55 protein-coding genes and 2 tRNA genes (1 of these 57 only partly in view) are annotated in these 56,019 nt (G+C 71.1%); 34 read left to right on the top strand and 23 right to left on the bottom strand.

The features are described 5' to 3' along the window. Positions 1 to 327: the beginning of an ABC transporter ATP-binding protein gene (locus BM085_RS35715; RefSeq protein ID WP_093891210.1), read on the bottom strand. Its footprint begins 1,611 nt before the window's first position; only the first 327 of its 1,938 coding nucleotides appear in the window; the start codon lies at positions 325 to 327; its stop codon lies beyond the left edge, outside the window. 73 nt (positions 328 to 400) lie between these two features. Further along, positions 401 to 1,933 carry an alpha/beta hydrolase family protein gene (locus BM085_RS35710; protein ID WP_177245439.1) on the bottom strand — a complete coding sequence of 511 codons (1,533 nt, stop codon included), beginning with the start codon at positions 1,931 to 1,933 and terminating at the stop codon, positions 401 to 403. Positions 1,934 to 2,180: 247 nt separating this feature from the next. Between BM085_RS35710 and BM085_RS35705 the strand changes: the two genes are divergently transcribed. From BM085_RS35705 to BM085_RS35695, 3 genes are all read left to right on the top strand, one after another. Next, a complete protein-coding gene (locus BM085_RS35705; protein ID WP_093891208.1) occupies positions 2,181 to 2,816 on the top strand; it encodes a TetR/AcrR family transcriptional regulator in 636 nt (211 codons plus the stop codon). Positions 2,817 to 2,911: 95 nt separating this feature from the next. Then, entirely contained in the window at positions 2,912 to 5,386 is a 2,475-nt protein-coding gene (locus BM085_RS35700; RefSeq protein ID WP_031158702.1) for an ATP-binding protein, read from the top strand. Between the two features lie 410 nt (positions 5,387 to 5,796). After that, on the top strand, positions 5,797 to 6,570 hold the full coding sequence (locus tag BM085_RS35695) for an AMP-binding protein (protein WP_093891207.1): 774 nt from the start codon (positions 5,797 to 5,799) through the stop codon (positions 6,568 to 6,570). Positions 6,571 to 6,702: 132 nt separating this feature from the next. On the opposite strand, the gene BM085_RS35690 is transcribed toward BM085_RS35695, so the two are convergent. Continuing rightward, the gene (locus BM085_RS35690; RefSeq protein WP_177245438.1) at positions 6,703 to 8,421 is read right to left on the bottom strand and encodes an RICIN domain-containing protein; all 1,719 of its coding nucleotides are present in this window, start codon (positions 8,419 to 8,421) and stop codon (positions 6,703 to 6,705) included. A gap of 705 nt (positions 8,422 to 9,126) precedes the next feature. Between BM085_RS35690 and BM085_RS35685 the strand changes: the two genes are divergently transcribed. The 3 genes from BM085_RS35685 to BM085_RS35675 are packed head-to-tail and all read left to right on the top strand — an operon-like array spanning position 9,127 to position 12,267. Then, positions 9,127 to 10,413, top strand: coding sequence for an ABC transporter substrate-binding protein (locus BM085_RS35685; RefSeq protein ID WP_093891205.1), 1,287 nt, complete (start codon positions 9,127 to 9,129; stop codon positions 10,411 to 10,413). 52 nt (positions 10,414 to 10,465) lie between these two features. Continuing rightward, on the top strand, positions 10,466 to 11,353 hold the full coding sequence (locus tag BM085_RS35680) for a carbohydrate ABC transporter permease (RefSeq protein ID WP_207620789.1): 888 nt from the start codon (positions 10,466 to 10,468) through the stop codon (positions 11,351 to 11,353). Continuing rightward, complete coding sequence (locus BM085_RS35675; protein WP_031158711.1) at positions 11,350 to 12,267, top strand: carbohydrate ABC transporter permease; 918 nt, start codon at positions 11,350 to 11,352, stop codon at positions 12,265 to 12,267. The genes BM085_RS35680 and BM085_RS35675 overlap by 4 nt, the downstream gene beginning before the upstream one ends. Before the next feature lie 105 nt (positions 12,268 to 12,372). Here the strand turns inward: BM085_RS35675 and BM085_RS35670 are convergent, their stop codons facing one another. After that, entirely contained in the window at positions 12,373 to 13,359 is a 987-nt protein-coding gene (locus BM085_RS35670; RefSeq protein ID WP_093891204.1) for an ArsR/SmtB family transcription factor, read from the bottom strand. Positions 13,360 to 13,425: 66 nt separating this feature from the next. Between BM085_RS35670 and BM085_RS35665 the strand changes: the two genes are divergently transcribed. Continuing rightward, entirely contained in the window at positions 13,426 to 14,616 is a 1,191-nt protein-coding gene (locus BM085_RS35665) for an MFS transporter (protein WP_093891203.1), read from the top strand. A gap of 131 nt (positions 14,617 to 14,747) precedes the next feature. On the opposite strand, the gene BM085_RS35660 is transcribed toward BM085_RS35665, so the two are convergent. Genes BM085_RS35660 through BM085_RS44885 form a run of 6 tightly spaced genes read right to left on the bottom strand, consistent with a single transcriptional unit; the run spans position 14,748 to position 19,749 of the window. Then, positions 14,748 to 15,737 carry a LacI family DNA-binding transcriptional regulator gene (locus tag BM085_RS35660; protein ID WP_245789895.1) on the bottom strand — a complete coding sequence of 330 codons (990 nt, stop codon included), beginning with the start codon at positions 15,735 to 15,737 and terminating at the stop codon, positions 14,748 to 14,750. A 57-nt stretch (positions 15,738 to 15,794) separates the two neighbouring features. Beyond that, positions 15,795 to 16,598 carry an IclR family transcriptional regulator domain-containing protein gene (locus BM085_RS35655; RefSeq protein ID WP_093891201.1) on the bottom strand — a complete coding sequence of 268 codons (804 nt, stop codon included), beginning with the start codon at positions 16,596 to 16,598 and terminating at the stop codon, positions 15,795 to 15,797. After that, positions 16,582 to 16,980 (bottom strand): 4-carboxymuconolactone decarboxylase, encoded by a 399-nt coding sequence (pcaC, locus tag BM085_RS35650; protein WP_093891200.1) that lies wholly within the window; start codon positions 16,978 to 16,980, stop codon positions 16,582 to 16,584. The genes BM085_RS35655 and pcaC overlap by 17 nt, the downstream gene beginning before the upstream one ends. 52 nt (positions 16,981 to 17,032) lie before the next feature. Next, entirely contained in the window at positions 17,033 to 18,382 is a 1,350-nt protein-coding gene (pcaB, locus tag BM085_RS35645; protein ID WP_245789894.1) for a 3-carboxy-cis,cis-muconate cycloisomerase, read from the bottom strand. Positions 18,383 to 18,428: 46 nt separating this feature from the next. Beyond that, positions 18,429 to 19,604: a thiolase family protein gene (locus BM085_RS35640; RefSeq protein ID WP_093891199.1), complete on the bottom strand. Its 1,176-nt coding sequence runs from the start codon at positions 19,602 to 19,604 to the stop codon at positions 18,429 to 18,431. Then, positions 19,597 to 19,749 carry a hypothetical protein gene (locus BM085_RS44885; protein WP_177245437.1) on the bottom strand — a complete coding sequence of 51 codons (153 nt, stop codon included), beginning with the start codon at positions 19,747 to 19,749 and terminating at the stop codon, positions 19,597 to 19,599. The genes BM085_RS35640 and BM085_RS44885 overlap by 8 nt, the downstream gene beginning before the upstream one ends. Positions 19,750 to 19,827: 78 nt before the next feature. On the opposite strand from BM085_RS44885, the gene BM085_RS35635 reads away from it, so the two are divergent. Continuing rightward, positions 19,828 to 21,042, top strand: a complete 1,215-nt coding sequence (locus BM085_RS35635; RefSeq protein WP_093891198.1) for a CynX/NimT family MFS transporter — start codon at positions 19,828 to 19,830, stop codon at positions 21,040 to 21,042. A gap of 89 nt (positions 21,043 to 21,131) precedes the next feature. Here BM085_RS35635 and BM085_RS35630 read toward each other — a convergent pair whose 3' ends face one another. Continuing rightward, entirely contained in the window at positions 21,132 to 21,644 is a 513-nt protein-coding gene (locus BM085_RS35630) for a cysteine dioxygenase (RefSeq protein WP_093891197.1), read from the bottom strand. 52 nt (positions 21,645 to 21,696) lie between these two features. Next, positions 21,697 to 22,587 (bottom strand): amidohydrolase family protein, encoded by an 891-nt coding sequence (locus BM085_RS35625; RefSeq protein ID WP_093891196.1) that lies wholly within the window; start codon positions 22,585 to 22,587, stop codon positions 21,697 to 21,699. Positions 22,588 to 22,814: 227 nt separating this feature from the next. On the opposite strand from BM085_RS35625, the gene BM085_RS35620 reads away from it, so the two are divergent. Further along, positions 22,815 to 23,768 carry a LacI family DNA-binding transcriptional regulator gene (locus tag BM085_RS35620; protein WP_245789893.1) on the top strand — a complete coding sequence of 318 codons (954 nt, stop codon included), beginning with the start codon at positions 22,815 to 22,817 and terminating at the stop codon, positions 23,766 to 23,768. Between the two features lie 33 nt (positions 23,769 to 23,801). Here the strand turns inward: BM085_RS35620 and BM085_RS35615 are convergent, their stop codons facing one another. Next, a complete protein-coding gene (locus BM085_RS35615) occupies positions 23,802 to 25,274 on the bottom strand; it encodes an aromatic amino acid lyase (protein ID WP_093891194.1) in 1,473 nt (490 codons plus the stop codon). Positions 25,275 to 25,278: 4 nt separating this feature from the next. Next, on the bottom strand, positions 25,279 to 25,647 hold the full coding sequence (locus BM085_RS35610; protein ID WP_093891193.1) for a phage holin family protein: 369 nt from the start codon (positions 25,645 to 25,647) through the stop codon (positions 25,279 to 25,281). A 259-nt stretch (positions 25,648 to 25,906) separates the two neighbouring features. On the opposite strand from BM085_RS35610, the gene BM085_RS35605 reads away from it, so the two are divergent. The 13 genes from BM085_RS35605 (at position 25,907) to BM085_RS35545 (ending at position 36,633) form a co-directional block, all read left to right on the top strand. Next, positions 25,907 to 26,956, top strand: coding sequence for an NADP-dependent oxidoreductase (locus BM085_RS35605; protein ID WP_093891192.1), 1,050 nt, complete (start codon positions 25,907 to 25,909; stop codon positions 26,954 to 26,956). A 45-nt stretch (positions 26,957 to 27,001) separates the two neighbouring features. Then, a complete protein-coding gene (locus BM085_RS35600) occupies positions 27,002 to 27,286 on the top strand; it encodes a hypothetical protein (RefSeq protein WP_245789892.1) in 285 nt (94 codons plus the stop codon). Positions 27,287 to 27,346: 60 nt separating this feature from the next. Further along, the gene (locus BM085_RS35595; protein ID WP_093891190.1) at positions 27,347 to 27,745 is read left to right on the top strand and encodes an OsmC family protein; all 399 of its coding nucleotides are present in this window, start codon (positions 27,347 to 27,349) and stop codon (positions 27,743 to 27,745) included. 648 nt (positions 27,746 to 28,393) lie between these two features. Beyond that, positions 28,394 to 28,467, top strand: a tRNA-Lys gene (locus BM085_RS35590). Positions 28,468 to 28,762: 295 nt separating this feature from the next. Continuing rightward, a complete protein-coding gene (locus BM085_RS35585) occupies positions 28,763 to 30,148 on the top strand; it encodes a cytochrome ubiquinol oxidase subunit I (RefSeq protein ID WP_177245436.1) in 1,386 nt (461 codons plus the stop codon). A 4-nt stretch (positions 30,149 to 30,152) separates the two neighbouring features. Then, positions 30,153 to 31,166, top strand: coding sequence for a cytochrome d ubiquinol oxidase subunit II (locus BM085_RS35580; protein WP_093891189.1), 1,014 nt, complete (start codon positions 30,153 to 30,155; stop codon positions 31,164 to 31,166). A 217-nt stretch (positions 31,167 to 31,383) separates the two neighbouring features. Further along, positions 31,384 to 32,292 (top strand): NADP-dependent oxidoreductase, encoded by a 909-nt coding sequence (locus tag BM085_RS35575; RefSeq protein ID WP_093891188.1) that lies wholly within the window; start codon positions 31,384 to 31,386, stop codon positions 32,290 to 32,292. A gap of 276 nt (positions 32,293 to 32,568) precedes the next feature. After that, the gene (locus BM085_RS35570) at positions 32,569 to 32,937 is read left to right on the top strand and encodes a hypothetical protein (RefSeq protein ID WP_245789891.1); all 369 of its coding nucleotides are present in this window, start codon (positions 32,569 to 32,571) and stop codon (positions 32,935 to 32,937) included. A 429-nt stretch (positions 32,938 to 33,366) separates the two neighbouring features. After that, positions 33,367 to 34,227 (top strand): lytic polysaccharide monooxygenase, encoded by an 861-nt coding sequence (locus BM085_RS35565; RefSeq protein ID WP_218158921.1) that lies wholly within the window; start codon positions 33,367 to 33,369, stop codon positions 34,225 to 34,227. 55 nt (positions 34,228 to 34,282) lie between these two features. Further along, a complete protein-coding gene (locus BM085_RS35560) occupies positions 34,283 to 34,903 on the top strand; it encodes a DUF305 domain-containing protein (RefSeq protein WP_093891185.1) in 621 nt (206 codons plus the stop codon). An 88-nt stretch (positions 34,904 to 34,991) separates the two neighbouring features. Beyond that, entirely contained in the window at positions 34,992 to 35,828 is an 837-nt protein-coding gene (locus BM085_RS35555) for a MetQ/NlpA family ABC transporter substrate-binding protein (RefSeq protein WP_093891184.1), read from the top strand. Between the two features lie 151 nt (positions 35,829 to 35,979). After that, the gene (locus BM085_RS35550) at positions 35,980 to 36,246 is read left to right on the top strand and encodes a DUF6458 family protein (RefSeq protein ID WP_012894291.1); all 267 of its coding nucleotides are present in this window, start codon (positions 35,980 to 35,982) and stop codon (positions 36,244 to 36,246) included. 168 nt (positions 36,247 to 36,414) lie between these two features. Then, positions 36,415 to 36,633, top strand: coding sequence for a DUF4235 domain-containing protein (locus BM085_RS35545; protein ID WP_269324029.1), 219 nt, complete (start codon positions 36,415 to 36,417; stop codon positions 36,631 to 36,633). 87 nt (positions 36,634 to 36,720) lie between these two features. Here BM085_RS35545 and BM085_RS35540 read toward each other — a convergent pair whose 3' ends face one another. Next, the gene (locus tag BM085_RS35540) at positions 36,721 to 37,716 is read right to left on the bottom strand and encodes an SDR family oxidoreductase (RefSeq protein WP_093891183.1); all 996 of its coding nucleotides are present in this window, start codon (positions 37,714 to 37,716) and stop codon (positions 36,721 to 36,723) included. 18 nt (positions 37,717 to 37,734) lie between these two features. Beyond that, positions 37,735 to 38,955 carry a glycosyltransferase gene (locus BM085_RS35535; RefSeq protein WP_093891182.1) on the bottom strand — a complete coding sequence of 407 codons (1,221 nt, stop codon included), beginning with the start codon at positions 38,953 to 38,955 and terminating at the stop codon, positions 37,735 to 37,737. Between the two features lie 148 nt (positions 38,956 to 39,103). Between BM085_RS35535 and BM085_RS35530 the strand changes: the two genes are divergently transcribed. Beyond that, a complete protein-coding gene (locus BM085_RS35530) occupies positions 39,104 to 39,349 on the top strand; it encodes a BON domain-containing protein (protein WP_031171137.1) in 246 nt (81 codons plus the stop codon). Beyond that, entirely contained in the window at positions 39,346 to 40,059 is a 714-nt protein-coding gene (locus BM085_RS35525; RefSeq protein ID WP_197048838.1) for a metallophosphoesterase family protein, read from the top strand. Before BM085_RS35530 ends, BM085_RS35525 begins: the two co-directional genes overlap by 4 nt. A 387-nt stretch (positions 40,060 to 40,446) precedes the next feature. On the opposite strand, the gene BM085_RS44880 is transcribed toward BM085_RS35525, so the two are convergent. Next, positions 40,447 to 40,596: a GPGG-motif small membrane protein gene (locus BM085_RS44880; RefSeq protein ID WP_012894286.1), complete on the bottom strand. Its 150-nt coding sequence runs from the start codon at positions 40,594 to 40,596 to the stop codon at positions 40,447 to 40,449. A 22-nt stretch (positions 40,597 to 40,618) separates the two neighbouring features. Next, positions 40,619 to 41,155, bottom strand: a complete 537-nt coding sequence (locus BM085_RS35520) for a DUF6328 family protein (RefSeq protein WP_281249900.1) — start codon at positions 41,153 to 41,155, stop codon at positions 40,619 to 40,621. Positions 41,156 to 41,222: 67 nt separating this feature from the next. On the opposite strand from BM085_RS35520, the gene BM085_RS35515 reads away from it, so the two are divergent. Then, positions 41,223 to 41,819 carry a nucleotidyltransferase family protein gene (locus tag BM085_RS35515; RefSeq protein WP_093891180.1) on the top strand — a complete coding sequence of 199 codons (597 nt, stop codon included), beginning with the start codon at positions 41,223 to 41,225 and terminating at the stop codon, positions 41,817 to 41,819. Positions 41,820 to 41,986: 167 nt separating this feature from the next. Here the strand turns inward: BM085_RS35515 and BM085_RS35510 are convergent, their stop codons facing one another. Next, entirely contained in the window at positions 41,987 to 42,358 is a 372-nt protein-coding gene (locus BM085_RS35510) for a PRC-barrel domain-containing protein (RefSeq protein ID WP_012894283.1), read from the bottom strand. A gap of 389 nt (positions 42,359 to 42,747) precedes the next feature. On the opposite strand from BM085_RS35510, the gene BM085_RS35505 reads away from it, so the two are divergent. Then, positions 42,748 to 42,821: transfer RNA gene (locus tag BM085_RS35505), tRNA-Lys, on the top strand. Between the two features lie 164 nt (positions 42,822 to 42,985). Here BM085_RS35505 and BM085_RS35500 read toward each other — a convergent pair. After that, positions 42,986 to 43,384 carry a VOC family protein gene (locus BM085_RS35500; protein WP_093891179.1) on the bottom strand — a complete coding sequence of 133 codons (399 nt, stop codon included), beginning with the start codon at positions 43,382 to 43,384 and terminating at the stop codon, positions 42,986 to 42,988. 112 nt (positions 43,385 to 43,496) lie between these two features. Here BM085_RS35500 and BM085_RS35495 point away from each other — a divergent pair, with 112 nt between their 5' ends. Further along, entirely contained in the window at positions 43,497 to 44,465 is a 969-nt protein-coding gene (locus BM085_RS35495) for a helix-turn-helix transcriptional regulator (protein WP_245789889.1), read from the top strand. Positions 44,466 to 44,877: 412 nt separating this feature from the next. Then, positions 44,878 to 45,123 carry a hypothetical protein gene (locus BM085_RS35490; protein ID WP_143121201.1) on the top strand — a complete coding sequence of 82 codons (246 nt, stop codon included), beginning with the start codon at positions 44,878 to 44,880 and terminating at the stop codon, positions 45,121 to 45,123. An 87-nt stretch (positions 45,124 to 45,210) separates the two neighbouring features. On the opposite strand, the gene BM085_RS35485 is transcribed toward BM085_RS35490, so the two are convergent. After that, a complete protein-coding gene (locus BM085_RS35485; protein ID WP_093891176.1) occupies positions 45,211 to 47,115 on the bottom strand; it encodes a CASTOR/POLLUX-related putative ion channel in 1,905 nt (634 codons plus the stop codon). 146 nt (positions 47,116 to 47,261) lie between these two features. Continuing rightward, on the bottom strand, positions 47,262 to 47,627 hold the full coding sequence (locus BM085_RS35480) for a hypothetical protein (protein ID WP_093891175.1): 366 nt from the start codon (positions 47,625 to 47,627) through the stop codon (positions 47,262 to 47,264). Between the two features lie 746 nt (positions 47,628 to 48,373). Here BM085_RS35480 and BM085_RS35475 point away from each other — a divergent pair. From BM085_RS35475 to BM085_RS35450, 6 genes are all read left to right on the top strand, one after another. After that, positions 48,374 to 51,205: a glycosyl hydrolase gene (locus BM085_RS35475; RefSeq protein WP_245789888.1), complete on the top strand. Its 2,832-nt coding sequence runs from the start codon at positions 48,374 to 48,376 to the stop codon at positions 51,203 to 51,205. A 298-nt stretch (positions 51,206 to 51,503) separates the two neighbouring features. Next, positions 51,504 to 51,881 carry an STAS domain-containing protein gene (locus tag BM085_RS35470; protein WP_177245435.1) on the top strand — a complete coding sequence of 126 codons (378 nt, stop codon included), beginning with the start codon at positions 51,504 to 51,506 and terminating at the stop codon, positions 51,879 to 51,881. A 211-nt stretch (positions 51,882 to 52,092) separates the two neighbouring features. After that, positions 52,093 to 52,479: a hypothetical protein gene (locus BM085_RS35465; RefSeq protein ID WP_143121199.1), complete on the top strand. Its 387-nt coding sequence runs from the start codon at positions 52,093 to 52,095 to the stop codon at positions 52,477 to 52,479. Beyond that, complete coding sequence (locus BM085_RS35460) at positions 52,479 to 53,435, top strand: hypothetical protein (protein WP_093891171.1); 957 nt, start codon at positions 52,479 to 52,481, stop codon at positions 53,433 to 53,435. The genes BM085_RS35465 and BM085_RS35460 overlap by 1 nt, the downstream gene beginning before the upstream one ends. Positions 53,436 to 53,449: 14 nt before the next feature. Then, positions 53,450 to 53,836, top strand: coding sequence for a YbaB/EbfC family nucleoid-associated protein (locus tag BM085_RS35455; protein WP_218158920.1), 387 nt, complete (start codon positions 53,450 to 53,452; stop codon positions 53,834 to 53,836). A gap of 249 nt (positions 53,837 to 54,085) precedes the next feature. Further along, the gene (locus BM085_RS35450; protein WP_143121198.1) at positions 54,086 to 55,132 is read left to right on the top strand and encodes a hypothetical protein; all 1,047 of its coding nucleotides are present in this window, start codon (positions 54,086 to 54,088) and stop codon (positions 55,130 to 55,132) included. A gap of 117 nt (positions 55,133 to 55,249) precedes the next feature. Here the strand turns inward: BM085_RS35450 and BM085_RS35445 are convergent. Then, a partial coding sequence (locus BM085_RS35445) for a golvesin C-terminal-like domain-containing protein (RefSeq protein ID WP_177245434.1) occupies positions 55,250 to 56,019 on the bottom strand: 770 nt, incomplete at its 5' end.

Below are 56,019 nucleotides of genomic sequence, written 5' to 3'. Positions count from 1 at the left end.
CGCCTCGAACAGGGCCGACAGGACTCCGGTGGTGGCGAGCAGCCCGAACGCGGTGAAAACGCCGGCGAGCATGCTCAGGGTGATCGCGGTGAGGGTGTCACGGGGACTGGCCAGCCATGCCAGCCGTACGGCCTGCGACACCAGCGCCGGCAGCCGGCGCGCGATGGTGAGGAAGCCGATGCCGGTCATCTTGCCGACGTGTGCGTGCCACTCGGAGAGGCTGAGCTCGCCGAGCTCGGGAGCGGGTTCGGATCCAGGTCCGGGTTCGGGGGAGGTGTCCTTCTTGGTCGCGGTGCGGGAAGCAGGTTCCGGGAGAGTATCCGCCATGGGGGCAGTGTGAATCGCCCCACTGACAATCCGCCATCGGATGGCCGCGTACGGTCAACTCCGGTCCGCCGTATCACCGAGGGTGTGCGGCGGCCGGCGGCTGTTCCGGCCCGCCCTGGCGATGCGTGAACCGCGCTTCCGGGAAGCGGCTCGACGGCCCCTCGAACTCGAGCAGTGACGGTGACTGTCCCAAGAGATGCTTGTCGAAGAACGCGAGCGAGTAGGCGTTGATGATGTCGTGTGCTCGCTGAGCGTCGATCGTCCCGTTCAGGCCAAGCTGCGGTGTGACCGGCGACCAGACCGGGATGTCGGTGAAGTCGACGTGGAACAGCCCGGGGACCTCCACGTAATAGCCGGCGCCCGGCAGGCGCTGGTACACGTCGGTCATGGTCTCGATGGTCTCGGAGATCTCCTTCTCCGGCCAGCCGCCGCTGCGCTCCCGTTCGAGACGGAAGGTCTCGGTATCGCGGGTCATGAACATGACCGGCTGCTGCAAGCCCGCCCTGACGACGTGGGCCGTCATTTGAACGTCCATGATGAAGCACGCCTTGAGGCGCTGGTCGTTCGCGCACGCCTCGGCACCGGTCGCGCCGCCCCACGAGATCCCGAAGACGCCGGCGCGCTCGAGGTCGAGGCGGCCGGTCAGGATGCCGTCGGGGTCGGCTTCGTTCAGCCCCGCGAGCCGGTCGAGCGCGAAGCTGACGTCCTGCGCGAAGTACGGGATGATGCCGTCGGGAAGCGCCTCCCCCTGGAGTGTCGGCGCGTCGGGCCGCGGCGTCCAGCTCTGGCTGATCAGCGGATAGATCTTGTCCCTGGGCCACCCCGGGATCTCCCGCCCGTCGGGGAAGCGTGTCATGGCGGCGGCGCCCGGCTGGTCGAGCCCGACGACCACGTAGCCGTGCGAGACCAGCTCCTGGATCTGGAAGGTGCTCGCGGCGCGGAACCCGCTGAGCCCGGTGAGGGAGATGAGCACCGGGTAGCGGGGGCGGTCGGCCGCCATCCGAGCGGACGTGACGGCGTTGGTGGTCACGTACCCGAGCTGGCTGAAGACGGGCTCCGGGAAGCCGGCCAGGCGCGCCATCGCCGACGTCACCGCCTCGGCGTCTTGGATGTAGGGGGCGCGCGGTGCCGACGGCTGAGGCTCGGCGGGATACCAGACCTGCGCCATGAGTTCCCGATGATCATCGGGGGCGTCGGTGAACAGCTCCGGACGGCCTGCGTCCACCCAGTGGTAGGTCGCGGTGCCGACCGCGTACGGCCCGGTCGGCTCGGGGAAACGGAATACGGGCATCACCGTTGCCAGGAGGACGGAGGCGAGGGCCGCCGGCACACCCAGTCCGGCGGCTGAGCCGGCGACCAGCCGGTTGACGTGCACGGCGCTCGGCCGGACGATGCCGGTCAGCCAGGTCAGGAAGAGGATCGCGGTCAGCGCGTAGGCAGGGGCCAGCTGCCAGCGCGGGCCTTCGACGAGGACCTGCGCCGCCGCCAAGAGCAGCGCGACGGGCACCACGGAGCCTGGCCGGCGCAGCGCGCGTAGCCGGGGGATCGCCACGATCGCGAGCCCCAGCAGGTTGGTGGCCGACAACAGGATCTCCAGAGGTCTCATCAGGCGCTCCTCGGGTTGCGGCCGGTGCCGACGGCCGTTCGGGCGAAGACCGGGCCGAGCCGGACCAGGTCGTCGGCGTCGGCGAGCTGCGGCTCGGGCAGCTTGGGCATGCGGGTCTCCTGTCTGTTTGTACGGGGGCGGGAGTGCGCAGCGCTCGGGCGTTTTTTCCTGCTGAAACCTACGCCGTAGGTTTCCATCCGCACGATAAATTCTACGGTGTAGGTTTGACAAGAGGGAGGGAGTGGACGTGGCCAGACGCACACAGGGCACGTCGGCGGGGCTCGACCGCGAGCGCATCGCGGCCGCCGCCGTCGTGCTCGTCGATCGCGACGGCCTCGAGCGCTTCGGGGTACGGCGGCTCGCGGAGGAGCTCGGGGTCGACCCGATGTCGATCTACCACCACATCAAGGGCAAGGCGGCGCTGCTGGACGCCATGTCCGAGGCCGTGCTCGCCGAAGTGGCGGCCGGCGTGGACGACGCGCCCCGCGACTGGGAAGAGATCACCCGCTGGACGGCGCACCGCTACCGGGAGATGGCCTACCGGCATCCCCGGGTGTTCCCGCTGCTGGCTACGCGCGCCCAGACCTCGCCGGTGGCCCTCGCCGCCCTGGAACGGCTGGTCACCGCGATGCGTGAGGCCGGTCTGCCCGACCAGGCGGTCGCGGACGCGCCGCTGATGCTGTTCGGCTTTCTCAACGGATATCTGCTGGCCGTCCTCAGCGGCGGGTCCGACGTGGTCGGTGACATGCCCGCGATCGACGCCACGGCGTACCCGACGATGGCCACCCTCACGCCCCTGCAGGTCGGCTTCGGGTCCGTGGCGGAGTTCGACCGGATGCTCGACGCCGTACTCGGCGGGATCCGGAACCGGGCCGATCGGTAATCCGAGTGTGCGAAATGGGGCTAAGCCTGGGCACGGCACGGTAATTGGTGCCACACTTTCTGTGACGGCTGGCCCGCGACCTCCCCTAAGAGCCGATGACCCAGGACACCGCGCACGTATCCCTTACCGGCGGCAACCTTCCCCTCGAACCCAACGCCTTCGTCGGTCGTGAGGGTGATGTGGAGGAGCTTGTCGAGCTGCTGGGCGTCGCCAGGCTGGTGACCCTGTGCGGCGCCGGCGGCATCGGCAAGAGCAGGCTGGCGGTCCGGGTGGCGGCCCAGGTGGCGGCGGGGTTCCCCGGCGGCGTCTGGCTGGTGGAGCTGGCGGAGGCGGTCCGCGGCGACCTGGTCGAGCCTCGCGTGGCCGCGGTGCTCGGGGTGAAGGCCGAGCCGCCGCGCCCGCTGTCCGACACGCTGATCGACGCACTCGGTGACCGGAACCTGCTGATGATCATCGACAACTGCGAGTCGCTCATCGAGGAGTCGGCCCGGTTCTGCCGGGCTGTGCTCACCGTCTGCCCGGCCGTACGGATGCTCACGACCAGCCGGGAGCCGCTGCGGGTGGCAGGGGAGACCGTGTGGCGGGTGCCGCCGCTCTCGCTGCCCCGGACCGGGGTGCACGACCTCGCCGGCAGCGAGGCGGTACGGCTCTTCGTCGACCGCGCCGGCGCGGCCTCGCGCGGTTTCGCCGTCACCGAGCAGAACGCCGGCGAGATCGCCAGCCTGTGCGAGGCGCTCGACGGGATGCCCCTGGCCATCGAGCTGGCCGCGGCGCTGTGCAGGGTGCTGACGGTGGAGCAGATCCACGCCCGGATCAGGGACCGGTTCCGTCTCCTGTCCGCCGGCGACAGGATGGCCCCGGCCAGGCACCAGACGCTCCGCGCGACCGTCGACTGGAGCTACCAGCAGCTCAACGAGCCCGAACGGATCCTGCTGCGGAGACTGGCGGTGTTCACCGGGGGATGGACGCTGGACATGGCCGAGCAGGTCTGCGCGGGCGACGGCCTGTGGGCCGACGACGTCCTGCGCGTGCTCTGCGACCTGGTCGACAAGTCCCTGGTGCTGGCGGACGCGGAGGTCGCGGGCGAGACGCGCTACCGGATGCTGGAGACGATCCGCCAGTACGCCGCCGAGCAGCTCGACACCTCCGGCGAGGAGGCCGCGCTGCGGCGGCGGCACCGGGACCACATGATCGAGGTCGCCGGCCGCATCCACCAGACGATCGTCCGGCGCCCCCGGCCGACCTGGGACGAGATCTGCCCGATGCTGGTCCTGCTGGACGAGCTGCAGGCCAACGTGTGGGCGGCGGTGCGCTGGTCGGCGGAGGCGGACGACCCCGAGAGCGCGCTGCGCCTGCTCGTCCTGCTCCGCTGGCCGACCATCGCCGGCGGCAGGTTCACCCCCGCCGACGAGTGGCTGGACCGCCTGCTCGCGGTGGGGCCGGCGGAGCTGCCGCCGAGCGTGCGCGGCGACGCCCTCGTGCTCCGCGGTCAGGTGGCCTTCGGGCAGGGCGACCCCGACACCGCGCGGGTCGCCTGCACGGCCGCGGCCGAGCTGTGCCGGGCGACGGGTCTGCACGGACCGCTGAGCGGGGCGCTCGCCATCCTCGCCTGGGTGGCCATCTACCAGCGCCGGCCGGAGCGGGCCAGGGCCTTCCTGGACGAGGCGCTGGAGGCCGTGCGCAGGGTCGACGACCCCTGGCACGAGATGGTGATCCGCTCCATGGAGGGGACGTTCGCGCTGTCGGAGGGGCGGGCCAAGGAGTCGCAGCGCTCCTTCGAGGCCGCGCTGGCCATCGCGCACGAGCTCGACAACCACTGGGCGGCCCCGGTCGCGCTCATCGGCCTGGCCCAGGTCGCCTGGCTCCGGGGCGACCTGGGGGAGGCCCGCGCCTACTACGAGCAGGCCCTCGACCTGCTCCAGGACATCACCGCCCACTGGCAGACCATCACCTGCCTGGCGGGCCTGGGCCGGATCGCCCTGGCCCAGGGCGACCTCGCCACCGCGCGCGTCAGGCTGATCGAGAGCCTGCGTCTGTGCCAGGGGACGGGGCAGCGGCTCGGCGTGGCCCGGCGGATCGAGACGCTCGCGCAGCTCGCGCTGGCCGAGGAGGACGACCGCCGGGCGGTGCGGCTGGCGGGGGCCTCGGCCGCGATCCGGAGCGCGATGAGCGGCGCGGTCCTGCCCTCCGGCTTCGGCGCGCGGATGGAGGAGCTGCTCCAGCCCGCCCGGGCCCGGCTCGGCGACGCGCTGGTCGCCCAGCTCTGGGCGTACGGCCAGGAGATGTCCCAGGACCAGGCGGTCCGCTACGCGCTGCAGGGCGACGAGCAGTCCGACGCGCCCCTGATGGTGGGCAGGCACCCGGTCGCGGCCCCGCTCACCACGCTCACCGGCAGGGAGTGGGAGATCGCCGGGCTGATCGCCAGGGGCCTGAGCAACAAGGCCATCGCCGACGAGCTGGTGATCAGTCCCGCGACCGCCGCCCGGCACGTGGCCAACATCCTGGCCAAACTCGGCTTCTCCTCGCGGACCCAGGTCGCCACCTGGGTCATCGAGCAGAACCGCGGCTGAGACCGTTCCTCCTACACATCGGCTCTACACATCGGCGGTGGCATAGATACATCTCCGGATACGCACTCCGGAGCATGTGCCGGGGCCGCCGCCCGCCGTACGGTTCCCTCGTGTTCGGCCGATGACGCCCAGCCCTCCGCACCGCGCCCGCCACGACGGCGGTCCGGTACGACGGGCCCACACCATCCCCGGCGTCTCGGTCGAGCACACCGGAAGCGTCGCGTGTCCCTCCCAACGGCCGGGGTCTCCTCGGAGGGGTGGGGACTTCAGGGCCACGGGCCACGCGACAGCGGGCCCGAGTCGCGCAGGGCTCGGGCCCGTCCTCCGGAGGGGGACGGATCCCGAATACACACCCATCTACATACATCTGTCGATGCCTGGGCGGAGAGCCCGGCCGTACCGTCGGCGGAATGAGACCCACCTCGTCCATCAAGGGCACCGTCACCGAGGCGGTGTTCGGTTGCGCGCACGAGCGGGGTGACCGGCCCGCGCTGATCGATCTCGGCGCGGGAGTGGTGTACGGCTACCGCCGCCTGGCCGAGGAGGTGACGCGGGGAGCCTCGGGGCTGGTCCGGCGGGGCGCCCGGCGGAGCCAGGTGGCGGGGATCCACGTCGACAACGCCGCCGCCCAGACGCTGGCGGTGCACACCGTCATCGCGGCCGGCGGGGTGGCGGCGCCGCTCGCGTCCGGGAGCGGGGAGACGGCCGGGCTGCTGGCCCGGTGGGACGCCCGGCTGCTCATCACGACCCCCGATCTGGCGGAGGCGTCGTTGCAGGCAGCCGAGGCCTCCAGGGTCCGACAGGTGATCGCTTTCGGCCGGGCGCGCGACACCGTCGACTTCGCCGACCTGCTGCTGCTCGACCCCGGCCCGCTGCCGCTGTTCGATCCGTCGGTCCAGCCCGCGCTGCTGACCGAGGACGAGGGGCTGCTCACCCACCGGGACCTGATCGTGCGCATGCGCGAGCTGGGCAGGCTCACCGTCCTGGAGAAGTCGGACGTCCTGCTGGTGACCTGGCCGCTGGCGTGCACCCTGGCCATGACGACCCTGGTCGGGCTGGCGCTGATGCGCGGCGCGCTGGTCGTGGTGGCCCCGGGCCTCTCGCCCGCCGAGCTGTCGGCGACCATCCACGACTTCGGGGTCACCGTCGTGGCCCTGCTCGACGGAGCCATCCAGCGCGTCTAGGCTCCGCCCCGCCGGCCCTGCCCCGCCGGCCCCGCCGCGGCGACAGCGGGGCCTCCTTTCGCGGAAACGCGCCGCCCGGCACGAGATCCGGGCGGCGCGTCATCGGCAGGGGCGAACGTCGCCCGATCGGTCCTAGACCTGCTTGAGCGCCCAGAAGTGGTTGCCGTTGTCACCCGCGAGAACCTGCTGGTTCAGGACGGACAGCGAGCCGGTGGTCATGTTGAGCGCACGCTTGCTGTACGTGTTGACGATGACGTACGTCCTGTCCGCCACGTAGCGCAGCTGCCATTTCTGCCTGCTGGATGTGGAGCAGGTCGACTGGACGATCTGGGTCCCGACAGCGGTGCTCGTCGCCTTCAGATCCAGGCACTTGCCGCTGTTGGCGTTGACCAGCTGCCAGTCAGGGGAGGTGGTCGAGCTGGGGTTGCGCAATATCCACCGCTGGTTCTTCGCACCGGAATGCGGCTTGTGCGTCACCGACGCGCCGGACGTCAGCGCCCCGTTGAGGACCTCGACGTTCTCCCGGTTCCCGACGCCCGTCAGGTAGTAGCTCGAACCGTTCCCCGGACCGACGGAGTTGATGAGCCGGTTGAACTTCCAGCGCTGGTTGGTCGCGCCGGTGTAGGGACGCTGCTCCAGCGGGGCCGGGTAGGCGCCCGTGACCGTCAGGGCCAGCCCGGACAGCCAGTTGACGATCGCGTAGCTGCCGTCCGCCTGGGGCAGGTAGGCCCACCGCATGCCGTCCGTGCCCTTGCAGTTGTACTGCAGGGTCTGGGTCCCCGAGGCGGTCCCGCTGTAGGCGCTGTCGGCGCACATCCGGCTGTTCATGTTGACGAACTGGAGGCCGGTCTTGTAGCCCATCAGCCAGCTCTGGCTCAGGGTGTTGGTGCGGGCACGCTGGCTGAGCTTGACCAGTCCGGCGGCGGAACCGCCGATCGGCTCGATGGCTCCGCCGGTCGACACACTGGTGACCACGTAGGTGAGGCCGACCGTGGGGTGGGCGACGGCGTCGCTGGTGTCCCCCTTGACGAGGAAGTCGTTGTCGGCGGTGTTCCAGTGGGTGGCGAGATAGCTGCCGGCCGCCGGGCTGACGTTGAAGTAGTCGTCGCGGTTGCAGTCGGGGAGCCGGTAGTCGTTCCACTTCAGGCAGGCCCAGGACGGGGTCCCGCCGTAGCACATGAGGTCGAACTGATCGGAGCAGTGCGAGGTCTGGAAATGCGGGGCGCTCTCCTGCACCGCGCCGAACGTGTGGCCCAGCTCGTGGGCGATGGCGTTGGCCCCGAAGCAGTTGGGGACCGCGTCGACCCGCGCGTAGGTGCGGAGGTTGTTGTTGTTCTCGGCGCCGGGCCGGTCGTCCACATACCTCTGGCCCAGTCCGCAGACGACGGTCGCCTCGGTGAGCATGAGGTATTTGCGGTCCGCGCGGTTGTAGCCCAGCGCCTGCACCGCGGTGATGCCGCTGTTGAAGGTGGCCAGGGACTCCGCGGGCACGACGACCTCGCGGACCGAGACCTGACATCCTCCGGAGACAGCCTCGGTGACGTAGCGGATGTGGCGGCTCTTGCCGGCCGCCGCGGCGGCGTCGTTGTACGAGTCGTCGGCGTTGGCGAGCCACGCCTGGAACATGGGCAGCAGCCGGCTGTAACGGTCGGGCATGCTCGGCTCGCGGACGTACAGCACCTCGACGCGCTTGCCGCTCACCCCGTCGCCCTCGCAGAACACCCGGGCGGGCGCCGCCTCGGCCGCCGCCTCGGCCTGGTTGGCGGTGAGCCGGGCCGTGTCACCCTGTGGACCGGTCCGCACCCCGAGTCGCGCGCCGGGGAACACGTCCTGATCGTTGGTGCAGGCCACCGGCTCGGGTGGTGCCGTCGTGCGGGCGCCCGGCTGGGGTGAGGCCGTCGCGGAGGGGCTCGGCCGGGGTGAGGCCGTTGCCCGGGAGCTCGGCTGAGGGGACGCCGTCGTGGAGGTGCTCGGCTGGGGTGAGGCCGTCGCGGGGGCACACGGGTCGGCCGGCGCCGCTTCCGCGGGGGAGGCGTTCAGCCCCCCGGCGACGAGGCACGCGGCGGCGAGGACCCCTGCCGCGGCTGAAAGGGCGATTCGTCTGGCAAACACGTGAGGGACTCCCCGATGGTGAATTTCGCGCGCCTTGGCGGCAGCGTGGATCAAGATATCTGCCGACTTTGGCATGATCAATCAGAATCGTCCGATCCTCCCGCGTGCCGCGAGGGCTGACCTGAACCCCTCCCGTGGCCCACCAGAGCCAGGTCGGCGCTGTGATCGGCGCGGTCCGCGCGGGGTGGGCCGGGGCGCGTCCGGGGTGGCGGCGATCAGCCGGCCGCGTACCCGCCGGCGGGCGCCACCACCCTTGCCGGCGATCACTGGAGACCGCCGGCCACGGCTGGATCCGCGGTACGGCGTCCTGATCGGGATGCGCAGAAGTTATCCGCGCACACCTTGACGTCGCTCGGTGCCAGATGGGTTGATTGATCCACTGACAACGTTGTCATCTTTCTCGGGGGAATCTGTGAAACCTCGACCCCGAAGGGACGGGAAGCTATGCGACGACGGTGGATGGCGGCCGTCGCGGTCACCGTGGCAGGCCTGCTCACCCTGACCGCCTGCGGCGACGGCGGCGGCGCCGCGCAAACCCCGCAGGCCGGCGGAGAGAAGAAGGTTGAGGTCTTCTCCTGGTGGACGGGACCGGGCGAGGCCGACGGCCTGAAGGCCATGAAAGAGATCTTCGAGAAGCAGAACCCCGGCCTGACGTTCTTCGACGCGGCCGTGGCGGGCGGTTCCGGCGACAAGGCGCGCGCCCTGCTGGCCACCAAGCTGCAGGCCGACACCCCGCCGGACACCTTCCAGGGGCACGCGGGCGCCGAGCTGCAGGGCTACATCAAGGCCGGTGACCTGGAGCCGGTCAACTCCCTCTATGACGAGCTCAAGCTGAAGGAGGTCTTCCCGGAGCAGCTCGTCGACCAGATCAGCGTGCAGGGCCAGATCTACTCGGTCCCGGTGAACATCCACCGCTCCAACGTGATGTGGTTCAACCCCGCCGTGCTCAAGGAGGCGGGCGTCACCGAGGTGCCCAAGACGATCGAGGAGTTCGTCGCCGCCCTGGAGAAGGTCAAGAAGACGGGCAAGATCCCGCTCTCGATCGGCTCCGAGTGGACGATGGTGCACCTGCTGGAGAGCGTGCTGCTCGGCTCGCTCGGCACCGAGGCGTACAACCAGCTCTGGAGCGCCGGATCCGACTGGTCGGGCCCGGCGATGACCAAGGCGCTCAACGACTTCAAGACGGTCCTGTCCTATGCCGGGGATCCGGCCGACGACTGGCAGCCCGCGGCCAAGCAGGTCGCCGACGGCGAGGCCGCGTTCACCATCATGGGCGACTGGGCCTATGGCTACTTCCACAATCCGCCGGACGGCGGCCTGGGCAAGAAGTCCAAGACCGACTTCGACTGGGCTCCCTCGCCCGGCACCGGCGGCACCTTCATGTGGCTGTCGGACAGCTTCACCCTGCCCAAGGGCGCGCCGAACCGCGCCGGGGCGCTGGCCTGGCTGAAGGTGGCCGCGAGCAAGGAGGGCCAGGACGCCTTCAACCCCAAGAAGGGCTCCATCCCGGCCCGCAAGGACGCCGACACCTCCCTCTACACCGACTACCTCGCCGACGCGCTGAAGGACTGGGGGAGCGACAAGCTCGCCGGGTCCATCCAGCACGGCGTCACCGTCAACGACGCCTGGCGGGTCTCGATCAACGAGGCGGTCGGCCTCTTCCACACCGACAAGGACGTGGCCGCGCTCCAGACCGCGCTGGCCGAGGCCGCCAAGAACTCGGGCCAGTGACGTCCGGTACGGCCCGCGGCGCCGCGGGCCGTACCTCGTGGAAGGGGTGTCAGTGACACGGGTGCGCAGGTGGCTGCCGGGGCTGCTGCTGGTCATGCCGTCGATCATCGCCATCGCGGTCTTCGTGTACGGCATGCTCGGCTGGAACTTCCGGCTGGCCATGACCGACAGACACGATGAGATCTCCGAGGGGAGCTTCGTCGGCCTGGAGAACTTCGTCACGCTCTGGGACCAGAAGCGCTGGGGCATCTCGGTCGACCACGCGATCGTCTTCACCGTGGTGTTCGTGGGCGGGGCGCTGGCGCTGGGCTGGCTGCTGGCGTTCCTCATGGAGAAGGGGATCAGGGGGGAGGGGACCTTCCGGGCCGTCTACCTGTTCCCGATGGCGATCTCGTTCGTGGCGACCGGGGTCGTCTGGCGCTGGCTGATGAACTCCGGCCAGGACGAGCGGGCGGTCGGGCTGAACCGGCTGTTCGACAGCCTGGGCCTGGACTTCCTGCAGTGGGAGTGGTTCCGGAACCCGGACTGGGGGATGGCGGCCATGGCCATCCCGGCGATATGGCAAATGTCTGGATATGTCATGGCGCTGTTCCTGGCGGGCTTCCGGGGCGTCCCCGAAGACCTCCGGGAGGCCGCCCGGGTGGACGGCTGCACCGAGTGGCAGGTCTACCGGCACATCGTGCTGCCGCTGCTCCGCCCGGTGACCCTGTCCGCGCTGATCATCCTCGGGCACATCTCCCTCAAGGTCTTCGACCTGATCGTCGCGGTGTCCGGCAAGCAGATCATCACCGACGTCCCCGCCGTGTTCATGTGGGTGGCGGTCTTCGACTCCCACGACCCGGCCAAGGGCGCCACCATCGCCTCCTACATCGTGCTCGCGGTGAGCGTGTTCGTCATCCCCTACCTGGTCTGGACCCTTCGCAAGGAGAGGCGGCCATGACGGTTACCGAGACGCCGGCTCCGCCCGCGCGGGCGGAGGACCCGGGCGGCCGGGCCAGGCGGCGGGCGGGCCGGGCGCGCGGGATCCGGCTGGCGCTGCTGGTCGCCTTCCTGGTGATCTTCCTGATCCCGGTCTACGTCCTGCTGGTCACCAGCTTCAAGCCGCTGACCGAGGCCGATCCCGGACGGGCCTGGGCGCTCCCGGAGGTGTGGACGGCACAGCCGTGGCGGGTGGCCTGGGAGAAGCTCGCCCCAGGCATCTGGAACAGCGTGCTGCTGGCCGTACCCGGCGCGCTGATCTCGGCGGTCCTGGGCTCCATGAACGGCTACGTGCTGTCGAAGTGGCGCTTCCCCGGCGCCGACGTGCTGTTCACGCTGTTCCTGTTCGGCATGTTCATCCCCTACCAGGGGGTGATGATCCCGCTGGTCCAGCTCCTGGTGAAGCTCAACGAGATCACCCAGTCCCTCACCGGGACGCCGGGCGTCTTCTACGGCGCGATCCCGGGGCTGCTCCTGGCGCACGTGGTCTACGGCATCCCGATCTGCACGCTGATCTTCCGCAACTACTACGTCACCATCCCGGACGAGCTCATCGAGGCCGCCCGGGTGGACGGCGCGGGGATGCTGCGGACCTACTGGTCGGTGGTGCTGCCGGTCTCCGGACCGGCCTTCGCGGTGGTGATCATCTGGCAGTTCACCTCGATGTGGAACGACTTCCTGTTCGCCGTCTTCCTCACCGGCCCGCAGAGCTGGCCCACCACCGTCATGCTCAACAACATCGCCGGCGCCCAGACCGTCCCCTACAGCCAGCAGATGGCCGCGGCCCTGCTCGCGTCCGTCCCCACGATGATCGTCTACGTCCTGCTCGGCCGGTTCTTCATGCGCGGGCTGATGGCCGGGGCGCTGAAGGGCTGACCCGCGCGCCATCCCACGGCGGGGGCGCTGAAGGGCTGACCCGCGCGCCGTCCCACGGCGGGGGCGCCGGAGGGCCGGCCCGCGCCCGGGGGCCCACGCGCCGGCTCAGCGCGGCGACGCCGGAGGGCTGACCAGGGAGTCGCCCAGCGCGGTGCGGTGGTAGAGGACGCCGCGGCCGGTGCGGCTCCCGGTGACCAGCCCGGCCTTCCGCAGCGCGGCCAGATGGCCGCCGACGGTGCCCAGGCTCAGGCCGAGCAGGGTGACGAGCTGGGTGGTGGTCGCCGGGCCGGCCAGCTCCAGCAGGACGCGGGTCCTGGTCCGGCCGATCAGCCCGGCGAGGCCGTCCGGCGCCTCCTGGGCGATCCCGGCGCCCCGGGCCGGATAGCTGATCGCGTACGGCCACGCGTGCTCAAGGTAGGAGCCCACCCCCACCGGCAGCACGGTCGGCACGAAGAGCAGGCCGCGCCCGTCGAGCCGGTATGTCTCGTCCGGGCTCATCGCGCGGACCTCGATGACGCCGTCCGGGCGCCAGCGCACCTGGGGGCCGAGGTCGGCCAGCGCCGCCGCCCAGCCGTAGGTGGCCAGGCGGCCCGCCCGCTGGATCACGTCCCGCTCCAGCACCGCGTGGAAGCGCGGCCACGCGGGTGCGACGATCTCCTCCCAGACACCCTGGAGCGCGTCGGCGAACAGGTCCACGACCTCCGGTGCGAGCAGCACGTCCATGACGGAGTCCGGGAGCCGCGCCATGCCGTCCAGGTTCCTGGCGATCTCGTCGCGCGCCTGGGCGGCCGGGGTCGCCCGCACGGCCGCGAGCTCCACCCCGAACGGGGTGTTCACCCCGGCCGGCGGCGGCGCGGGGAAGTCGGCGTTGTACCGCCGCTCCCGGAACAGCGCCACCATGGCTCCCAGGCCCGGCCGCCGGGCCAGCAGGTTCTGGTACGGCTCCCGCACCCGGTCCACCCAGGCGCGCCATACTCCGGCCTCCTTCTTGCCGGACAGCAGCCAGAGCGTGTGCTTGGTCACGATGAGCGGGGAGATGGCGAACCTGCTCGCCACGATGTCCTGCGGGCTGACCTCGATCAGGTAGACCATCACACGACCTTTCGGATATATCCGAAAGCTTAGCCAGTTACCTCCGGCTCCCCGAGCATGGCGCGCATGACCACCACACATGAGCGCGCCGCGACCTACGGCGAGGTCTTCGCGAGCCGGGAGTTCCGGGTGCTGTTCGGGAGCTTCACGCTCCTGGTGGCCGGAGACCAGGTCAAGATGCTGGCCCTGGCGGCGCTGGTCTACGCGCGGACCGGCTCGCCGGGCCTGTCGGCCGCGGCGTACATGCTGGGCTTCCTCCCCTACATCGTCGGCGGGACGTTCCTGCTCTCGCTGGCCGACCGGATACGGCCGCGCCTGCTGATGATCGCCGGAGAGCTGGTCCGGGTGGTGACCTGCCTGCTGCTGGCCTTCGCCGGGCTGTCTGTCTGGGCGATGCTCGCTCTGGTCCTCGTCACCGGCCTGTTCTCGCCGGTCTTCCTGGCGGCCCGTACCGCCCTCCTGCCGGACCTGCTGCCGGGCGACGCGTTCGTGCTGGCCAGGTCCGTGCTGTCGATGACCGCGGCCGGGGCGCAGATCGGCGGGCTGGCCGTGGGCGGCGGCATCCTCGCGGCCGCGGGTCCCGCCGGGGCGCTGGCCGTCACCGCCGGACTGTCCGCCGTGGCCGCCCTGGTGCTCCGAGCCGGCCTGCCCGACCTCCCCGCCCGGGGCGCGGGGGAGGGCGGTGCCGTACGGGAGACGCTGCGGGTCAACCGGAGCCTGCTGGCCGACCCGAGGGTGCGCGGGCTGCTGCTCGCCCAGTGGCTGCCGGTGTCGTTCGTGGTGGGCGCCGAGGCGATGTTCGTCCCCTACCTGGGCGGCACGGCCGGGATCGCGCTCGCCGCCGCGTCGCTGGGCATGGCGGCCGGCAACCTCGCCGTCGGCCGGTTCGCCTCACCCTCGACGCGCGAGCGGCTGGCGCTGCCGCTCGCGGTGCTGTCGGGCGTTCCGCTGCTCGGCTTCGCCCTCCAGCCGGGCTTCGCGTGGGCCGCCCTGCTCGCCCTGCTCGCCACGCTGGGCAGCGCCTCCTACCAGCTCGGGCTGCAGCGGGGGTTCGTGGCGGCGGTGCCCGAGCCGGTCCGGGGACAGGCCTTCGGCCTGGCGACGGCGGGGATGATGACCGGCCAGGCGGCGGGCGCCGCCCTCGTGGGCCTGGCCGCCGAGCTGACCGCGCCGCACCTGGCGATCGTCCTCGCCGGAGCCGCGACCATCGGCTGCTCCCTCGCCCTGCACCGGTCCCTGCGCCCGGCGTCCTCCTGACCGGACGCCTGGGATCGGGGCCCGCCGGAGACCGGCACGTTCCCTGGTCCGGGAAGATCCGCCTCACCAGGTGAGGCCGATCCTCCGGATCAGGGAAACCCGCCCCGGCGTGATCGCTCCCGCGAGGCGGCCTACGGCCGGAGCTCTCCCGAACCGCGGGGGATGAGACGGGTGGGCAGCTCGATCCGCTCGGCGGCGCCCGGTCCGCCCATGATGCGGCGGAAGAGCAGCTCGGCGGCGGCGCGGCCGAGCCTCGCCGGGTCCTGGGCCACCACGGTCACGCCGGGCACCAGCAGGTCGGCGAGCTCGAAGTCGTCGAAGCCGACCATGGCGAGCCGGTGGCCGGTGCGCAGCACGGCCACGGTGATCCGGCCGTTGCCGGTGAACACCGCCGTGGGCGGGTCGTCTCCGGCGAACATCCGGGTCAGCGCGGGCCCGGCCCGCTCCGGAGGGCCCATCGCCACCAGCGACTCGTCGACCGGCAGGCCCGCGTCCTCGACGGCGCGGCGGTAGCCGTACAGGCGTTCGGCGGCGGTGAAGATGGAGGCGCTGTCGCCGAGGAAGGCGACACGGCGGTGGCCGTGCCGGATCAGGTGGGTGACCCCGGTGTGCGCCCCGCCGTTGTTGTCGCAGATCACGGTGTCCAGGTCCAGGCCGCCGGGCCGGTCGGCGAAGACGGCGGGGATCCCCGCGTCGAGCTCGGGCCTGAGGTATCCGTGGTCGGTCCCGGCCGGCACGATGATCAGGCCGTCCACCCGGCGGGAGCAGAAGGTGAGGACGAGCTCCCGCTCGCGCCGGGGCTCCTCCCCCGAGGAGCCGCTGAGCACCAGTGATCCGTGCCGGAGCGCCACGTCCTCGACCGCGCGGCTGATCCCGGAGTAGAACGGGTCGGCCACGTCCTCGATCACCAGGCCGATGCTCGCGGTCCGGCCCCGGCGGAGCACCCGGGCGCTCTCGTTGCGCCGGTAGCCGAGCCGTTCGATGGCGGACAGGACCCGCTCGGCCGTGGCGGGGTTGACCCCCGGCTCCTCGTTGACGACCCGGGAGACGGTCTTGAGCGCCACCCCGGCCGCCGCGGCGACGTCTTTCATGGTGGGACGTCCGTGGACACTGTCTGTCACGGCCCGATCATCGCCCATGTCCCCGCCGTTGACAACGTTGTCATCGATCCCGGCGGGTCAGCGGGAGAACGCGGTGCCCGTCACTCCCGTCGCGTGCAGGTCGGCCTCCACCCGCGCCGCGGCGGCCAGCAGCGGCGGCAGCAGGTCGCTCCGGACGGATTCGACGGTCGTCTGGCTCGCGTGGGAGGAGATGTTCATCGCGGCGACCACCCGGCCGGAACGATCCCGGACGGGCACGGCGACCGAGCGCAGCCCCTCCTCCAGCTCCTGGTCGACCATCGCCCAGCCCTGGGAGCGGACGCGGTCCAGCTCGGCCCGGAGGGCGGAGGGCGTGGTGAGGGTCCGGGCGGTGAACCCGCGCAGCCCGGCGCGGCCGAGACGGGCGTCCAGCTCGCCGGCGGGCAGCCCGGCGAGCAGCACCCGCCCCATCGAGGTGCAGTGGGCCGGGAAGCGGGTGCCGATGTCGATGGACACCCGCATGATCCGCGTGGTCGCCACCCGGGCCACGTAGACGATGTCCCCGCCGTCGAGCACCGCCATCGACGCCGACTCGCGCACCTCGGCGACGAGCCGCGCCAGGTGCGGCTCGGCCATCTCGGGCAGCGAGAGCCCGGACAGGTAGGCGTAACCGAGCTCCAGGACGCGCGGGGAGAGCGCGAACAGCCGCCCGTCGGTCCGGACGTAGCCCAGGTCGACCAGGGTCAGCAGGAACCGCCGGGCCGCCGCGCGGGTCAGGCCGGTGGCGCGGGCGACCTCGCTGAGCGTCAGCTCGGGGGTGGCCGCGCCGAACGCCCGGATCACCGACAGCCCCCGGGCCAGCGACTGCACGTGGTCAGAGCCGCGGTCAACCGGTCCGTCCATCCCCATCCTCCCCGTTCCGGTCGGACTCCAGTGCCGCCCGCGCCACCGCGAACGCGCGGTTGGCCGCGGGCACCCCCGCGTAGACCGCGGTCTGCAGCAGCACCTCCTTGATCTCCTCCTCGGTGAGACCGATGCGGAGCGCCGCCCTCACGTGCATGGCCAGCTCGTGTTCGTGCCCGAGCGCGGTGAGCAGGGCGAGGGTGACGCAGCTACGGGTGCGCCGGTCCAGGCCGGGACGGGTCCAGATCTCGCCCCAGGCGTACTTGGTGATGAGCTCCTGGAAGTCCGCGGTGAACGGCGTGGCGCCCGCGGTGGCGCGGTCCACGTGCTCGTCACCCAGTACGGACCGGCGCGTCGCGTCTCCGGCGCTCCACATGTCCATCCTTCAGCTCCTTGTCGTGTTCACCCGGCTGTCCCCGTCCGGGGCGCCGTGCTCAGCCGGGCGGGTTCAGGTGGGCGGCGAGCGCCCGGTCGACGAAGGTCCCGGCGGAGCCGAGGTAGCCCGCCGGGTCCAGGGCGGCGTCCAGCTCCTGCGGCGTCAGGCTCAGGCCGGGAGCGGCCGGCAGCGCCTCCCGCAGCGACAGGCCCTCGTCGACCGCCCTGGCGCAGGCGGCGTCCACCAGCCCGCGCGCCTCGGGGGTGCCGCCGAGCCGGGCGACGACGTGCTCGGCCATCGGCAGCCCCCGCGTCGCGTCGAGGTTGGCCCGCATCCGCGCGGGGTCGACGGCCAGGCCCTCCAGCACCTCGCGGAGCCAGGACGCGGCGCTGCCGGTGAGCCGGAGCAGCTCGCTGAGCGTCTCCCACTCCGCCTGCCAGGGGCCGGCGGCGCGCTCGTGCTCCTGGACCATGCCCGCGAGCACCGAGGCCACCAGTCCGGGGACGCGCTGGACGCAGGCGAGCACGGACATCGCGCCCACCGGGTTGCGCTTGTGCGGCATGGCGCTGGAGCCGCCCCGGCCGGGGGCCGACGGTTCGGCGGCCTCGCCCACCTCGGTCTGGGCCAGCAGCTTCACATCGGTCGCGATCTTGCCGAGCGTCCCGGAGGCCGTGCCGAGGGCGCAGGCCAGCCGGGCGACCGGGGTGCGGTCGGTGTGCCAGGGCAGGAGCGGCTCGGCCAGGCCCAGCTCGGCCGCCAGGCGCGGCAGGACCTCGTGGCCCCGCTCGCCGAGGACGGACAGGGTGCCCGCCGCCCCGCCGTACTGGACGGGCAGCTCCAGCTCCGCCAGCTCCGCCCGCGACCGGTCCAGCGCGCTCAGCCAGCCGGCCGCCTTCAGCCCGAAGGTGACCGGCACGGCGTGCTGCAGGACGGTGCGCCCGGCCATCACGGTGCCGCGGTGCTCGCCGGCCAGCCGCGCGCACGCGTCGGCGCAGGCGGACAGGTCGGCCAGGAGCGGGGCGAGCGCGCGGCAGGCGACCAGCATCGCGGCCGTGTCGTTGATGTCCTGGCTGGTCGCGCCGTAGTGCACGAACCGCCGCAGCGCGGGCTTGACCCGTTCGCGTAGCGCGGCGACCAGGGGGATCACCGGGTTCCCCGCCGGCGCGGCCCCGCACCCCAGCTCGGCCAGGTCGAAGAACTCCGGCCGGCAGGCCTCCTCCAGCGCCGCGGCCGCCTCCTCCGGGACCAGTCCGATCCCCGCCTGGGCGCCGGCCAGCGCGGCCTCGACGTCCAGCATCGCGGCCAGCCACGCCGCGTCCGACACCTCGGGCGCGGCCCCGCCCCTGGCGAACATCCCGGAGAACAGTCCGCCGTGTGCCGACAAGGTCATGGTCACCTCCAGTTTCATGATGTCGACAGAGTGTCATGTAGCTGGGCGAGGGGTGCGGCGAACGTCAAACCCCTTCCAAAACGACGGCCAGCCCCTGGCCCACCCCGATGCAGATGGCGGCCAGGCCGTAGCCGCCGCCCCGGCGGTGCAGCTCGTGGGCGAGGGCGCCCAGGATGCGGGCGCCGGAGGAGCCGAGCGGATGGCCGAGGGCGATCGCGCCGCCGTTGACGTTGACGATCTCCGGGTCGAGGTCGGGCCACTCGGCCAGGCAGGCCAGGGACTGGGCGGCGAAGGCCTCGTTGAGCTCGACCACGCTCAGGTCGGACCAGGTGATGCCCGCGCGGGAGAGCGCCGTGCGGGCGGCCCCGACCGGCCCGATGCCGAACAGGTGCGGTTCCACGCCGGTCACCGCCCGCGCCGCGATCCGGGCCAGCGGCGTACGGCCGGCCCGCTCGGCCCCCGCCTCGTCGCCGATGAGCAGGGCGCTGGCGCCGTCGTTGAGGGGGGAGGCGTTGCCGGCGGTGACGGTGCCGCCGGGACGGAAGACCGGCTTGAGGCGGGCGAGGGACTCGGGTGACGCGTCGGCCCTGACGGACTCGTCGTGGTCCAGGGCGTCGAGCGCGGCCACCTCGCCGGCGAAGACGCCCCGCTCCCAGGCCGCCGCGGCGCGCCGGTGGCTGCGCAGGGCGAAGCCGTCCTGGGCCTCGCGGGTGATCCCGTAGCGGTCGGCGAGGATCTCCGCGCCCTCGCCCAGGGCGACCGTCCAGTCGGCGGGCATCAGAGGGTTGACCATGCGCCAGCCGAGGGCCGTGTCGTGCAGGGTCTGCGCCCCCCGGTCGAAGCCGCGCGACGGCTTGGGCATCACCCACGGCGCCCGGCTCATCGACTCCGACCCGCCGGCGATCACCAGGGAGGCGTCACCCACGGCCACGGCGCGGGAGGCGGCGACGACCGCCTCCAGCCCGGACCCGCACAGCCGGTTCACGGTCGTGCCGGGCACCGTGACGGGGAGTCCGGCGAGCAGGACGGCCATCCGTGCCACGTCGCGGTTGTCCTCGCCAGCGCCGTTGGCCGCGCCGAAGAACACGTCGTCGACGGTCGCCGGGTCGAGATCGGGGGAGCGGCCGGCCAGCGCCCGGACCACGTGCGCGGCCAGGTCGTCGGGGCGGACGCCCGACAGCGCCCCGCCGTACCGGCCGATGGGGGTGCGGACCGCGTCGAGGACGAAGACGTCATTCATGATCTTGAGCTCCTGGTCGACGGGTGCCGGCGTCCCGCCGGCCGGCGCGCTGCGCGTGCACGACGGCGACGTCGTGCACGAGATCCGCCACCGCGTCGGCGGGCGAGGTGACCGTGGCCATCGCGCCCCCTCGTGTGTTCGCCATGCGGACAAACGTTCTTCCTGCGAACTTAGTGACCCTCGCCGGGGAAGGTCAATGCCGGTTCTGTGGGAAAGTGGGGCGATGACTGATCGGGGACTCAGGCTGTCGCGGGCCCTGCTGATCGCGGGGTTCGTGCTCGCCTCGCTCAACCTGAGGCCCGCGCTGGCCGGGGTCTCCCCGGTGCTGAGCGAGATCATGGCCGACCTCGGGCTGAGCGCGGCCGGTGGCGGGGCGATCACCACGGTGATGGTGGTCTGCCTGGGCGTGCTGGCCCCGCTCGCCCCGCTGCTGGCCCGCCGGTTCGGCCTGGACCGCACGCTGCTGGCCGGGCTGCTGATCCTGGCCGCCGGGGTGGCGCTGCGCGCCGCCGGGAGCGTCCCGGCCCTCTACGCGGGGGCGGCCGTCGCCGGTACGGCCATCGCCATCATGAACGTGGTGATGCCCGCGGTCGTCAAGCAGCACTTCCCCTCCCAGGTCGGCCTGTTCACCTCGGTGTACGTCTCCGGCCTCGTGCTGGGCGCCGCCGTGGCGTCCGGGCTGGCGGTGCCGCTGGAGCGCGCCGGCGGGTACGGCTGGCGCGAGGTGACCGCGATGGCCGCCGTCCCGGCCGTGGCGGCGGCCGTGCTCTGGCTGCCCCAGGCGCTGCGGCGCCCGGCGCCCGGGGGAGGCGCGCCCCGGTCCTTCCGCGCGGTGCTGGGCAGCCGGGTTACCTGGGCCGTCACCGCCTACATGGGCCTTCAGTCGCTGACCTTCTACATCGTGCTCGCCTGGGTGCCCACGATCCTCCGCGACGCGGGGCTCCCCGCCGACCAGGCGGGCTACATGCTCGGCCTGACCAACCTCGCGCAGATCGCCGCCACGCTCACGGTCCCGGTCCTCGCGGGCAGGGCCCGGTCGCAGGTGCCGCACGTGACGGTCGCGGCCCTGCTCACCATCGTGGGATACGTCGGCGTGCTGGCCGCGCCGGCCGTCGTCCCCTGGCTGTGGATGATCGTTCTCGGCCTGGGGCAGGGCGCCTCGATCGCGCTCGCCCTTCTGATCATCGCGCTGCGCGCCCCCGACCCCGCCTCGGTCACCGCGCTGTCGGCCGTCGCCCAGTCCGCCGGATACGTGCTGGCGGCGCTCGGCCCCTTCCTGATCGGCGTGCTCCGCGAGAGTTCGGGCGGCTGGACGCTGCCGCTGCTGGCCGGGCTCGGCGCGTGCGGGCTGCAACTGGCCGCCGGATTCCTGGCCGGCCGCCCGGTGGCCGCCGGTGCGGAGCGGGCCCGTCCCGCCACCGTCACGGAACAGGGCTGAGCCTCCGCCCGCGCCGTCTCCAACGGCACTGCCCGGATCCCGACCTTCGAGGAGGTCGTCCGGCTCGCGCAGCGGAGACGGCACGGCTCCTAGGCGACGGCGACCTCGGTCTCGTCCATGGGACGCAGCTCGTCGGCGTAGCTGACCGAGGTGCGGCGCATCACGCCGCTGTCGCTGATGGAGTACTGGCCCAGGCGCCACAGCGGCGGCGAGTAGGCGTGGATGGAGACGCTGCCGTCCACCGCGCCGGTCAGCCGGTGGATGTGGTCGGGACCGAAGGAGAACGACTCGCCCGCCGAGACGACGGTCTGCACGTGCTCGCCGCCGATGCGCGGGTTGCACTCCAGCAGCGTCCCCGCCACCACCCGGACCGCGCCGGAGGAGATGTCGTGGTCGTGCCAGCCGGTGTCGTCCTCCGGCCGCCAGCACAGCAGCCAGACGTCGACGTAGGCGTCCCGGTAGAGGGAGGCGTAGTGGCGGCCCCCCTCCTCCGGGAAGTCCACCTGGTCCTCCCACCGGGACGGGTCGGCGGCCAGCTCGTCGACCAGGTCGCGGAGCTCGCGCCGGTCGAGGGCGCGGGCGGGCAGTGCTTCGTAGCTCATCGCCGGCCTCCTGGAGGCGCACAGCGCCCACGGCCCTGGGACTGGTTCACGTTCACTTGCGCGACTCCTTTCGGTTCAGCAGACGGCTGGGATTGGTGACCGCGACGGCGTGCCGTGCGGCGTCGCCGAGCGCGGGGTCGGGGGCCCTGGCGTAGGGCTCGTCGGATCCGTTGACCACGACGTCGATGCCGAGCTCGCGGACGATCGCGTCGATGGCGCGCGGGCCGTAGGAGGAGGTCTCCAGGAACAGGTCGGGATCCACCAGGCCCCGGCCCTCGCCACCGCGGTTGATCAGCCGCTCGGAGTGGAGCGGCGCCAGCCCGGCCAGCAGCGCGAAGCAGACCCGCAGCCCGGGGTGGCGGGGACGGCCGAAGGCGGAGAAGGCGTGCCAGGAGGCGTGCATCTGCTGCACGTACGGCACGACGGCGGGCCACCAGCCGGGTCCTCCGGGCTCGGTGGCGGGACCGGGGTGCACGAAGAGCGGCAGGTCGCGCTCGGCGAGCACGTCGAGCAGCGGGGCGACCCTCGCGAGGCCCGCACCGGTCCCCACGGCCGTCGCGGGCAGCTGGAGCCCGGCGAACCCCTGGTCGAGGGCCTTGGCGAGCCTGGCGGGGTCGATGTCGACGAGGCAGGTCGCGGCCCAGGCCCCGAACGGGGCCGGCAGGTCGAGGGCGTCCTCGTGGTAGGCGTCGATGATCGGCCAGGCGTCCTCGGGCGGCAGCGACTCGATGCCGAGCGGGCTGGACAGTGAGACCAGGGCCAGGTCGAGCCCCTCGTTCAGCGCCAGGCGGCCGGTGAGGTCGTGGTCGCCGGGGTCGACCTCGTAGGCGGGCTCGCCGTACAGGTGGAGGGTCCAGCCGTCCAGTCGCGGAGGGGCCGTGCGGCACCGGAGCGCGTCGATGAGCGCGGGCGTCCACAGGTGCTGGTGCACGTCGACGGTCATTTCCCCTCCTCTCTTCGCAGTATTTCCTACCTAGAATATAGGTAACCGGTCTGACCTTACTACGTTTCCAGGTGACACGTTTCAGTGAACCGTTTCAGTGAACCGTTTCACCTTCTGTGTGTCAATTCCCTGAATCGCCGTGATATGGCGGAGAACGCGCCGTGGAGGGGGGAGAGGCATAGGCTGGCCGGATGCCCCAGCCCCGGAAACGAGCGACGATACGCGAGGTGGCGAAGGCCACCGGCCTCTCCCCGGCCTCGGTCTCGTATGCCCTCCGAGGCATGCAGGTGTCCGAGGAGACCATCGAACGGGTGCGCCGGGTCGCCGCCGAGCTCGGCTACGAGGCCGACCCCATCGCCCGCGCGCTGGCCAGCGGCCGTACCGGGATGATCGGCCTGCTCTGCGGCTCCCTTGAGGACCTCTGGCAGCAGGCCCTGGCCGTCGGCATCGGCCGGGCGCTGAAGGACAACGACCGCTACGCGCTGATCCTGGACGCCACCGGTGACCCGTCCCGGGAGCGCACGCTGGCCCGGCAGCTCCGCGACCAGCGGGTGGACGCCCTGATCGTGCAGCCGGTGGATCCGGCGGCGCCGCTCTGGGCCGAGCTGTGCGAGAGCCTGCCGGTGGTTTCGATCGGCGACTCCCTGGCCGGGGCGCGTACGGCGGGAGAGGTCGTGTTCGACAACCGCGCCGGCGTGACCCTGGCGCTGGAGCACATGCGCGACCGGGGGCACCGGCGTATCGCCGTCCTCACCCCGACCCGGGCCAGCACCCCCGACCGCCCCGCCGACGTGCACGTCCTGGCCGAGACGGCCCGGCTGGGACTGGACATCGAGGTGGTCACCGCGCCCCAGGCGCTGGCGGCCGCCACCGACGTCGCCCGGCGGATGCTCGCCGGCGGGCACCGGGCGTTCTTCTGCTTCGCCGACTCGATCGCCTACGGGGTGTACGCGGCATCGGCCGAACAGGGCCTGCGGATCCCCGCCGACGTGTCCGTGATGGGCTACGACGACCACCCGATGTCGGGGCTGCTCAGCCCGGGGCTGACCACGGTCGACTGGGACATCGACGGCATCGTCCGCGCGGCCGTCCGCCTGGTGGTGGCCGCCGCCGACGGCAACACCCGCCGCCGCCGGATCGTCCAGGCCCCCGAGCTCCGCGAACGCGGCTCGGTGGGCTGACGCGAGCCCCCGCCCGCCGTGTGGGCAATACAGCTAGGCCAATGTCTCGGCCGCCATCTGGGGGCTCGGTCCATCGAGTGAAGGGGCCGGCGGCCCGCTGAGGCAGGGCGGCCCGTCCGGCGCCGGGAGGCCCGCCCCGGCGTGCGGCCGGCAGGTCAGGCCGGGCAGCAGCCCGCGTGCGGTGTCGAGGTCGGCGTCGAGGGGGCGGTCGGCCGTCCGGAGGTCCAGGCCGACGTCGCAGGGGAGACCGCGCTGGCGCAGCGCCCGGACCGCCGCGACCAGCTCGCAGGCCAGGATCGTTTCGAGCGGGTCGAGGGCGGAGAGGGTGGACCGCGCGGCCTGCGGGGTGAAGCTCGCGTGGTCCTCGGTCCCCAGGGAGAGCACGGCGGTGCCGAGGGTGACCGGGGCGGCGAGCTGGCGGAGGTCGGCCAGGGCCGAGTGGGCGACGTATTCGAGGATCATCACGCCGGACAGGCCGGGGCGCTCGGCGAGGAAGGGCAGCAGTCCGGTGTGGGCGGGGTCGGTCAGGGTGGCGAGCCTGGCGGCGCTCAGCGACGCGGTCTGGACGAGGGCGGCCCTGAGGGCGTCGAGGGCGAGCGCGATCCGGGCCGAGTGGAAGTTGCCGTTGTGCCAGGCCCGGCCGTCGGCGATCAGCGGGTTCTCCGGGGCGGTGTTCAGCTCCTCGGTGACGGCCCGCTCCGCGCGGTCGAGGGCGTCCAGGGCCGCGCCGTGGACCTGGGGGAGGGCGCGGTAGCCGTAGGGGTCCTGGACCCGTCGCGGGGTGGTGGCGCCGATCAGGGCGCGGAGCCCGGCCGCGACCTCCGCCTGGTCCGGCCTGCGCTGCACGGCCTGGGCGAGCGGTTCGAGCGAGGCGTCGATCGCCCGGAAGGAGTGGGCCGCGACGGCCGTCGCGGCGGTGAGGGCGATCCTCAGGCGGTGGCAGGCCAGCGCCGCGTCCGCCAGGGTCGCCGCTCCGGAGCTGATGAAGGGAAGGGCGTCGCTGGAGGCCAGCGCGTACCGGGGCGCGAGGCCGTCTCCCGGCCCGGAGGGCGGTGTCCAGGGGATCTCGCCGAGGAGGCAGAGGGCGGTGGTGGCCAGCGCGGTGAGGTCGCCGGTGCCGATGGCGCCGTAGGTGCGGATCGGGGGAGTGAACCCCCGGTTGACGGCGGAGGCGAGGACGGGGAGAAGACCGGGGTTGAGGCCGGAGCCGCCGGTGAGGAGCTGGTTGAGGCGGACCACGAGGGTGGCGCGGGCGCGCGGCCCTTCGATCAGGGGGCCGGCGCCGCCGGCGTGGCTGCGGAGCAGGTCGAGGCCGGTGGCCTCAACCGGGACGTCCTTGTTGGCGCCCACCCCGGTGGTCTGGCCGTACAGCGGCCCGCTGAGGGAGCGGGCCGTCCGCCAGGCGGCCTCGGCGCGGTCGGCGGAGCCCAGCAGGATCCCGGAGCCGTGTGCGGCCCGGTGGACCTGCTCGCAGGTCAGATGGGCGCCGTCAAGGACAACGGTCATCGGGTCAGTCGCCGAACACCAGGTCGAGCAGCCAGCTCACCAGACCGACGATGATCGCGCCCCAGAACGCGGCCCAGAAGCCGTCCACGTGGAAGGGCAGGTGGACCTGGGCGGCGATCCAGCTCGTGAGCAGCAGCAGGCCGGCGTTCACGACCAGGGCGAACAGGCCGAGGGTGAGCACGTAGAAGGCGCAGCCGAAGGTCTTGATGATCGGCTTGAGGACCGTGTTGATGACGCCGAACAGGAGGGCGACCGCGAGGAGCGTGCCGATCTGCTTGGCGGTGGTCTCGGTGGTCACCGTGATGCCGGCCACGAGCTGGGTGGACACCCAGAGGGCGGCTGCCACAGCCAGGATCTTGATGATGATTTTCACGTTTGCGCATCCTCGCATGGGAGATCGGACGAGCGATAGATCCACACTGTTAAAAGCGGATATATCAGGACACTAAATACTTCGCGACCATCATGGCCGCCGGGACGGCGGTGCATCGGGGGGCGGTGGCGCGGAAAGCCTCCTGTCGTGGCTCTGAGCAGGTGGAAAGGTTAAAGCTTTCATGGGCGGCCCGTCGCTCCCCCCGTTGGAGGGGAATGGCTTCCGGGAAGAGCGTGCGCCGCCCCAGGAAGGCTTCACCATGTCCAACGACACATCCAACGGCTCCGGTTCCGCCGGCCGTACGGCATCGCGGGAGATCCGGCTCGCCTCGCGGCCCTCCGGCTGGCCGACGGCGGAGAACTTCGAACTGGCGCAGGTGGGGCCGCCCGCTCCCGCCGAAGGCCAGGTCCTCATCCGCAACCTCTACATGAGCGTCGATCCCTACATGCGGGGACGCATGAACGACACCAAGTCCTACACTCCGCCCTTCGAGCTCGGCAGGCCTCTTGAGGGCGGCGCGGTCGGCGAGGTCGTCGAGTCGCGCGCGCCCGGCCTCGCCGCCGGGGATTTCGTCCTGCACGGGTACGGCTGGCGGGAGTACGCCGTCGCCGGCGCCGGCCAGGTCCGCAAGGTCGAGGAGATCCCCGGAGTGCCGCTCTCCGCCTACCTCGGTGTGCTCGGCATGCCCGGTCTGACCGCCTACGTGGGCCTGCTCGACATCGCCGCGTTCAAGGCGGGCGACGCGGTGTTCGTCTCCGGCGCGGCCGGCGCGGTCGGCAGCCTGGTCGGGCAGATCGCCCGCCTGAAGGGCGCCTCCCGGGTCGTGGGCAGCGCCGGCTCGCAGGAGAAGATCTCCTACCTGACCGGGAAGCTCGGCTTCGACGCCGCCTTCAACTACAAGACGGCCCCCGTCCGCAGGCAGCTCGCCCAGGTGGCTCCCGACGGGATCGACGTCTACTTCGACAACGTCGGCGGCGACCACCTGGAGGCGGCCCTCGAGGCGTTCAAGGACTACGGGCGGGTCGCGATGTGCGGGGCGATCTCCGTCTACAACGCCGCCGAGCCGGTCCCCGGCCCGAGCAACCTGTTCCTGGCCGTCGGCAAGCGGCTCACCCTGCGCGGGTTCATCGTGGGTGATCATTTCGACCGCATGCCCGACATGGTCGCCGAAGTGGGCGCCTGGCTCCGCGACGGCGAGATCACGTTCGAGGAGACCGTCGTCGACGGCCTGGAGAACGCGCCCAGGGCGTTCATCGACATGCTCCGCGGAGCGAACACCGGGAAGATGGTTGTCCGGTTGGTCCACTGATCGTGCATGATCGCCATATTCCGGGGGCAGAAGGGGCGAAAGGAGGTGGGTCAGTTGGAAACGGATGAGCTTGAGGCGCTGTCGGCCCAGGAACTACATGATCGGGCGGTCCGCTACGCCGTCCATCACGGGGACTTCGCCTTCCTGTGGGAACTGCTGAAGGTGATCCCCGCGGCGGAGGCCTCCACCGGGAACGAGGACGAGACGGCGAACGACCTCAGCCGGGTCTCCGCCCTGCTCAGCGACGCCATGGCGTCCGGCGAGGGGCAGCTCGGCGAGGCGTTGCGCCCGTTCTACATCGACTACCTCTCCAAACACCCCGGAGCCTAGGCTGCCGCCCTCTCTGACCGGTTCGGTAGGGTGATCGGCAGGGTTACGGGAGGAGTCGTCATGGCACAGGTGCGAGTCGAGCGGACCGACGACGGGTACGTGGCCCGCAACGACCGCGGGGCCGAGGTGGCCATGGGCGGCGGCGACGAGCAGGGGGTGTTCACCCCCGTCGAGCTGCTGCTCGTGGCGCTCGGCGGCTGCAACATCGTCACCGTGGAGCCGCTCACCGCCCAGCGCGGCCACCGGCTGGTCCGCCTGGCGATGACCGTCCAGGCGGAGAAGGTGGAGCCGACGCTGCTCGGGCCCATCACCATCACCTACGACGTGGAGCTGCCGGAAGGCGACGAGAAGGCCGACGAGGTCTTCCGCGCGGTGGCCCACCGCGTGGAGGAGAAATACTGCACGGTGAGCAGGGCGCTGCGGGAGAAGACCGAGATCCTGCTCGAACTGCCCGAGTGACCTGACGCGTCCGGCGGGCGGTCGCCCGGATGGCCCGACGCGGTCCGCTCCGCGAGAGTGATCCGGCATGCTCGGCTCCGCGAGAGTGACCGGCGCGGCCCGCTCTGCCAGAGTGGTCCGGCGCGTCCCGCGGACGGCGGTTGCCCGTCCCGCGTCGTTGGTCCGGCAATACCGGGTCAACCCTGGGTGTAGGCGCAAAATCAACCCGTGGATGACGTGCTCGTTACATTTGGTTCTGTACTGTTGAAGCAGGTCAAGGGGTTCTGCGAAGCCCGGGGGGAGCATTGCAGAGACTTTTCACCGGATACAGGACGCGAGGGGGATCGCGTCCCTGAGCGGCGCCGCCGGAGTCTTGGGGGAGACGAAGGAGAGGCCCGCGAGGAGGCCGGGGCCGGACAGTTGGGGGACTGTCCGGCCCCGAGTCTGTCCAGGGATTGGCGCCGACGGTCGAAGGGCCGTCTGGCCCCTCGCCGGATCGGGCCGGGCGGCCGGGGGACCGCCCGGCTCGATTCCGTCCGCTCTGCCCGTGGTGCCGCTCCGTTCGTCCTGCCCGTGGTGCGGCTCTGTCCGCTCCGTCCGCGGTGCCGCCCCGTGGTCGCCTGATGTGCGTCGCCGCCGGGTCTGCTGCTAGAGTTACCTCCGTTGCAAGCGCCGCTAGCTCAGTTGGTTAGAGCAGCTGACTCTTAATCAGCGGGTCCGGGGTTCGAGTCCCTGGCGGCGCACAGCACGGAGAAGCCCGGTTCGGTGACCACCGAACCGGGCTTCTCCGCTTTCGGGCCTTTCCGGGCCCCGGATCTCCGGCCCCGCCCGTTCCGAGCCGGCCTCCGCGCCCGCGCCGCGCCACTGTCCGCGCCCGCGCCACGCCCATGCCCGCGCGCCCCCGTCCGCACCGTCATGGCGACGACTGCTTGCCGGGTTTTCGCCTGTCCGCCGTACCGGGCAGGCCGTACGCCCAGAGGTGGACTTATGGGGTGTGTGCGTCGTTTGTCGTTTAGTGCGCCGGGGCAGAGGCCTGTCATGGGGATCGGGGGCGGTGTCGGCGCCTGCGTGGTGACGGCGCTCGTCTTGCCGGCCGGGCCGGCGAGCGCGGCGGACCTGGTCGCGGCGCGCCTGCAGATGGCCCTCTCGCTGGGCTGGCACATCGTGCTGGCCTGCCTGGGGGTCGGCATGCCCGCCCTGCTGCTGTACGCCGAGTGGCGGGCGATCCGCACCGGTGACGGCGACTCCATGCGGCTGGCCCGGCGATGGGCCAAGGCGATGGGGGTGCTGTTCGCCGTCGGGGCGGTCTCAGGGACGATCCTCAGCTTCGAGATGGGCCTGCTGTGGCCGGGGCTCATGGGGACCTACGGCGAGGTGATCGGCCTGCCCTTCGCGCTGGAGGGGATCGCCTTCTTCGTCGAGGCCATCTTCATCGGCGTCTACCTGTACGGCTGGGACCGGCTGCCGCCCAGAATCCACCTGCTGAGCGGGGTGCCCGTGCTGATCGCCGGAGTGGCCTCGGCGTTCTTCGTGGTGACCGCCAACGCGTGGATGAACCAGCCGGTCGGGTTCGTGGTGGAGAACGGCCGGGTGAGGGACGTGGCCCCGTGGAGGGCGATGTTCAACCCGGCCACGCCGCCGCAGACGCTGCACATGATCGTGGCGGCGTTCATGGTCGCCGGGTTCGCCACCGCGGGGGTGTACGCGGTGGCGATGCTGCGTGGGCGGCGCGACCGCTACCACCGTCTGGGCTTCATGATCCCCTTCACGATGGCGGCCGTGTTCGCCCCGATCCAGATCCTGCTGGGCGACTACGCGGCCAAGTTCCTGGCCGACTACCAGCCGGCCAAGCTCGCCGCGGCGGAGGGGCTCTTCCTGACCCGCGCGGGCGCGCCGCTCAGCCTGGGCGGCTTCGTGGTCGACGGTGAGCTGCGCTACGCGATCGAGATCCCCAACGGCCTGTCCCTGCTGGTCGGCTACAGCCCGCACACCGTCGTCCAGGGGCTCGACCAGGTGCCGGTGGCCGACCGGCCGCCGGTCACCCCCGTCCACCTGGCCTTCGACACGATGGTGGGGATCGGTTTCTTCCTGCTTCTGCTGTCGGCTTGGTATGTCCTGGCGTGGGGACGGCGGCGTGAGCTGCCCCGCTCCCGCTGGTTCCTGAGGCTCGCGGCCGTCTCCGGGGTGGCGGCCGTCGTCGCGGTGGAGGCCGGCTGGGTCGTGACGGAGGTCGGCCGGCAGCCGTGGGTGGTCTACGGCAGGATGCGCACCTTCGACGCCGTCAACCCGGCGCCCGGCCTGTGGGCCGGGTTCGTCGTCGTCTCGCTGGTCTACGCCGTGCTCACCGTCGCCACCGTCTACGTCCTGCGGCGCATGGCGCGCGCCCCCCAGGAGCTGACGCACGCCCCCCAGGAACCGGAGTGATCCGATGGACGCGGCGCAGATCCTGCTGGTCGTGATGTGGGTGGGCGTGACGCTCTACGCGTTGCTGGCCGGAGCCGACTTCGGCGGCGGCTTCTGGGACCTGGTGGCCGGGCGCAGCCGTGCGGGCATGCCGCAGCGGCGCCTCATCGAGCACTCCATCGGTCCGGTGTGGGAGGCCAACCACGTCTGGCTGATCTTCGTGATCGTCGTGCTGTGGACCGGTTTCCCGCCGGTGTTCGCCGCGGTGATGTCCACGCTCTACATCCCGCTGACGCTGGCTGCGCTCGGCATCATCGCCCGGGGGGCCGCCTTCGTCTTCCGCAAGGCCAGCACGGAGCTGTGGCAGCAGCGCCTGTTCGGCGCCGCCTTCGCGACCTCCTCGGTGCTGACGCCCTTCTTCCTGGGCACGGTCGCCGGGGGGATCGCCTCGGGGCGCGTCCCTCCCGGTCTGGCGGCCGGAGACCTCCTGACGAGCTGGCTGAATCCGACCTCGCTGCTCGGCGGGGTCCTCGCGGTCGGCGTCTGCGCCTACCTCGCCGCGGTGTACCTGTGCGACGACGCGGGACGGGCGGGACTGCCCGGCCTGGCCGAGGGGTTCCGGCGCAGGGCGCTGTCCGCGGGCCTCGGCGCCGGGGCCGTCGTGCTGGGCGGCGTCGCCGTGGTGCGCTGGGACGCCCCCCGGCTGTTCGACGGCCTCACCCACCGTGCGCTGCCCCTTGTCGTCGCCGCGGCCGTGCTCGGCCTGCTCTCGCTGGCCCTGCTGTGGCGGCGGAGCTACCTGTCCGTCCGGATCACCGCCGCGCTGGCCGTCACGGCGGTGCTGTGGGGGTGGCCGCTCGCGCAGTATCCGGTCATGCTCCCTCCCGGCCTCACCGTCGAGGTGGCCGCGGCGGACCCGGCGGTGCTCGGTGCCACACTCGTCGTGCTCGCGGTGGGCGCGCTGCTGGTGGTGCCGTCCATGACCTGGCTGTTCCTGCTGCAACGGCGCGCGCCGTACGACCCGGGCGCGCACGGCTGACGGCATGGACGCGGGCGGCTGACGGCCGTACCGCGCAGGCGCGCGGCCGACGGCCACGGGTGCCAGGGCCTGTCTGGCGGCCTTCTGTCCCGGCTTCGGCTCCGCCCCATGGCACACGCGGCAGGAGCCGGACGGCACGTGGCAGCCTGGCCGGTTGACCTCAATCATGGTTGAGGTTGCAGAGTGGGTCCGGCAGACACGAGCGAAGGAGTTTCCGATGAAGGCCGCTGCTTTTTCCGAGTTCGGCGGGCCCGAGGTGCTGCGGGCCATGGAGATCGAGACGCCCGAGGCAGCGGAGGGGCAGGTGCGGGTGCGGGTCAGGACGGCGGGCGTGCAGCCGTTCGACGTGGCCGTGCGCCAGGGGTGGATGCCGGCCGGGGTGAGCGGGGACCTGCCCCGGATCCCCGGCAACGAGTTCGCCGGGGTCGTCGACCAGGTGGGTGAGGGGGTGCGCGGGGTCTCTGTGGGCGACGAGGTGCTGGGCTTCAACCTGCTGAACTCCTACGCCGAATACATCGTGGTCCCGGCCGAGAACGTCACGGCCAAGCCCGCGAACATGCCCTGGGAGGTGGCGGGCGGCTTCACCGCCGGCACCCAGACCGCCCACATCGCCCTGCGGCAGCTCGGGGTGGGGGAGGGCGACACGGTCCTGGTCCACGCCGCCGCCGGCTCGGTCGGCACCGCCGCGGTGCAGCTCGCCCGGCTCTGGGGGGCCACGGTCATCGGCACCGCGCGCGAGGAGAACCACGACTACCTGCGCTCGCTCGGCGCGATCCCGGTCGCGTACGGCGAGGGCCTGCTGGAGCGGGTGCGGGCCCTCGCTCCCGGTGGGGTGGACATGGTCCTGGACGGCGCGGGAGGCGAGGCGCTCGACGTCTCGCTGCGGCTGGTGAAGGGCGACCGCATCGTCACGCTGGTCGAGCACGACAAGGCGGAGGAACTGGGCGTCCAGGTGACCCGGGGGGTGCGGCTGGCCTCCCGCCTCGCCGAGCTCGCCGAGCTCTACTCCGACGGCGCGCTCACCTTCCACGTCCGCCGGACCTACCCGCTGGACCAGGCCGCCGACGCCCACCGCGAGGTCGAGGCCGGCCACGGCCGCGGCAAGGTCGTTCTCACCGTCGGCTGAAGGGTCGCGCCGAGGAAGGCGACCCCGGGGGAGGGCGTGCCGCCGGTCGAAGGTCCGCATCCGGGCAGGATGTGCCGGCTCGGCGCCGGGGAGAGGGCGCCGTCGGCGGGAAGGCCGGTGCCGGGCGGGAGAATCGACCGTGAGCGTGGTGAACTTTAGATCATCTTGACGCTCGATCAGGAGATTCGATCAGGAGAACAGTGTCGACACGCACACAACAAGTGACGTTTCCCCTGTAAAGTCCGATTTGAGGACCGTATGGCGGGGGGAGCCATCGTGAGAAGACTCATGTATGCGGCGGCGCTGTTCATCGTCGTCACTTCTGGAATCGTCGCCACGGGGACGTCGGCGCAGGCGCGGGCGCTGGACGATGGCACGCCGGTGGGCCGGGACCAGTACCGGGTTCTGATGAACCAGTGCCGGTACGCCGACACGGAGCAGTTGCGCAGCCAGTGCCGGTCGGCGGTCGAGAACGACTACCGGATCGGGGCGGAGAACTCCAGCCTGGACTGCCGGACGTATTCCGGGGTCACGGTCTGCGGAAACCTGATGCTCAGCAAGCGGGAGGCCGCGTGCGTCCAGCACTCGGTGATGGCGGGGCTGACGGAGCGCCGGTCCGAAGTCGAGTGCTACGCGCTCTACTGACCTCACAACGGGAGATCGGGCCTCACCGGGGGGAGTGGGGCCGGAGGTGAGCCCGGCGGGACCGGTGCCGCCGGGCGCCGCTCCCGTCGGTGCCCGACGGGAGCCGCCTGCCGCCCGTGTCTGCCGCCTGCCTGCCCGCCCGCCTGCCTGCCCGCCCGCCTGTCTGTCCGCCCGCCTGCCTGTTGCCGCCCGCTGTCCGCCGTACGACCTCGCCGTCGCGGTCTTCCCGGCGACGGTGACGGTCGGCGAAGGGGGAGCGGATGCCGGGGCGCGGTGGGGTCGCGGCCGCGAACCTGGGAATCCTTCTTCGGATGCGCCGGAACCCATGGCGCCGAGGGCCTAATTTTTAGTAAGGTTTCTTGTTAATAACGTGCTATCCGTCGGCCGTTGGACATGTCCCACCTCCATCCCCCTGTAGGAGGAGTCCACGTGCACCTGCGACACAAGGCGGCCACCGCGGCCGCCGCACTCACCGTTGGATCTCTGCTCGCCCTGTTGCCGTCCGCTCCGGCGGTCGCCCACGGATCCATGTCGAACCCACCCAGCCGCGCCTACGTCTGCAAGACGGAGGGTCCGGAGACCCCCAAGTCGGAGGCGTGCAAGGCGGCCGTCGCGGCCGGTGGCACCCAGGCGTTCTACGACTGGCACGAGGTCTCCCGCCTGGAGGCGGGCGGCAACCACCGTGCGATCATCCCGGACGGCAAGCTGTGCAGCGCCGGACGTGACAAGTATCGCGGGCTCGACCTCGCCCGGACCGACTGGCCCGCCACGCAGGTTTCCCCGGGGCCGCTGACGATCACCTACCACGCGACCGCGCCCCACGCGAACAGCAACTTCGAGTTCTACATCACCAAGCAGAGCTGGAACCCGTCCCAGCCGCTGCGCTGGTCGGACCTGGAGCCGATCAAGACGTTCAACAACCAGAACCCCAGCACGTTCACCAACTGGACGATCAACCTCCCGCAGCGCAGCGGCCGCCAGCTCATCTACTCGATCTGGCAGCGCGTGGTGGGCAGCACCGAGGCCTTCTACACCTGCTCCGACGTGGACTTCGGCGGCGGCACCACGCCGACGCCGACGCCCACGCCGACTGTGACTCCGACGCCCACGCCCACCCCGACCCCGACGCCGACGGCCACCCAGCCGGGCGGCACCTGGAGCGCGGGCACCGCCTACCCGGCGGGCACGCGGGTGACCTACGGTGGCCTGACCTACCAGTGCCTGCAGCCGCACACCGCGCTGCCGGGCTGGGAGCCGCCGAACGTCCCCTCCCTGTGGCAGCGCGTCTGATCCAGCGGAGCCGGGGCGGTCACGGCCGCCCCGGCCCCACCCCCGAGAGGAGTCCATGGTGAAGCGCGCGGGCCCGATCGTCCTGGCCGTCTTCCTTCTCACCGGCTGCGGTGCCCACAGCATCCAGGAGCTCAAGGGCGGCGAGGGGCTCAAGAGCGGCGGCCACGCGGCGCACGGCCCCGCGCGAGCCTCGGGCGGGACGGCCGTCCCCGGCAGGGACTACAACCCGGCCGACGTGATGTTCCTCCAGATGATGATGGCCCACAACGGCCAGGGCGTGCGGCTGGCACGGCTGGCGCCGGACCGGGCCGCCCGCGAGGAGGTCAGGACGCTGGCGGCGGCGATCGCCACGACCCAGGAGACGGAGGCCGCGTCGATGTCCGAACGGCTGATCGGCTGGCGCCGGCCCGCCACCGCCAGGGCCGACGAGCACGCCGCCCACGGAGGCATGCCGGGGGTGGGCGAGGAGGAGATCGCCGCGGTCGCCGACGCCGCTCCGGCGGACTTCGAGAAGAAGTTCCTCAACATGATGATCGCCCAGCAGGACGACGCCATCCAACTGGCCAGGATGGAGGTGGCCACCGGCCTGAACGCCGAGGTCAAAGCGATGGCGGAGCGGGTCGACGCCTCGCGTTCCGCGCAGATCAAGCAGATGCTGGCGCTGTTGGACCAGTGACCGGGTCTCAGGGCCGTTGATCGATTTGTTCGCACGCTCTCCCGTATGCAATATTTCCTACCTAATGTAAGGGAAATAGGGGAGAGTCATGCGCAAGTTGTTCGGGGTCGTGGCCGGTTTGATCCTGGCCGGAAGCCTCGCCGCGTGCGGCGGAGCCTCGACCGACACGGCCGAGCCCGCCGCCGCACCCAAGGCCGACGCCCCGCTCAAGGTCGGGGTGAACCCCGTGCCCCACGGCGAGGTGCTCAAATACGTCAAGGACAACCTCGCCGCCAAGGCAGGGCTGAACCTGGAGATCGTCGAGTTCACCGACTACGTCCAGCCCAACACCCAGCTCGACGAGGGCAACCTGGACGCCAACTACTTCCAGCACATCCCGTACCTGGAGGAGTTCTCCAAGGGCAAGGACATCAAGCTGAGCTGGGTCGCCCCGGTCCACATCGAGCCGCTCGGCCTCTACTCCAAGAAGATCAAGAACGTCACCGAGCTCGCGCAGGGCGCCTCGGTGGCCCTGCCGAACGACACGAGCAACCTGGGCCGCTCGCTCAAGCTCCTCGCCGACAACGGCGTGATCACCCTCAAGGAGGGCGTCGGCGTCAAGGCCACCGAGCGCGACGTGGCCGGCAACCCCAAGGGCCTGCAGTTCAAGCCCCTGGAGGCCGCCCAGCTTCCCCGCTCCCTGGAGGACGTGGACGCCGCGATCATCAACGGCAACTACGCCCTGGAGGCCGACCTCCAGCCCGCGACCGACTCGCTGATCCTGGAGAAGGGCGAGGGCAACCCCTACGCCAACGGCCTGGTGACCGTGCCGGCCAAGGTGGACGATCCCCGCGTCAAGAAGCTCGCCGAGGTCCTTCAGGGCCCCGAGGTCAAGAAGTTCATCGAGGACAAGTACAAGGGGGCGGTGCTGCCCGCCCAGCAGTGACTTTCGGCCGTCCTCACCATCGGCTTTCCCCGCTCCCGCCGGGCTTGTGACGACGGCCGGACGGTCACCCCGGCCCCGGCCTCCACGGCGCGACGTTTGAGATCCGTGTGGGGGATAGGTGATGAGGCGTTGGCTCGAAGGAGGGAATCCCATGACCATCGCAGGCGGCATCATCCTCATCATGCTCGGCGCCATCTTCACCTGGGCGGTCGAGTTCGACATCGCCGGGTTCGACATCAACGTCGTCGGCGTCATCCTGATGCTCGGCGGTCTCGCGTGGTTGCTGTTCGCGATCTACCGGATCAGCGTCGCCCGGCGGGCCGTGGCACCCACCACTACCACCACGGTGGTCGAGGACCCGGTGACCCACCGTCGCGTGTACGAGGAGCGCGGCTACACCGACCCTCCGGTCGTGTGATCCGGTCACTCTCCACTGCGAGAGCCGAGGTTTCCAAGGGCCTCACCTGCCCGATCCGACCTGGGCGCATCTGTTAGCGCCCGGCCGTCCGGGGTAGGTGGGGTCTTTCACCGAGTGTGAACGGAGGACGGGACGTTGAGCAGGGTCGTATCCCGAGGGACGAGCGCCGTGAGCGGAATGATCGGCGGCGCCATCGCCGGTGCCATCTTCAAGCAGGTCTGGAAGTTCGCGTCGGGCAAGGACGACGCGCCCCAGGCGACGTCCGATGAGTACGGCTGGCGAGAGATCCTGGTCGCGTCGGCCATCCAGGGCGCGATCTTCGGAGTGGTCAAGGCCGCGATCGACAGGTCCGCGGCGCGGAGCATTCACCGAGCCACCGGCAAGTGATCTCACGCGCGCAACCCCCGCCCCTCCGAAGGGGCGGGGGTTGCGCGCGTCCGGGGCCTCCGAAGCGTCCGGGGTGCGCCGGGCCCGTCAGGACCTTCCCCGGCCGGCGAGCACGGCGGCGACGGCCCCGCCGGCCAGGGTGAGGGCCGCCAGGCGGCGGTGGCGGGAGAGCCACGCCTGCGCGCTGTGAGCGTGGGAACGGCGGTCGAAGGTGCCGTGGGCGCCGTAGTCGTCGTCCTCGTCGGCGGGCTTCCACAGGTTGGCCACGCCGGTGGGAGCCTGGGCCTTCGTCTGCTGGCTCTCCTGGCCGGAGCGGGCGAGACAGCGGTCGAGCAGCCCGGGGGCGATCCGCTGCGCGAGCAGGGTGGCGACCGTCGAACCGCCCACCCAGTATTCACGCCGCTCGGGATGCTCGGCCGCGAACACCAGCGCCCGCGCGGCCACCTCGGGATCGTAGATCGGCGCAACCGGCTGGGGATGACGGCCCAGCTTGGACAGCACCCAGGAGAACTGCGGAGTGTTCAGCGCGGGGAGCTGCACCATGGTGATCTTGATCCCGCTCCGCTCGCCCAGCAGCTCGGTCCTGACCGACTCGGTGAACCCCTTGATCGCGTGCTTGGCCCCGCAGTAGGCCGCCTGCAGCGGGATGCCCCGGTAGGCCAGCGCCGATCCGGCCTGCACGATCGTCCCCCGGTCGCGGGGACGCATCAGATCCAGCGCCACCCGCGTCCCCCAGACGTAGCCCAGGTAGGTGACCTGGGTGGCCCGCTCGAACTCCTCCGGCGTGATCTCCGAGAAGGGGGCGAAGACCGAGGAGAAGGCCACGTTGATCCAGACGTCGATCGGCCCGACGTCCCGCTCGATCTGTTCCGCGGCCTCTCTGACCTGCTGGTAGTCGGACACGTCGGCCTCGTAGACCAGGCCGGTGCCGCCCGCCGCGCCGGCCTCCACCGCGGCGGAGCCCAGACCGGTCGTACCCCGGGCGATCAGCGCCACGGTGGCGCCGCGAGCGGCCAGTCGCCGGACCACCGCCCGGCCCACCCCGCCGCTGGCCCCGGTCACCACCACGACCTTGTTCTGCATCGCTGTTCCTCCTCCGGCTCAGGCGGCCCCCGTACCCGGGAGAGCGCCGGTCATGCCGGGCGACCGGCCGAGAGAGGTGAGCACGTCGGTGTAGACGGCGACGGTCTGGGCGGCGACCCGGCCCCAGTCGTAGCGGGACCTCGCCCGGTCGGCGGCGGCGATGCCGTACGCCGTGAGCAGGAACGGGTCTGCGAGCAGCCCGCGCAGGGCGCGGCCGAGAGCCGCCGGCCTGCGCGGCGGGACCAGCAGGCCGGTGACGCCGGGGACGACCGTGTCCAGATGGCCGCCCACGGCCGAGGCGACCACCGGCACGCCGCAGGCCATGGCCTCCAGCGGCACGATGCCGAACGGCTCGTACCAGGGCACGCTGACCACGACGTCCGCCGCGCGCATCAGCGCCGGGACGTCGTCACGGTCTACCTTGCCGAGGAATCGGACACGGTGTGCCACGCCGCACATCTCGGCGATCCTCGCCAGGCGGGCGGGCTCCGGCTCGCCGGGAGCGCCGCCCGCGACCACGAGCGTGGCGTCCGGCACGTGGCGCAGTGCCCGGATCGTGGTCTCCACGCCCTTGCGCGGGACCGCCCGGCCGATGGCGAGCAGGATCGGCCCGAGGCCGAGGTCCATCTTCGGGCCGGTCGGGGTGAAGGCGTTCAGGTCCACGCCGCAGGGGACGATGCTCATGGAGTTGCCCGGCATCCGCATCCGGCTCAGCTCGGCCACCTCGTCGGCGCAGGTCGCGATCACCGCGTCCGTCTGGCGGGCGAGGAGCGCCTCGGTCTCGATGCGCTCGCGCGGGCTGGTGTCGGCCTTCCCCTGATGCCGCCGCTTCACGGCGCCGAGCGCGTGGAAGGTGTGCACGGTGGGCACCGCGGTGTCCCGGGCGGCGGCCAGCGTGGCCAGGCCGCTCATCCAGAAGTGGCTGTGCGCCAGGTCGGGCGGCCCGGCATGCCAGCGCTGGGCGAGCCACCGGCTGAAGTCCGGCATCCAGGGGAGCAGGTCGTCCTTGGCCATGACCACGGCGGGTCCGGCCGGGACATGGACCACGGTGACCCCGGGGGCGAAGTCGACCTCTTCCGGCTGGGAGGCGGCCTCCCTGCGGGTGTAGACGGTCACATCGTGCCCCCGCGCGGCGAGGGCGCGGGAGAGGGAGGCGACATGGACGTTCTGTCCTCCGGCGTCGGCACCGCCGACGGTCGCCAGAGGGCTGGCGTGTTCGGACACCATCGCGATCTTCATGGGCACGGCTCCATGTCGTGACATGTGAAAGCAACGTGCCTGCGTCTTAGGCATCCAATTGACTCTCCTTCCCCCCAAGAGCGTTTTAAACGCGTTTGACCTTGGGTTTCTCGGGAACGCGATCGTTTTGAACGAGAGGAGTTCAACGATGGAGGCTCCGCAATACGTCGCCGCGCGCGTGCAGCGCGCGCTGGCCGAGGACGAGAGAACCCATGAGCTCGGCATCCGGGTGGACGTCCGGGGCGAGCAACTCTTCCTGCGCGGCCAGGTGACCGGTGACGAGCGTCGTGCGCTGATCGCCGACGTGGCGGGCGAGGCGGCCCCCGGTCTGACGGTCCGCAACGAGATCACTGTCATGGAGGTCAGGGGCCCGGGAGAGGAGGAGAAGCTGTGAGAGAACTGCGGATCGCGGCGGTCGGAGACGTGCACCTGGACGAGAGTCTCAGGGGGCGCTACCGCGAGCGGCTGGACGACATCGAGGAGCACGCCGACGTGCTGCTGCTCGCCGGAGACCTGACCCGGCACGGCACGCTGGAGGAGGCGCGCGTGGTGGCGGACGAGTTCCGCGACCTGCCGATCCCCGTGGTCGCCGTGCTCGGCAACCACGACCACCACTCCGACCTGCCCGCCGAGATCGCGTTCATGCTGTCCGAGGCCGGCATCACCGTCCTGCACGACGACGCGACCGTGCTCGACATCGACGGAGTACGGCTCGGCGTGGTCGGCGGCAAGGGCTTCGGCGGGGGATACGCGGGCAAGTGCGCCAGCGATTTCGGCGAGCCCGAGATCAAGGCGTTCGTCGGGCACACCAAACGGATCGCGGAGCGCTGGCGGGTGGCGCTCAAGGAACTGCAGGCCGATCGGAGGGTCGTGCTGTCGCACTACTCCCCGGTCAAGGACACCCTTCACGGGGAGCCGCTGGAGATCTACCCCTTCCTCGGCAGCTACCTGCTGGCCGAGGCGGTGGACGCGGAGGGCGCCGACCTGATCGTCCACGGTCACGCGCACGCGGGGACCGAGAAGGGCGTGACCCCCGGAGGCATCCGGGTGCGCAACGTGGCGCTGCCGGTGCTGGGACGGGCGTACGGGGTTTACTGCCTGTAGTCCCGGATCGCCCCGGTGCCGGCATCGGCGCCGGGGCCGGTTTGCGTATGAGGCCGATCAAGGCGCACGGACGTGGAACCGTCGACGGGTGAAAGCCGTCAACGTATGAAATCGTCAACGCGTGAAGCCGTGAAGCCGTGAAGCCGTGAAGCCGTGAAGCCGTGAAGCCGTGAAGCCGTGAAGCCGTGGAGTGGGCTGTGAAGCCTTCCACGAAGGCGCGAAGTCATGAGCGATGAGCCATGAAGCGGGCTGTGCAGAACTTCCGTGAAGGCATGAAGAAGCGGGCCGGGCGAGAACCCGGCCCGCTGAGGCTTCTGGTGGTAATTCGGGGCGACTTGAAGTTCGATGTGGATTCTGACGGGAACTTTCGCGAGCCATCAGCCCGCGTCACACATTGAAGATGCTCACACCTCCGGGACCGACGAGGAAGCCGAGGACGATGAGGACGATCCCCCAGAGGAGATCGCGACGGGCCAGGATGACGTAGATCCCGGCGACGACGAGAACGACTGCGATGATCCAGAGCAAAGTAGCCATAAGAAGCCACTGCCCTCACAATTCACGACTTAACATCCTTGGTTCGGTACAGATCGACAATCGGTTGCAGAATCCAGAGCCAGCCGCTGGCCAGCGCGATCACGCCGCCGAACAGCGCGGCCGGCCACGCGTTGATGACCGTCTCCGCGACGAGCGCCACCGAGCTGGTCATCGCGATCGCAAGCCCGACGGCACCGGCGATGCCGAGCTCGTTGGCGCGGTGCAGCATCTTCTCCTTCAGCCCGGTCCGGAACAGCAGGCGGTGCTGGGCGGCGGGGGTGATGAAGCAGATGGAGGCCAGCGCGGCGCTCAGCAGCGCGATGAAGAACAGCCAGCGGCCGAGGGTGTCGACCTTGTGGAAGCCCGCCGCGAACGGCAGCGTCAGCAGGAAGGCGAACAGGACCTGGACGCCGGTGACGGCGACCCGCAGCCCCTGCATGAGCTCGCCGAGCTCCCGGTCCACCCGTTCCTTGTGGCTCTCACCCGGCTCCGGTTCCTCTTCACTGCGACTCCCATCGGGCTCTCGCCCCTCGTTTTGTACCTGTTCCGGCTGATTCATGCAGGGCATTTACCCGAGTCAAGGTTTGCCATGCCTACCTGGGGATCTACAGGGTAAGCGGGGAGGCATGGGAAGCCACAGCCACGAGGTAACCGACGCGATCCTGGAAACACTGAAGCGGGCGAGCAGCGGCCTGAAGGACGCGGACGTCAGGTTCGCCCTCGCCGGAGGCTGCGCGGCGTACGCGCGCGGGGCGGCCCCCTCGCTGCACGACGTGGATTTCGTGCTCCCCCAGGAGGACGTGCCGGCCGCTCTGAAAGCACTGCGTGAACTGGGCTTCGAGACGGCCAAGCCGCCGGAGGACTGGCTGGTCAAGGCATATGACGAGGGGAGGCTGGTGGACCTGATCTTCTCGATCTGCGACCATCCCGTCACCCCGGCGCTGCTGGAGCGGGCCGAGCCGATGAAGGCGTCGGCGGTGATCCTGCCCGTCCTGGAGGCCACCGACCTGGTCATCTCGTGGCTGCTGCCGCTCTCGGAGCACAGCTGCGACTACGGCTCGCTGCTGCCCCAGGTGCGGGCGCTGCGCGAGCAGGTCGACTGGGACCGGGTCGCGGCGGTCGCGCGGGTCTCGCCGTACGCGTTCACCTTCCTGACCCTGCTGGAGCGGTTGGGGGTGATCCCCGGCGCCCCCGATCCGACCGGCGACCCGTCCTGGCCCTGACCTGACCTGACCTGACCTGTTCTGTCCTGCCCCTGCCCCTGCCCCTGCCCCTGCCCCGACCTGCCCCGTCCTGGCCCTGGCTCTGAACCCCTGCCCCGCCGCAGGGCGCACAGAACACAGGAGGGGCCCCGCCTCGCGGCGGGGCCCCTCCTGTTCACCTTGCCGGGTCAGTAAGTCCCGCCAGGGCCGGCCCCGAAGGGGAAGCGGCCGTAGTACTCACCGACGGTGTCGCGGTAGGTGGGCTCCTTGAAGGTCGCCTCGTCGAACTCCGGAGCGTGCTTGATCTCGTCCTTGGTGCGTGCGACGTAGATCTTGCGCTCCTGCGGGTCGATCCGGGTCACCGTGCTCGCCGGAAGCAGGACCTTCTTACCGAAGATCCACGGGCCGGTGTCGACGACGATGTAGCTCTCGCCGACGTCGTAGGTCGCCTCGTCGACGGAACCGATCTTTCCGTCGGTGGCCTCTACGTGGTAGCCCGCAATGTCGAGGCTCTTGTTGACGTCATAGACATCGGCTCGATAGGTCCAGAGCTCAGACATAGTGCGTATCTCCCTTTCGGTTGATTCTCCGGGCTCGACTCTCGTACCCGAGATAAGAGGGATAAACGGGCCACGCTGAGCTCTGCGCCATCAAAGCCGTAGTTTGTCCCCTGCCAAGGGCAATCATGGGATCCGCCCGGAGACGTCCGGCGGAGCCGTACCGGCCCGGAATCCGGCCTCGGGACAGCGGCGGGAGGGCCGGTCGGACAGCCGGGCTGACGCGGGCGATCATCTCCGGAGCGTCGAGGGGCGGTCTGGCGCCTCCGCCCCCGGGGTGAGGACGGCGAGGAGACGGCCCAGACGGTGGCCGCCGCTGATGAGCCGTGATCGGCACATGTCGTCTCATGTACGGATTACAGATCCGCGTCCGGTACTCTTGTCGTGGTCAGGCGCCGCTAGCTCAGTTGGTTAGAGCAGCTGACTCTTAATCAGCGGGTCCGGGGTTCGAGTCCCTGGCGGCGCACCGGTGAAAAGCCCAGGTCGACATGGTCGACCTGGGCTTTTTCCGTCTCCAGGTGCTTGTGGCGTCGGCCGCTGTAAGGGGACATGAAGAAGCACTGGTCGGCGGACGCGTTCATCGGGAGCCCTGGGATCTCGGCGCTCCCGCATGGTCGGCTGTGCGTGGTGTCAACGTGCGAACTTCTCGATGGCCGCCGGGGTGACCGGGGTGAAGAAGTTGACGAGGTTGCCGTCGGGGTCGCGGAACAGCAGCGACCGGTTGCCCCAGGGCATCGTGGTGGGCTCGGTGACGAAGTCGGTGACGGAGCCGATCAGGTTCTGGTGAACGCGGTCCACGTCGTCGACGCGGAACTCGGTGATCACGCTGTGGTTGTCCGCTGGGCGGGCAGAGCCCGGGGCGAACAGCGGGACGGTGCGGGTGCCGGCGATCGCGAGGGTGGCGCTGGAGGTCTTGAGTTCGGCGAAGTCCTCGGTGGCCCACGTGGCCCGCACCCCTGTGGCTCGCTCGTAGAACTCGACGAGGCGCGCGACGTCGCTGGTGATGATGCGGATCGAGACGAAGTCCATGGTGATCTCCTGGGTTGATGAAGTCGCTGCACTCCGTAGGCTAGGAGAGATAGTGGACAGAATCAGTCCTGTATTTGCGTAGGCTGTGAACATGCCTGGACCCACCGGCCGCGTGCTGACACTCCTGGAGCTGCTGCAGTCGGGCGGCACTCGGACGGTGGCCGAGCTCGCCGACCGGCTCGGCGTCGATGGGCGCACCGTGCGACGGTATGTGGACCAGCTGATCGACCTTGACGTGCCCGTGGAGTCGGTGCGCGGACGCTACGGCGGGTACCGGCTTGCCCCCGGGTACCGTTTGCCTCCGCTCATGCTCAGTGACGACGAGGCGATGGCCGTGCTGCTCGGCTTGGTCGCCGGCCGCCGAGCAGGGTTGATGACCGCGGGTCACACGGCGAGCGAGACGGCATCGGCCAAGATCCGGCGGGTGCTGCCCAGGCACGTCGCCCGCCGGCTCGACACGCTCCTGGAATCTCTCGCCTTCACGGATCAGCCTGGTGAGTTCGCCACCCCGGACGCAGGGATCCTGCTCACCATCGCCGATGCGGTGCGTCACCGCCGACCGGTCTCGATCAGATACACCGGCCGCGACGGCCGGCGCAGCGAACGCACGCTGCACGCGTACGGAATCGTCGCCCATTCGGGCCGGTGGTACGTCACGGGCACGGATGCTGGGATCGGTGAGGACCGGACCTTCCGGCTCGATCGCATCGCAGACGCGAGGACCCTGCCCGGCTCATTCGAGGCATCCGTGGGGCCCGGTCCGGCACAGCGCGTGTTGTCAGGGTTCGCCACGGCTGAGTACCGGCATGAGGTGACCTTGCGGATCCACGGGACGGTTGAGCAGATCCGTGCCCACCTTCCCGCCGGCGTCGCGAGCTTGGAGGAGCACGAGCCCACGGCAGGCAAGGACCCGGCGACCGAGCGCTGGCTGCGCGTCGAGCTACGGGCGGAGCGGCTCGACTGGTTGCCTCCGGCACTCGCCTCACTCGACCGGCCGTTCGTCATCGAGCGCCCCGATGAACTGCGCAACCTCGTCATCGCGCTCGCCGATCGCCTCGCGTCCCGCGCCCGCCAAGCCTGACAGCGAGGAACCAATGTCAGGAGATGGCGCAGCTGATGACCCCAGCCGGCACTCACGGCCGTGACCGTCTCCGCATCACGGCCACCTAGCAGCGTTTCCGCTGACCGCGAGACCGCACTGCGGTGACCGCCCACCAGCAGATCATCCTGTCCGTCCACAGCCGCGGAACCGCATGCCCGTGACTCGCCGCTCGCCGACGGCGACCGAGGTCGGCTGGTGATCACTATGACCGGCCGGTGAGATGCCCGCCTGCGGAACGCCCCGCGACGTGCATGAAGTCCGATTAGCCGGAAATATCAGTGTCAGGAGAGACGATGGAGATGTGAACACGAGGTGAACGATCAACCGGGTGCTGCGGAGGTTCCACGGAACTCGCGCACCCCGGGGAGAGAGGCGCACGATGCCGACAACGATGAGCGTGTCCGAACTGGCACAGGTTCTCTTCGCCTCCGCGCTGCAGGTATCCGACAATCCCTCGCCGGATCAGGTGCGTACGGTCATCGCAGACGTGCTCCGCGCCTGTCACGAGGATCTCGCGTTCTGCGCGGGCTGTGTCGCGCAGGAGGCCGGGGACCATCCCGAGGCGTACGCGACCCGGATGCGCTGGGCCCTCTGCGCCGCCCATCAGGTCGACCCCGCCACCCTTGCCACGACCTGACCCCGGCCTCGGGGCCGCGCGGCGCCCCGGCACGGCCGGTTCCGTCGGCGGGCGGGAAGGGCGGAGCGTCCGGGCCGGTGTGACGGCTCAGGCGTGCTCGACCCGGCGTGCCCCCGCCGGATGGGCTCCCGGTCCGGGGCGGAGGGCGCCGTCGGCGAGCACGATCACCGCGTCGCCGGGGCGGAACGTGAGGTCGGTGCTCTTCGGCGGGTTCAGGACGATGCCGCCTCCGACGCCGCCGGTGGCCGCGCCGGCGGCACGATAGCCGATCGCCACCTCGTCGTACGCGCGTGCCGCCGCCACCACGGTCGCGTAGTTGACCGGGGCCGACAGCCGTACGTAGTCCTCGGCGGGCCGGATGTAGATCTCCTGGCCTCCGGCGTCGAAGAGATCGGCGAACAGCCCGTAGCGGCGGGGGTTCTCGGCGATCTGGATCATCAGCAGGCTGGTGATCTTGGAGCTGACGATGAAGTCGTCGACCTCGGTGACCTCGACGAGCCGCCTGTCGCAGTCCCTGGCGATCTCCGTCACCAGGCTGTGCCGCCATCCGTTGTCCCCGCGCATGTCCCTGACGTGAAGAAGGGTGAGGAGCGTGCGCGAGTCGGCGACCTGGGCGTCGACCCGGTCGTCGGCCAGGATCAGGACATGGTCGTAGGATCCCAGGCCCAGCGCGTCGAGGGTGTCGCGCCGCGTGACGTCCTCGGTCGCGTAGCTCAGGGCCAGGTTCCCGAGCCGGGCCGACAGGCTGCTCACCTGCGACGTCACCCGGGGGTCGTCGGCCACCACGGTCACCTGCGAGCCCGGTGGGATGTATCGGTCGAACTCCGTGACGATCGCGGCTCCGCAGTCGTTCCAGCCGAGGACCAGGACGCGGCGCGTCGCGGGTCCGTCCCGGCCGGTGGCGGCGATCGCGTCCCGGTCCACTCCGGCGGACGTGGGGAGCGGCGTGGTGCCGTGGTCGTCCGCGATGACGACGAGCCGGTCGCCCGCGCCGATCGGCGTCTCCCCGGCGGGGTTGAGGACGGCCTTTCCGTCCTGTTCCAGGCCGATGAGAGAGCAGTTCTCCAGGGCCGTGAGGGCGTCGCCGAAACTGCTGCCGGCCAGCTCGCCGGGCGGGCAGAAGTAGATCTCCTCCCCCTCGAAGCTGAGAAGGTCGCTGTAGACAGCGGAGAGACCGGCGTGCAGGCAGGTCTGCACCATGATCCGTGCGGCGATCTCGTCGACGTCGACGACCTGCGTGTTCGCTCCGCCCGCGAGGCGGGCCGCCGCGAGGTTGCGCGGGTCGCGGACGCCCGCCACCAGCTGGACCTCCGGCCGCACCCCCGCGGCGTCGAGGGCCAGGAGGGTCTTGACGGTCCTGGCGTCGGAGTCTCCGTCCTCGGACCCGAGCACGATGACCGCGTGTGCCCGCTCGGGGCTGACGATGGCCACGTCCACCGGGTCGGTGGGGTTTCCGGTGCGGCACACGACGCGCATGCGACGGGGAAGGGCCGCCCTCTCCCTGATGGCCTCCTCCATGGAGACCCGGTCCATGTCGGCGAGGATCACCACGCGGCTCCTGCCCCGGCGGGCGTTGGCGGCGGCGAGCTCCGACAGGATCAGGAACACCTGCTCCGACCAGCCGAGCACGACGGTGTGATCGTGTTCGATGACCTGGGAGCGGCCTTTCCGCAGCCGGGCCAGCTTCCGGTCGAGCCCGGTCTCGATCAGCCCGACGAGCGTGCCGAAGATCACGAGTCCGGTCAGGGCGTGGACCAGCATGCTCGCCAGGAACACCGGGGAGCCGGTGTCCCGGGTCACCGCGAACGGCGACATGGTGCGCATCAGGCCCGCCCACAGGGCGGAGGGCAGGTCCGGAGGGCTGGGGGAGAGGGTGAGGATGGCCGCCGCGCCGAGGGCCGCCATGACCAGCGCCACGACGGCCAGCAGGCCGGTCATCGCCCAGGCTCCCCGGGAGATGAGGTTGTCGAAGCGATACCGCAGGCGCCTCAATCGTGAGCCCTCCCCGTCTTCACTTCGGGTTACCGAACGCAACGGAAAGTAATTATGGCCCTCCTTTGGGGGGAGGCGGGGGTTCTGCGGCAAAAAGGCGCCGGTCAGACCTCGTCAGGTCTGGCCGGCGCCGGGGACGGAGGAGGCTAGCTGACGTTGGCGCAGATCACGTAGACGCTGATGCCGACGTCGTTGTAGTTGTTCTGGCGGCCGAGGCCGATCCAGCCGGAACCGTCATCGGTGGGGAAGGAGCCGACCAGGATCGCGTCGTTGCCCTGCGCCTCGGCGCCGCCGCCGATGGCCCGCTTCCCGGAGGGGCACCGGACCGTGCGGCGCTGGAAGTTGGGGACGTTGGCGTTGGGCAGCTTGACGATCTGGTAGCCCGTGAAGTCGGCGGCCGCCGGAGCGGCCGGGGCCGCGGCCGTGGCCGGCGTGGCGGCGGCCACCGTGGTCAGGCTCGCGCAGCCGACGAGGGCGGCGAGGGCGATGGTCGTGAGCCTCTTGCTTCGCATGCTGTCTCCTGGGGCAGGGGGTGCTGGGATAGTCACGGAAAGTAAACAATCCACTACGCGGAGTGTCCAGCCTTGTTTTTGTCACTGTGCGGCCAGTTGTGCGGGGCGCGGCGAATGTGATCTATCCCGGCCTCCGGAGTCGCCTTCCGTGCTTTCCGGGGCCTCCCGGGTCGCCTCCCAGGGCTTCCGGCGCCGTCTCGCGGGGGTCTCCGGGATCGCCTTCGGCCGGCCTCCGGGATTGTGCGGCGGCACGGGATGCCGGCGGGGCGGCCCTCCGTGTCACCCGCCGGGTGGGGCGCCTGCGGCAGGGGTGACGCGGGGACAGTCCCGGTGCGTCGCGGACCGGCCGGCCGGCAGTGGACGGCTCCTAGGAGAGAGAGCGCTCTCACATCAGGGTACGACTATCGCCCGGCGCCGGACCAGGATCTCGCCGGGGCGCTTTCCCGGCTCCAGGGTGCGCCCTCCGTGTAAGAAATGCCTATTTCGTGGGGCAATGCCCTCCCGCCTGCACTTCCTTATTTTACCTTTCCGTTACCGTCGCGAAACGTTGACGTCCGCGACACGGGCCGTTACTTTCGCGATCAGAGAGCGCTCTCTCGCACGGTCCGCCTCAGATCACCGACTTCTCCCCGGAGGCACCCCCCATGCATCCCCTCATCCGGACCACGGGTCCGGACAGTGCGCACCCCCGTGAAAGGCGACTCACCCACCGTCCGTGGGCCCGCAGACGCGCCCTCGTCGCCGGCGTGGCCGTCGCGATGGTGGCCGGCATGTTCGGCTTCGGTCTCGCCTGGTCCGCCGAAGCGGCCACGGTCGGCGCCGGCAGCTATGCCGACACGCTGCCCGCCGGCCGATCGCTGCCGACCGGCTGCGGTTCCATCTCCACCAACCCGCGCCAGTGGGTGACGGCCAACGCTCCCGCGGGAGCCGTCCCGACCAACGACTGGTGGTCGTCGATCCTCTACAAGAAGACCGACTGCTCCTACGGCGAGCCGCTGCACGCCCACCCGATCTCCTACGACACCTCCGGCGCCGGCCTCGGCTTCTCCTACACCACCACGCCCGCGATCAGCGGGACGGCCACCGGGGTCGGGGAGTTCCACTACCCCTACGTCCAGGACATCCAGGTCGGCGTCGCCGGGCTGAACTCCCCCGACGTCAAGGTCGACGGCTGGAGCGACTGGACCGTCACGCCGTACTGGAGCGGCGGCGGCCGGACCATGAAGGCCACCATCGGCCACGGCCTGCCGTTCGGCTACTTCCAGATCACCGGCGGGGACGCGCGGATCACCGCGGCCGGCGCCCCGTCCGTCTGGTCCAACAGCGGCGCCACCATCGGTTTCACCGTCAACGGGCACGACTACGTCGCCTACGCGCCGACCGGCGCCACCTGGGCGGTCAGCGGGACGACGATCAGCTCCTCCCTCGCGGGCAAGGGCTTCTTCTCGGTGGCGGTCCTGCCCGCGGGCGGCGACCGCGCGGCCCTGGCGAACACCTACGGCCAGTACGCGCACGCGCACGTCACCGGCACCCGGGTCTCCTACTCCTACAACCCGGCGAGCAGCACGCTGAGCACGACGTACGCCTTCACCACCACGGCCCGGCAGGGCGGCGCGACCGGCACGGTCATGGCCCTCTACCCGCATCAGTGGAACCATCTGACCGGCTCGACCCCGCTCGCGCAGACCTACGTCTCCGCGCGCGGCCAGATGAAGATCGTCACAGGGACGCAGTTCACGACGTCCATGAAGTACACCGGCGTGCTGCCCGAGGTGCCCGCCGTCGGCGACGGCGCCGGGGCCGACCTGGCCACGGTCACCGGCCTCCTCAACGCCGAGCTGGGCAACCCGATGGACAACCGGGGCGACGACACCTACTGGACCGGCAAGGGGCTGGGACGGGCCGCGCGCATCGCGGAGATCGCCGACCAGCTCAACCTGACCTCGGTCCGCGACGCGGCCCTGGGCGCCATCCGCACCCGCCTCAACGACTGGTTCACCGCCTCGCCGGGCAAGACCTCCCGGGTCTTCTACCTCGACCCCACCTGGGGGACGCTGATCGGCTACCCGGCCTCCTACGGTTCCGACCAGGAGCTCAACGACCATCACTTCCACTACGGCTACTACATCGCGGCCGCCGCGACCCTGGCCAAGTACGACCCCAACTGGGCGAAGACCAGCCAGTACGGCGGCATGGTCGACCTGCTGATCCGCGACGCCAACAACTACGACCGCGGCGACACGCGCTTCCCCTACCTGCGCGACTTCGACATCTACGCCGGCCACGACTGGGCGTCGGGCCACGGGGCGTTCGGCGCGGGCAACAACCAGGAGTCCTCGTCCGAGGGCATGAACTTCGCCAACGCGCTGATCCAGTGGGGGCAGGCCACCGGTAACACGGCGGTCCGCGACGCCGGCGTCTACATCTACACCACACAGGCGGCGGCGATCCAGGAGTACTGGTTCGACGTGCGCGACCAGAACTTCCCGGCGGCCTTCGGCCACAGCACGGTCGGCATGGTCTGGGGCGACGGCGGCGCCTACGCCACCTGGTTCAGCGCCGAGCCGGAGATGATCCAGGGCATCAACATGCTCCCGATCACCGGCGGCCACTTCTACCTGGGCGACAACCCCGCCTACGTGACCACCAACTACAACGAGCTGACCAGGAACAACGGCGGGCCGCCCACGGTGTGGCGGGACATCCTCTGGGAGTTCCTCGCCCTCGGCAACGGAGACGCCGCCCTGGCGAACTTCCGCGCCAACAGCGGCCTCACCTCCGAGGAGGGGGAGAGCAAGGCGCACACCTTCCACTGGATCCGGAACCTGGCCGCGCTGGGCACGGTGGACACCTCCGTCACCGCCAACCACCCGCTGGCCAAGGTGTTCAGCAAGAACGGCGCCCGGACCTACGTGGCCTCCAACATCACCGGCGCCGCGATCACGGTGACCTTCTCCAACGGCACCACGCTCAACGTGCCGGCGGGCAAGACGGTCACCTCGGGCGCCCACACCTGGAGCGGCGGCAACGCCGGTGGCGGGGTCGACCCGAGCCCCCAGCCGACCCCGACCGTGACGCCGACCCCGACGGTCACGCCGACCGTGGGCCCCTTCGCCGCGACGCGCTACCCGCAGGCGGGCGGGGGGCTGCCGGGCGCGGCGGGCGCGGCGGGCACCGTCACGCTCGCCGCCGCCAACGGCAACCACGACGGCACACCCGTGAACGCGCAGGTCTTCACGGCCACCGGCCTGACCGCCGCCCACAACGGCGGGACCACCGCGTTCGACCTCGCCGTGGACGCGGGCACCACCGTCGCCAACGGCGTCCAGGCCCGGGTCTCCTACGACCTGACCGGCGACGGAAGCTGGGACCGGGTGGAGACCTACCGCTACTTCGCCACCGACCCGGTGGCCGGCTGGGAGCACTACACCCAGGCCGCGGGCCTGCAGTCCTCCTCCGGGACGCTCGGCAACCTGTCCGGCGGCCGGGTGAGGGTGGAGATCTGGAACGCCATCGGCGGCGGCACGACCACCCTCGGCACCGGCGACCGGTCCCTGGTGCGGCTGCCGTTCGGCTGATCCGTGGGCACGTGCCGGTCCCATCGGCACGTGATCGGCTGATCCGCCGGCCTTCGGCTGATCCGCCGACAGACGCCGGTCCTGCCGGCATGTGGGGTGGCCGGGAGCGGGGACCCCGGCCACCCCTTCCGCGCGCCGGCTGATCTCGGGGAGACCGTCTCCAGGGCCGGTGACCGAGGCCGTTACGCACATGTCTCCTGACTGTCGCCCAACCCGCCGGGCGGGACGGGTATACCTTGATCAGTCTGAACAGCAGCCGGCGCGGGCCGAATCGTCGGCGCATGGGAGAGACAGGGCGATGAGTAGAGAGCTGGTCATCCGCGTCACCCATCACGAGGAGACGGGCTGCGCCGTGCTCACCGTGACGGGGGACATCGACCGCAACTCCAGCCCTCTCCTCAGGACGGCCATCGGCGAGCTGATCTCCGCCCAGCGTGCCAGGATCGTCCTCGACGTCGGGGGAGTCACCTTCTGCGACTCCAACGGCCTGCGGACATTCCTCAGCGGGATGACCTCGGCCTTCGAGGCGGGCGGATGGCTGCGGCTGGCGGGAGTGCGGGGCCATTTCGAACGGCTGCTGCGCATGACCGATCTCTACAGTTTCTTCTCCATCGACGCCGACGTGCCCGGCTCGCTGGAGCACGCCTCCCGCCGAGGCTCCCGGCCCTCCGGATGAGGGCCGGAGGCGGTACGGGCCCGCACCTGCCGGACATGTATTAACGCCGCATTAACCCTGATTTAGCGCTTCCGGAACAGGCAGGTTCCAGGCTCTCACCACGGTGTGCTTCACCGATCTCACGGCCCCTCTAGAACTCCGAGGCCCATCGGGGATATTAAGGGTTTGTTGCCGGCGATCTTCGAGGTCCGTGCACAGTGAGGAGCGGTACGTGGCGGAGCCAGCCCCCGCGCGGGGCCAGTCGGAGCCCATGGCGTACGACCACGACCAGTTGGAGAACCAGGCCGCACCCGGCTTCGGCAAGGTCGGCGGCGATCTCCACGAGGCGGTCAAGCGGGCGGCGGACGCCCTGAAGGCCCTCGGCGACCTGCCGAGCGGCGAGGAGACCGACCAGAAGTTCCTGCGCTGGTTCACTCCCAAACGCGACCAGATGCTCGCCCTGACGGACGACCTCGCCGAAGCCTACGGCGACATCAGGGACGGCCTGCTCGCGATGCACAGGAGTGTCCTGGTCCTCGACTGGGGCATGGCGGAGGACCTGGCGAAGTTGCCGGACTACCTGGCCGACGGCCAGGCGGCGGAGCGGGACGGCGCCTGATGGCGATCTCACCGATGCTCGGGCTCAAGGTGCTCTTCGGGGCCGGCATGGGCTACCTGGTGGCCCTGCGGATATACGGCGGCGTGACGGCTCCCGAGATCCCGCCCGACAAGCTCCGGGAGATCGCGCGGATCTTCAACCGGCTCGCCGACGACCTCGACGGCGGAAGGGGGGAGAACGCCGACAAGGGCATCGCCGACCGCGCCGACGCGCTGGCCGCCTCGGTCTGGGACAACGAGCGCAACAGCGGCCCGGCCGTGGAGGGGTTCCGCACGCTCTACCAGGGGGCCGTCTCCGGTTACGCGCCGCTGCTCGCCAAGGACTGCCGTGTCGTGGCCATCGGCTGCGAGGCCTACGCGGATCTGGTGGAGGAGGCGCACAAGGGCCTCGCCCAGCTGGAGGACCTGATCCTGCAGATCATGTGGGTGGTGATGTTCCAGCCGATGACCACCGCTCTCTACGGGGTCGCCGCCGCCCGGGTCGCCGCACTGATCAGGGCGGCGAAGAACCTGAAGTCCGCCTTCGCCCTGAACGCGGCGAGGATCATGGAGATGACGGTGCCCAAGTACGCCATGACGACGCTGCTCTACATGGCCATCGACGGCGCGGCCTACGCGGCCGGCTCGATGGCGATCACCAAGAGTGTCCAGCTCGCCCACGGCCAGCCGCTCGGCTCGGCGAGCGAGAACGCGGAGGAGTTCGGCAAGATCGTCGGCGCGAACGGCGCGTACGTCCTCGGGTACGACCTCGCCAAGCTTCCCTTCCGGGGGATGCCGACCACCCGGGGCATCGAGCTGGGAGCGCGCCTGACCGGCTCGGGGCTGGGGTACACCCCCGCCTACAGCGCCCTGGACGGCGACGGGGAGCTGCTGCCCACCTACGACGAGTGGGCGGCCAAGTTCAGCGGGCACGGCCTGCGGGCGGTCATCTTCCCGCCCGGATGGAAGTTCAAGTAGCGAAGGAGCACGTGGTGGGTTACCCGGACGAGGCGGTCCTGCGCCAGATGGAGGACGGCCTGGGCGACATCACCGGCGAGGGCGAGGCCGCCGGAGGGCTGGTCCACGCCGTCACCGACGCGGCCGGCCGGCTCGTGAAGATCACCTTCAATCCGCGGGTCATGCGCATGGACAGCCGGGAGCTGGCGGAGGAGACCGGCGCGGCCGTACGGCGGGCGCAGGAGGACGGACAGCGCAAGACACGCGAACTGGTCGGCGAGACCCTCGGCCGGTCGGCGCCGGAGGGCCTGCCCGATCACACGGGGTTCTGGAACGGGCTGCGGGAGATGCGGGAGGCGTTCGACCGGTCGATGACGGACCGGGAGGCGGAGGTCGCGCGGCGGCTGCGGGATCTGGACTGACGCGGCGCCGGCGCCGCCGAATATTGACAGCGCGAGATCTGGTTCAGTCAGGACCGCAAGAAAGGTTGGGTCTTCTCAAGGGGTGGCGAGCGAGCTATCAAGAGCTCAGAGCCAGTTGTGAACCAGGCATTCCAGCGCCGTGCCCTGCTTGCCGTGCGGCGTCGCGGGCGTGTCTGGTCGTCCGAACCCCCCAAGTGGAACGAGGCCGACATGCACAGGTTACGAAAAGCGATGTTCAGGATCCTCTGTGTGACGTTCATGCTCGCGACCGGTCTCGTGACCGTCGCCGCGAGCGCCCAGGCCTCCGTCCCCAACCGATGGGGGTTCGCCCACATCAACCTGAACTCGGGCATCCCCGACCCCGCCCGCCAGGCGGGGAGCTGGGGGGCCGGGTTCAACGTCACGGTCGCGCCCGGCGGGGTGGGGCAGACATATGTGACGTTCCCGCAGCTCGCGATCGACGGCGGCGTCGTGCACGTCACGGCGATCTCCCAGACCGCCTACTGGTGCCAGGCCCAGAAGTGGGGTCCGGTGGGACCCGACCTGGTCGTGGTGGTGCAGTGCTACAAGTACGGCGGAGGACCGGTGTTCACCCCGTACAGCATCGTCTTCGAGCAGAGCACGGGCGTCCTGCCCGCCCCCCAGGCGTTCGGCTACGTCCACTACGACGGCGCGTCCATCGTCAGCCAGTTCAACTCGGCTCCGGCCGTGAACACCGTCGCCGGAGGCGGAGGGGTCTGGACGGTCACCCTGCCCGGTCTGGGCTCGTCGGGGCCCGCCGGGAACATCCAGGTGACCGCGGTCGACCCGGTCCAGCCCGCCCACTGCAAGGTCGGCGGCTGGGCCTCGGCCCTCGGCGCGCAGACGGTCCAGGTCCGCTGCCACAACGCGACGAACGTCCCGCTCAACACCGGCTGGTCGCTGACCTACCAGCGTGAGCGGGCGATCACCGGGGCGGCGGTCCCGCCGAAGAACTTCGCCTACACCTTCGACAACACCCCGGCCAACCCCGGGCCCTACTCGCCGGTGCCGCCGGCGGTCAACTACAACTCCCAGCTCGGGATCAACACCGTGCAGACCGCCGGGCTGGGCCAGCGGCTGGTGACCTTCCCGAGGGTCGGCGTCCTGCCCGACGACGTCCAGGTCACCGCCTACGGCCCCGGCCCCGAGTACTGCAACCTGCAGACCCTGTGGAACACCAGCGGCAGCGTCGCGATCGTCCGCAACGTCGTCTGCTACAACGGCACCACCCGGGTGAACCAGCCATCCCTGACCACCTACACCTCGGCCCTCTGACCGGCCTCTGAGATCCGCCGCGGGTCCCGTACGGCATGCCGTACGGGACCTCTGCCGGTCAGGGGGCGCTTGCGGCGGGCCCGGCGAGAGGTGCTCGCCGGGCCCGCCGTAAGCCGGTCAGACTCGTGTGATGCGGACGGCGTCGGCGATGATCAGTCCCGTGCCGGCGGTCCACCGGCTCACCCCGACGACGTTGTAGTCCCCGGCGTTCAGCGTGAAGGTGCCGACGGCGCGCCAGGCGCCGCCGCCGGTCCGCTGGTCGACGTAGACCGTCTTGTTTCCGCTGGAGGTGGTGACGATGTACGGCGCGGCGGTGTTGTAGCCGGAGACGGCCGGATACCAGGCCTCGACGCGGTAGGTGGCCGTGGCGGGGATGGCGGCCCGGTACCAGGCGGTGTCACTGGCCGCCACCGGTTCGGCGTACCGGTAGTCGGCGCCGTAGCGCTGGCCGGAGTAGGTGGAGGTGCCCCAGTTGGCGCTCGCGGTGAACCTCCCCGCCGTGGTGTTGTCGACGATGGTGGACCAGGTGCTGGTGGTGCCGTTGACGTACTGCATGTATCTGGTCCAGTCCCAGTTGGGGCCGGGGTCGGTGTGGTCGTTGCCCGGCACCTCGACGTGGCCGACGATGTGGGTGCGGTCCTTGGGGATGCCGTAGCGGTCGGCGACGTTGCGGGTCAGCGCGGCCGAGGAGCGGTACATCGCGTCGGTGAACCAGGAGGCGTCGTTGACGTAGCCCTCGTGCTCGATGCCGACGGAGCGGCTGTTCCAGTCGCGGGCGTGCCAGGCCCGGTCCTTCTCGCGGACCATCTGGGTGACGTCGCCGTCGGAGGAGCGCACGACGTAGTGCGCCGAGACCTGGGCGGCGGGGTTCTGGAACCAGGAGATGG

Origin of the sequence: Streptosporangium canum (assembly GCF_900113865.1) — a bacterium.
GTDB classification, from domain to species: Bacteria; Actinomycetota; Actinomycetes; order Streptosporangiales; family Streptosporangiaceae; genus Streptosporangium; species Streptosporangium canum.
This window is presented reverse-complemented; position numbering and strand designations above follow the sequence as displayed.

Excerpts from the sequence above, each read along its gene's own strand:
- BM085_RS44885 (WP_177245437.1), bottom strand. The coding sequence starts at position 19,749 with ATGGCGAACACACGAGGGGGCGCGATGGCCACGGTCACCTCGCCCGCC.
- pcaB (WP_245789894.1), bottom strand. The coding sequence starts at position 18,382 with ATGAAACTGGAGGTGACCATGACCTTGTCGGCACACGGCGGACTGTTC.
- BM085_RS35555 (WP_093891184.1), top strand. The coding sequence starts at position 34,992 with ATGCGCAAGTTGTTCGGGGTCGTGGCCGGTTTGATCCTGGCCGGAAGC.
- BM085_RS35460 (WP_093891171.1), top strand. The coding sequence starts at position 52,479 with ATGGCGATCTCACCGATGCTCGGGCTCAAGGTGCTCTTCGGGGCCGGC.
- BM085_RS35665 (WP_093891203.1), top strand. The coding sequence starts at position 13,426 with ATGACCACCACACATGAGCGCGCCGCGACCTACGGCGAGGTCTTCGCG.
- BM085_RS35560 (WP_093891185.1), top strand. The coding sequence starts at position 34,283 with ATGGTGAAGCGCGCGGGCCCGATCGTCCTGGCCGTCTTCCTTCTCACC.
- BM085_RS35550 (WP_012894291.1), top strand. The coding sequence starts at position 35,980 with ATGACCATCGCAGGCGGCATCATCCTCATCATGCTCGGCGCCATCTTC.
- BM085_RS35510 (WP_012894283.1), bottom strand. The coding sequence starts at position 42,358 with ATGTCTGAGCTCTGGACCTATCGAGCCGATGTCTATGACGTCAACAAG.
- BM085_RS35580 (WP_093891189.1), top strand. The coding sequence starts at position 30,153 with ATGGACGCGGCGCAGATCCTGCTGGTCGTGATGTGGGTGGGCGTGACG.
- BM085_RS35520 (WP_281249900.1), bottom strand. The coding sequence starts at position 41,155 with ATGAATCAGCCGGAACAGGTACAAAACGAGGGGCGAGAGCCCGATGGG.
- BM085_RS35515 (WP_093891180.1), top strand. The coding sequence starts at position 41,223 with ATGGGAAGCCACAGCCACGAGGTAACCGACGCGATCCTGGAAACACTG.
- BM085_RS35575 (WP_093891188.1), top strand. The coding sequence starts at position 31,384 with ATGAAGGCCGCTGCTTTTTCCGAGTTCGGCGGGCCCGAGGTGCTGCGG.
- BM085_RS35595 (WP_093891190.1), top strand. The coding sequence starts at position 27,347 with ATGGCACAGGTGCGAGTCGAGCGGACCGACGACGGGTACGTGGCCCGC.
- BM085_RS35655 (WP_093891201.1), bottom strand. The coding sequence starts at position 16,598 with ATGGACGGACCGGTTGACCGCGGCTCTGACCACGTGCAGTCGCTGGCC.
- BM085_RS35695 (WP_093891207.1), top strand. The coding sequence starts at position 5,797 with ATGAGACCCACCTCGTCCATCAAGGGCACCGTCACCGAGGCGGTGTTC.
- BM085_RS44880 (WP_012894286.1), bottom strand. The coding sequence starts at position 40,596 with ATGGCTACTTTGCTCTGGATCATCGCAGTCGTTCTCGTCGTCGCCGGG.
- pcaC (WP_093891200.1), bottom strand. The coding sequence starts at position 16,980 with ATGGACATGTGGAGCGCCGGAGACGCGACGCGCCGGTCCGTACTGGGT.
- BM085_RS35675 (WP_031158711.1), top strand. The coding sequence starts at position 11,350 with ATGACGGTTACCGAGACGCCGGCTCCGCCCGCGCGGGCGGAGGACCCG.
- BM085_RS35540 (WP_093891183.1), bottom strand. The coding sequence starts at position 37,716 with ATGCAGAACAAGGTCGTGGTGGTGACCGGGGCCAGCGGCGGGGTGGGC.
- BM085_RS35640 (WP_093891199.1), bottom strand. The coding sequence starts at position 19,604 with ATGAATGACGTCTTCGTCCTCGACGCGGTCCGCACCCCCATCGGCCGG.
- BM085_RS35535 (WP_093891182.1), bottom strand. The coding sequence starts at position 38,955 with ATGAAGATCGCGATGGTGTCCGAACACGCCAGCCCTCTGGCGACCGTC.
- BM085_RS35480 (WP_093891175.1), bottom strand. The coding sequence starts at position 47,627 with ATGCGAAGCAAGAGGCTCACGACCATCGCCCTCGCCGCCCTCGTCGGC.
- BM085_RS35630 (WP_093891197.1), bottom strand. The coding sequence starts at position 21,644 with ATGAGCTACGAAGCACTGCCCGCCCGCGCCCTCGACCGGCGCGAGCTC.
- BM085_RS35670 (WP_093891204.1), bottom strand. The coding sequence starts at position 13,359 with ATGGTCTACCTGATCGAGGTCAGCCCGCAGGACATCGTGGCGAGCAGG.
- BM085_RS35500 (WP_093891179.1), bottom strand. The coding sequence starts at position 43,384 with ATGGACTTCGTCTCGATCCGCATCATCACCAGCGACGTCGCGCGCCTC.
- BM085_RS35585 (WP_177245436.1), top strand. The coding sequence starts at position 28,763 with ATGGGGATCGGGGGCGGTGTCGGCGCCTGCGTGGTGACGGCGCTCGTC.
- BM085_RS35635 (WP_093891198.1), top strand. The coding sequence starts at position 19,828 with ATGACTGATCGGGGACTCAGGCTGTCGCGGGCCCTGCTGATCGCGGGG.
- BM085_RS35685 (WP_093891205.1), top strand. The coding sequence starts at position 9,127 with ATGCGACGACGGTGGATGGCGGCCGTCGCGGTCACCGTGGCAGGCCTG.
- BM085_RS35470 (WP_177245435.1), top strand. The coding sequence starts at position 51,504 with ATGAGTAGAGAGCTGGTCATCCGCGTCACCCATCACGAGGAGACGGGC.
- BM085_RS35615 (WP_093891194.1), bottom strand. The coding sequence starts at position 25,274 with ATGACCGTTGTCCTTGACGGCGCCCATCTGACCTGCGAGCAGGTCCAC.
- BM085_RS35605 (WP_093891192.1), top strand. The coding sequence starts at position 25,907 with ATGTCCAACGACACATCCAACGGCTCCGGTTCCGCCGGCCGTACGGCA.
- BM085_RS35490 (WP_143121201.1), top strand. The coding sequence starts at position 44,878 with ATGAGCGTGTCCGAACTGGCACAGGTTCTCTTCGCCTCCGCGCTGCAG.
- BM085_RS35530 (WP_031171137.1), top strand. The coding sequence starts at position 39,104 with ATGGAGGCTCCGCAATACGTCGCCGCGCGCGTGCAGCGCGCGCTGGCC.
- BM085_RS35700 (WP_031158702.1), top strand. The coding sequence starts at position 2,912 with ATGACCCAGGACACCGCGCACGTATCCCTTACCGGCGGCAACCTTCCC.
- BM085_RS35625 (WP_093891196.1), bottom strand. The coding sequence starts at position 22,587 with ATGACCGTCGACGTGCACCAGCACCTGTGGACGCCCGCGCTCATCGAC.
- BM085_RS35710 (WP_177245439.1), bottom strand. The coding sequence starts at position 1,933 with ATGAGACCTCTGGAGATCCTGTTGTCGGCCACCAACCTGCTGGGGCTC.